The sequence below is a fragment of the Bifidobacterium sp. ESL0745 genome (assembly GCF_029433335.1).
Taxonomy (GTDB): domain Bacteria; phylum Actinomycetota; class Actinomycetes; order Actinomycetales; family Bifidobacteriaceae; genus Bifidobacterium.
Window position 1 is genome coordinate 288,357 of sequence record NZ_JAQTHX010000001.1, and the last position, 57,671, is coordinate 346,027.

48 protein-coding genes and 1 pseudogene (1 of these 49 only partly in view) are annotated in these 57,671 nt (G+C 55.9%); 33 read left to right on the forward strand and 16 right to left on the reverse strand.

Annotated features, from left to right (window positions below):
- The 16 genes from PT275_RS00995 to nagA all read left to right on the forward strand — a co-directional run.
- Positions 1–217: the final stretch of a sugar ABC transporter substrate-binding protein gene (locus PT275_RS00995; RefSeq protein WP_277151477.1), read on the forward strand. 1,058 nt of this gene lie to the left of the window's left edge; the window shows 217 of its 1,275 coding nt (coding positions 1,059–1,275); its start codon lies beyond the left edge, outside the window; it ends in the stop codon at positions 215–217.
- A 2-nt stretch (positions 218–219) separates the two neighbouring features.
- Complete coding sequence (locus PT275_RS01000; RefSeq protein WP_280924659.1) at positions 220–1,221, forward strand: sugar ABC transporter permease; 1,002 nt, start codon at positions 220–222, stop codon at positions 1,219–1,221.
- A complete protein-coding gene (locus tag PT275_RS01005) occupies positions 1,211–2,038 on the forward strand; it encodes a carbohydrate ABC transporter permease (RefSeq protein ID WP_277151481.1) in 828 nt (275 codons plus the stop codon). The genes PT275_RS01000 and PT275_RS01005 overlap by 11 nt, the downstream gene beginning before the upstream one ends.
- A gap of 3 nt (positions 2,039–2,041) precedes the next feature.
- Entirely contained in the window at positions 2,042–3,340 is a 1,299-nt protein-coding gene (locus PT275_RS01010; RefSeq protein WP_277151484.1) for a glycosyl hydrolase, read from the forward strand.
- A gap of 274 nt (positions 3,341–3,614) precedes the next feature.
- Positions 3,615–4,745: a LacI family DNA-binding transcriptional regulator gene (locus PT275_RS01015; RefSeq protein ID WP_277151486.1), complete on the forward strand. Its 1,131-nt coding sequence runs from the start codon at positions 3,615–3,617 to the stop codon at positions 4,743–4,745.
- 123 nt (positions 4,746–4,868) lie between these two features.
- Positions 4,869–6,230, forward strand: a complete 1,362-nt coding sequence (locus tag PT275_RS01020) for a glycoside hydrolase family 125 protein (RefSeq protein WP_277151488.1) — start codon at positions 4,869–4,871, stop codon at positions 6,228–6,230.
- A gap of 196 nt (positions 6,231–6,426) precedes the next feature.
- Positions 6,427–7,659 (forward strand): AGE family epimerase/isomerase, encoded by a 1,233-nt coding sequence (locus PT275_RS01025; RefSeq protein ID WP_277151490.1) that lies wholly within the window; start codon positions 6,427–6,429, stop codon positions 7,657–7,659.
- 320 nt (positions 7,660–7,979) lie between these two features.
- Entirely contained in the window at positions 7,980–9,281 is a 1,302-nt protein-coding gene (locus tag PT275_RS01030) for an extracellular solute-binding protein (protein ID WP_277151492.1), read from the forward strand.
- A 125-nt stretch (positions 9,282–9,406) separates the two neighbouring features.
- Entirely contained in the window at positions 9,407–10,387 is a 981-nt protein-coding gene (locus PT275_RS01035; RefSeq protein ID WP_277151495.1) for a sugar ABC transporter permease, read from the forward strand.
- The gene (locus tag PT275_RS01040; protein ID WP_277151497.1) at positions 10,384–11,277 is read left to right on the forward strand and encodes a carbohydrate ABC transporter permease; all 894 of its coding nucleotides are present in this window, start codon (positions 10,384–10,386) and stop codon (positions 11,275–11,277) included. The genes PT275_RS01035 and PT275_RS01040 overlap by 4 nt, the downstream gene beginning before the upstream one ends.
- A gap of 141 nt (positions 11,278–11,418) precedes the next feature.
- Entirely contained in the window at positions 11,419–12,522 is a 1,104-nt protein-coding gene (locus PT275_RS01045; RefSeq protein WP_277151499.1) for an ROK family protein, read from the forward strand.
- Between the two features lie 73 nt (positions 12,523–12,595).
- Positions 12,596–14,563 (forward strand): glycoside hydrolase family 20 zincin-like fold domain-containing protein, encoded by a 1,968-nt coding sequence (locus PT275_RS01050; protein ID WP_277151501.1) that lies wholly within the window; start codon positions 12,596–12,598, stop codon positions 14,561–14,563.
- A 224-nt stretch (positions 14,564–14,787) separates the two neighbouring features.
- Positions 14,788–16,038 carry an ROK family protein gene (locus tag PT275_RS01055; protein ID WP_277151503.1) on the forward strand — a complete coding sequence of 417 codons (1,251 nt, stop codon included), beginning with the start codon at positions 14,788–14,790 and terminating at the stop codon, positions 16,036–16,038.
- The gene (locus tag PT275_RS01060) at positions 16,035–17,144 is read left to right on the forward strand and encodes an ROK family protein (protein ID WP_277151505.1); all 1,110 of its coding nucleotides are present in this window, start codon (positions 16,035–16,037) and stop codon (positions 17,142–17,144) included. The genes PT275_RS01055 and PT275_RS01060 overlap by 4 nt, the downstream gene beginning before the upstream one ends.
- 74 nt (positions 17,145–17,218) lie before the next feature.
- Positions 17,219–18,007, forward strand: a complete 789-nt coding sequence (gene nagB, locus PT275_RS01065) for a glucosamine-6-phosphate deaminase (RefSeq protein WP_277151507.1) — start codon at positions 17,219–17,221, stop codon at positions 18,005–18,007.
- A 186-nt stretch (positions 18,008–18,193) separates the two neighbouring features.
- Complete coding sequence (gene nagA / locus PT275_RS01070; protein ID WP_277151509.1) at positions 18,194–19,495, forward strand: N-acetylglucosamine-6-phosphate deacetylase; 1,302 nt, start codon at positions 18,194–18,196, stop codon at positions 19,493–19,495.
- 153 nt (positions 19,496–19,648) lie between these two features.
- Here the strand turns inward: nagA and PT275_RS01075 are convergent, their stop codons facing one another.
- The 4 genes from PT275_RS01075 to PT275_RS01090 all read right to left on the reverse strand — a co-directional run bounded on the left by PT275_RS01075 (position 19,649) and on the right by PT275_RS01090 (position 23,858).
- Positions 19,649–20,545, reverse strand: coding sequence for a carbohydrate kinase (locus tag PT275_RS01075; protein ID WP_277151512.1), 897 nt, complete (start codon positions 20,543–20,545; stop codon positions 19,649–19,651).
- Between the two features lie 110 nt (positions 20,546–20,655).
- Complete coding sequence (locus PT275_RS01080) at positions 20,656–21,963, reverse strand: ROK family transcriptional regulator (RefSeq protein ID WP_277151514.1); 1,308 nt, start codon at positions 21,961–21,963, stop codon at positions 20,656–20,658.
- Positions 21,964–22,327: 364 nt separating this feature from the next.
- Positions 22,328–22,849 carry an NUDIX domain-containing protein gene (locus PT275_RS01085; protein ID WP_277151516.1) on the reverse strand — a complete coding sequence of 174 codons (522 nt, stop codon included), beginning with the start codon at positions 22,847–22,849 and terminating at the stop codon, positions 22,328–22,330.
- Positions 22,850–22,928: 79 nt separating this feature from the next.
- Positions 22,929–23,858, reverse strand: a complete 930-nt coding sequence (locus tag PT275_RS01090) for an AraC family transcriptional regulator (RefSeq protein ID WP_277151518.1) — start codon at positions 23,856–23,858, stop codon at positions 22,929–22,931.
- Positions 23,859–23,999: 141 nt separating this feature from the next.
- Between PT275_RS01090 and PT275_RS01095 the strand changes: the two genes are divergently transcribed.
- Genes PT275_RS01095 through PT275_RS01105 form a run of 3 tightly spaced genes read left to right on the forward strand, consistent with a single transcriptional unit; the run spans position 24,000 to position 26,126 of the window.
- Positions 24,000–24,866 (forward strand): MATE family efflux transporter, encoded by an 867-nt coding sequence (locus tag PT275_RS01095; RefSeq protein WP_277151520.1) that lies wholly within the window; start codon positions 24,000–24,002, stop codon positions 24,864–24,866.
- Positions 24,838–25,452, forward strand: coding sequence for an MATE family efflux transporter (locus PT275_RS01100; protein ID WP_277151522.1), 615 nt, complete (start codon positions 24,838–24,840; stop codon positions 25,450–25,452). Before PT275_RS01095 ends, PT275_RS01100 begins: the two co-directional genes overlap by 29 nt.
- A gap of 32 nt (positions 25,453–25,484) precedes the next feature.
- Entirely contained in the window at positions 25,485–26,126 is a 642-nt protein-coding gene (locus tag PT275_RS01105) for a sugar O-acetyltransferase (RefSeq protein WP_277151524.1), read from the forward strand.
- Positions 26,127–26,132: 6 nt separating this feature from the next.
- Here PT275_RS01105 and PT275_RS01110 read toward each other — a convergent pair whose 3' ends face one another.
- Positions 26,133–27,731 carry an aminopeptidase P family protein gene (locus tag PT275_RS01110; RefSeq protein ID WP_277151526.1) on the reverse strand — a complete coding sequence of 533 codons (1,599 nt, stop codon included), beginning with the start codon at positions 27,729–27,731 and terminating at the stop codon, positions 26,133–26,135.
- A 323-nt stretch (positions 27,732–28,054) separates the two neighbouring features.
- Here PT275_RS01110 and PT275_RS01115 point away from each other — a divergent pair, with 323 nt between their 5' ends.
- Positions 28,055–29,689, forward strand: a complete 1,635-nt coding sequence (locus tag PT275_RS01115; protein ID WP_277151528.1) for a folylpolyglutamate synthase/dihydrofolate synthase family protein — start codon at positions 28,055–28,057, stop codon at positions 29,687–29,689.
- A 228-nt stretch (positions 29,690–29,917) separates the two neighbouring features.
- Positions 29,918–33,649, forward strand: a complete 3,732-nt coding sequence (gene smc / locus PT275_RS01120; RefSeq protein WP_277151530.1) for a chromosome segregation protein SMC — start codon at positions 29,918–29,920, stop codon at positions 33,647–33,649.
- 42 nt (positions 33,650–33,691) lie between these two features.
- Here smc and PT275_RS01125 read toward each other — a convergent pair whose 3' ends face one another.
- Positions 33,692–34,849 carry a sugar diacid recognition domain-containing protein gene (locus PT275_RS01125; RefSeq protein WP_277151533.1) on the reverse strand — a complete coding sequence of 386 codons (1,158 nt, stop codon included), beginning with the start codon at positions 34,847–34,849 and terminating at the stop codon, positions 33,692–33,694.
- Between the two features lie 223 nt (positions 34,850–35,072).
- On the opposite strand from PT275_RS01125, the gene PT275_RS01130 reads away from it, so the two are divergent.
- Positions 35,073–36,371, forward strand: a complete 1,299-nt coding sequence (locus tag PT275_RS01130; protein WP_277151535.1) for an SLC13 family permease — start codon at positions 35,073–35,075, stop codon at positions 36,369–36,371.
- A 47-nt stretch (positions 36,372–36,418) separates the two neighbouring features.
- Positions 36,419–37,585 carry a glycerate kinase gene (locus PT275_RS01135; protein WP_277151537.1) on the forward strand — a complete coding sequence of 389 codons (1,167 nt, stop codon included), beginning with the start codon at positions 36,419–36,421 and terminating at the stop codon, positions 37,583–37,585.
- Positions 37,586–37,751: 166 nt separating this feature from the next.
- On the opposite strand, the gene PT275_RS01140 is transcribed toward PT275_RS01135, so the two are convergent.
- Positions 37,752–38,483, reverse strand: coding sequence for an amino acid racemase (locus PT275_RS01140; protein ID WP_277151539.1), 732 nt, complete (start codon positions 38,481–38,483; stop codon positions 37,752–37,754).
- Between the two features lie 100 nt (positions 38,484–38,583).
- A complete protein-coding gene (locus PT275_RS01145) occupies positions 38,584–39,819 on the reverse strand; it encodes a carboxylate--amine ligase (protein WP_277151541.1) in 1,236 nt (411 codons plus the stop codon).
- 513 nt (positions 39,820–40,332) lie between these two features.
- Here PT275_RS01145 and PT275_RS01150 point away from each other — a divergent pair.
- Positions 40,333–41,727: a DegT/DnrJ/EryC1/StrS family aminotransferase gene (locus PT275_RS01150; RefSeq protein ID WP_277151543.1), complete on the forward strand. Its 1,395-nt coding sequence runs from the start codon at positions 40,333–40,335 to the stop codon at positions 41,725–41,727.
- A gap of 6 nt (positions 41,728–41,733) precedes the next feature.
- On the opposite strand, the gene PT275_RS01155 is transcribed toward PT275_RS01150, so the two are convergent.
- The 3 genes from PT275_RS01155 to PT275_RS01165 all read right to left on the reverse strand — a co-directional run bounded on the left by PT275_RS01155 (position 41,734) and on the right by PT275_RS01165 (position 45,561).
- Entirely contained in the window at positions 41,734–42,726 is a 993-nt protein-coding gene (locus tag PT275_RS01155; RefSeq protein ID WP_277151546.1) for a GNAT family N-acetyltransferase, read from the reverse strand.
- Positions 42,727–42,857: 131 nt separating this feature from the next.
- Positions 42,858–44,582, reverse strand: a complete 1,725-nt coding sequence (locus PT275_RS01160; protein WP_277151548.1) for a UDP-N-acetylmuramoyl-L-alanyl-D-glutamate--2,6-diaminopimelate ligase — start codon at positions 44,580–44,582, stop codon at positions 42,858–42,860.
- A 214-nt stretch (positions 44,583–44,796) separates the two neighbouring features.
- Positions 44,797–45,561 carry an exonuclease domain-containing protein gene (locus PT275_RS01165; RefSeq protein WP_277151550.1) on the reverse strand — a complete coding sequence of 255 codons (765 nt, stop codon included), beginning with the start codon at positions 45,559–45,561 and terminating at the stop codon, positions 44,797–44,799.
- Positions 45,562–46,015: 454 nt separating this feature from the next.
- Between PT275_RS01165 and PT275_RS01170 the strand changes: the two genes are divergently transcribed.
- The 3 genes from PT275_RS01170 to PT275_RS01180 all read left to right on the forward strand — a co-directional run bounded on the left by PT275_RS01170 (position 46,016) and on the right by PT275_RS01180 (position 48,463).
- Positions 46,016–47,341: a hypothetical protein gene (locus PT275_RS01170; protein WP_277151552.1), complete on the forward strand. Its 1,326-nt coding sequence runs from the start codon at positions 46,016–46,018 to the stop codon at positions 47,339–47,341.
- Positions 47,342–47,430: 89 nt separating this feature from the next.
- Complete coding sequence (locus PT275_RS01175; protein WP_277151554.1) at positions 47,431–48,141, forward strand: sigma-70 family RNA polymerase sigma factor; 711 nt, start codon at positions 47,431–47,433, stop codon at positions 48,139–48,141.
- A gap of 34 nt (positions 48,142–48,175) precedes the next feature.
- Positions 48,176–48,463 (forward strand): hypothetical protein, encoded by a 288-nt coding sequence (locus tag PT275_RS01180; RefSeq protein WP_277151556.1) that lies wholly within the window; start codon positions 48,176–48,178, stop codon positions 48,461–48,463.
- A 666-nt stretch (positions 48,464–49,129) separates the two neighbouring features.
- On the opposite strand, the gene PT275_RS01185 is transcribed toward PT275_RS01180, so the two are convergent.
- The 5 genes from PT275_RS01185 to PT275_RS01205 all read right to left on the reverse strand — a co-directional run bounded on the left by PT275_RS01185 (position 49,130) and on the right by PT275_RS01205 (position 53,578).
- Positions 49,130–50,080, reverse strand: a complete 951-nt coding sequence (locus tag PT275_RS01185; protein ID WP_277151558.1) for an aldose 1-epimerase family protein — start codon at positions 50,078–50,080, stop codon at positions 49,130–49,132.
- Between the two features lie 139 nt (positions 50,081–50,219).
- Positions 50,220–50,729 (reverse strand): Cys-tRNA(Pro) deacylase, encoded by a 510-nt coding sequence (ybaK, locus tag PT275_RS01190; protein WP_277151560.1) that lies wholly within the window; start codon positions 50,727–50,729, stop codon positions 50,220–50,222.
- Between the two features lie 230 nt (positions 50,730–50,959).
- Positions 50,960–52,015 carry a type I glyceraldehyde-3-phosphate dehydrogenase gene (gene gap, locus PT275_RS01195; RefSeq protein WP_277151563.1) on the reverse strand — a complete coding sequence of 352 codons (1,056 nt, stop codon included), beginning with the start codon at positions 52,013–52,015 and terminating at the stop codon, positions 50,960–50,962.
- A 70-nt stretch (positions 52,016–52,085) separates the two neighbouring features.
- The gene (locus tag PT275_RS01200) at positions 52,086–52,457 is read right to left on the reverse strand and encodes an arsenate reductase family protein (protein WP_348519512.1); all 372 of its coding nucleotides are present in this window, start codon (positions 52,455–52,457) and stop codon (positions 52,086–52,088) included.
- A 281-nt stretch (positions 52,458–52,738) separates the two neighbouring features.
- Positions 52,739–53,578, reverse strand: coding sequence for a thiamine diphosphokinase (locus PT275_RS01205; protein WP_277151567.1), 840 nt, complete (start codon positions 53,576–53,578; stop codon positions 52,739–52,741).
- 198 nt (positions 53,579–53,776) lie between these two features.
- On the opposite strand from PT275_RS01205, the gene PT275_RS01210 reads away from it, so the two are divergent.
- From PT275_RS01210 to PT275_RS01235, 6 genes and pseudogenes are all read left to right on the forward strand, one after another.
- Positions 53,777–54,283, forward strand: coding sequence for a GNAT family N-acetyltransferase (locus PT275_RS01210; RefSeq protein ID WP_277151569.1), 507 nt, complete (start codon positions 53,777–53,779; stop codon positions 54,281–54,283).
- A gap of 278 nt (positions 54,284–54,561) precedes the next feature.
- A pseudogene (infC, locus tag PT275_RS01215) lies at positions 54,562–55,224 on the forward strand (translation initiation factor IF-3); the annotation flags it as partial.
- A 340-nt stretch (positions 55,225–55,564) separates the two neighbouring features.
- Positions 55,565–55,759: a 50S ribosomal protein L35 gene (rpmI, locus tag PT275_RS01220; protein ID WP_277151572.1), complete on the forward strand. Its 195-nt coding sequence runs from the start codon at positions 55,565–55,567 to the stop codon at positions 55,757–55,759.
- 54 nt (positions 55,760–55,813) lie between these two features.
- Positions 55,814–56,197 carry a 50S ribosomal protein L20 gene (gene rplT, locus PT275_RS01225; protein ID WP_277151574.1) on the forward strand — a complete coding sequence of 128 codons (384 nt, stop codon included), beginning with the start codon at positions 55,814–55,816 and terminating at the stop codon, positions 56,195–56,197.
- Positions 56,198–56,464: 267 nt separating this feature from the next.
- Complete coding sequence (locus PT275_RS01230) at positions 56,465–56,647, forward strand: hypothetical protein (protein WP_277151576.1); 183 nt, start codon at positions 56,465–56,467, stop codon at positions 56,645–56,647.
- Between the two features lie 45 nt (positions 56,648–56,692).
- The gene (locus PT275_RS01235) at positions 56,693–57,358 is read left to right on the forward strand and encodes a class C sortase (RefSeq protein WP_277151578.1); all 666 of its coding nucleotides are present in this window, start codon (positions 56,693–56,695) and stop codon (positions 57,356–57,358) included.
- Positions 57,359–57,671 lie beyond the last annotated feature (313 nt).

The following is a 57,671-nucleotide window of genomic DNA, read 5'->3' on the forward strand; positions in this document are numbered from 1 at the left end:
TGTGTTCTCTCCTCAGGGCGATTCGAAACAGGACAAAGCGGTGAATCTGGCTTCCAACGCCATCAAAGACGACAATTGGTTTGCGTCTCCTGCTCCGTTCTCCGAAAACGCCAAGACCAAGCTCCGTGAGGAGATCGCCAAGGCGATTCAAGGCAAGCAGTCCGCTCAGCAGGCTCTTGACAAGGCCGTCGAAGCAGCGAATTCGGATTTGAAGTAACTATGAAAGACAGCTCCAAAGCAGCTGTGCAGTCATCAACGCGTGGAAAGCCGGCACAGGTTTCCACGCGTGATGACGGCAAACAGTCCACAATTTGGGCCGTTGATTCAGCTCATAAAATTCATGAAGGCAGGGGGCTGGTAGGTTGGCTTTTTGTCGTTCCGGCTTTGGCCGTTGCGATTTGTTTCGTCATCCTTCCTTTCTTCAATACCGTCAGGCTTTCATTTACCGATGCCACGTTCTCCGACCCGGGAAAATTCGTAGGACTGGCACAGTACAAGGCGATGCTTCACGATGAGAGCGTGCATATCGGCTTATTGAATTCATCGCTCTATGTTGTATGCGTTGTGCCGTTTATGGTTATCCTGCCGTTGATTCTTGCCGCGCTGGTTTCTGGGAGTTCCAAGGTGCTTTCGTTCTTCAGGGCATCTTTCTATTTGCCGGTAGTGGTATCGACAGTGATCGTCGGTTTGGTGTGGACCAATCTGTTGAGCGAGCGTGGTCTTGTCAATTCTTTGCTTATGGCAACACACATCATCAAGAAAGGGATACCTTTCCTCACTGACCGCTGGTTGCTTCTGTTCAGTGCCATGGCGATCACCATTTGGACCGGCCTTGGCTATTATATGATTATTTATTTGACCGCTTTGGCCAATATCGATCCTTCGCTCTATGAAGCCGCTCAATTGGATGGGGCAGGGCCGGTTCGCCAGTTCCTTCACATCACCATTCCGGGGGTACGCTCGACGATGGTGCTGATCATGCTGCTTTCTTCCGCCGCCGCATTCAGGGTGTTCAACGAGATCTATGTCCTTACCGGTGGTACCGGAGGAGTCGGCGGCCAGGATGTCACCATGACCATGCTGGTAAAGAACTACGGCACTGGTCTTAACGCCAAATATGGGTATGCAGGTGCAGTCAGCATGTTGGTGTTCGTCATTGTGGGCAGCCTCGTAGCCATCGAGTTCTTTGCCGAAAGGAAGTTCAACAAGGATGAAAGGTAAAATTACAGGCAAAGCCATTCGTTATATCATCCTCACGATTATTTTCCTGATACTGATCGGGCCTTTGCTCTGGCAGCTTACGTTGGCGTTCAAAGGCAAGGGCGATGATATTTACGCTGTACCTCCCTATGTGCTGCCAAAAGATCCGACTCTTGACAACTTCAAAGAGGCGTTCAACCGCATTCCGGTTTTGATGTACTTCAAGAACTCGTTGATTGTGGCTGCGATCTCCGTGGTCGGCAACGTTGTCGGATCGACGCTTGCCGGTTATGCCCTTGCAAGATTGAAATTCCATGGCAAGAATCTGGCTATCATCTTGATTTTCGCCGCGATGCTCATTCCCGGTGAGACCCTGCTGATTTCCCAGTTCCTGATCGTTGAGCGAATGGGATTGCAGAATACGTTGCTGGGGGCTGCATTGCCTGGGTTATGCAGTGCCATGAACGTGTTGCTCATGGTCAATGCCTTCGCGGCAATACCTGATGAGTTGGAAGAATCCGCAAAAGTGGACGGCGCCAATGTCTGGCAGCGCTTTTTCGACATCTGCCTGCCGCAGGTAAAAGGAACCATAACGGTCATCACCATCTTTGCTTTTGTCGGAGCATGGAACGATTTCCTGTGGCCATTGATTATCCTGGGTGATGATTCGGTTTACACATTGACCGTTGGACTCAATAGGCTGAAGAACCAATTTGTTTCCGATCCAAGGCTGATTGCCGCAGGTACGGTCATTGCCCTGGTCCCGATTATCGTGTTCTTCCTCATATTCCAACGTTATTTCTTCCGCGGTGTCGAAACAGGCGGAGTCAAGGGGTAAACGATGAGATTCGGTGTCAACTACACTCCCTCGCACGGTTGGTTCCATTCCTGGCTTCATCCGGATTGGGATTCGGTGAAAAAGGATTTGGACGCCATCGCGGAGCTTGGAATGGATCATGTGCGTCTGTTCCCGCTTTGGCCGGTGTTGCAGCCAAATCGTACATGGATTAATCAGGACGGAATAGAAGATGTCAGGCATATGGCGTCGTTGGCCAGCGAGCGTGGGCTTGATGTCTATTCGGATGTCCTTCAGGGGCACCTGTCGAGTTTTGATTTCGTTCCCTCGTGGCTGGTCTCGTGGCATGAAAACAGCATGTTCTCCGACCCCGATGCCGTAGAGGCACAAAGCAGGCTCGTTTCCACGCTCTATGACGCCCTTTCGACGGTACCGCGTTTCAAAGGGCTCAATGTGGGCAACGAATGCAACCAATTCGCCGACGCGATTCATCCCCGCCGGATGACTGCCACTAGCGATGACGCGCAGGCCTGGCTGCACGCCCTGCTTGATCCGATTGAAGACAAGGCGCATGCCAACGGGCACGTATTGCTGCATAGCGAGAACGATGCCGTCTGGTACGAGGACGGTCATCCGTTCGAGCCCCGGCACGCTTCGGTCATCGGTGATGTCACGTCCATACATTCCTGGGTCTTCAACGGCACTGCGCAGCGGTATGGCGCGATGAGCGAGATTGGGACACGTCATGCGGAATATCTGGTGGAGCTTTCCAAGGCTTTCGCGCTTGTGCCGCACCGCCCCGTCTGGTTGCAGGAAATCGGTGCCCCGCAGAATGTCATTGACGTGAAAGACACTCCGGAATTTTGTGCGCAGACCGTTGAACATGCGTTGGATTGCACGGATCTTTACGGGGTGACATGGTGGTGCTCACACGACGTGACCAGCGCCATGTCCGATTTTCCGCCGTTTGAGCATGATTTGGGTCTTTTTGACGAGCATGGAGAGCTGAAGCCCATCGGCAGGCAGTATTCACGCCTGGCGCGTGAATATCGGTATCGTCCCGAACCGCCCGCACGTTCGACGGCCATCGTCATCGAATGCGATGATGATGGTGACCCGATGCTGAGGTCTGCCTGTGCGCCTGGTGGTTCCGTGTTCAGACAGTGGATGGCGCTGAGCGCGAAGGGGGAACGCCCGGCATTGGTGACGTCCCGGACCGCATCGGATACCACCCGGCTTAGGACCCTTGGCATCACGAAATGTCTCAACGTGCCTATGACTGCCGGCGACGTCTACAGTGCGGTTTCTGACCCCTCGCTACAGGGTGCCACAGACCGCAAGTAATTCTCGGGACAGGCTGGTTTCCAGTGTTTTGGGGGATTCTGGAACCGGCCTGTCCCGTTTTTTTATTCCTATTTTCTCCTAGGTATGGTCGAGAACATCGTTTTGGTCTGCAAACGGCTTCAGGACAACATATGAGACGCATGGCTGCTACTAAAACGCTTTGCCGAGAAAAGGGAGTATATTTATTTGAAAGATGGTGGAACATCGTTGAGTTTCAATGTAGAGAATCTGATTTAGGACGATGGTCTTTGAGATTGAGAGGCAGATAGCCGCAATGGGTGATACAAAAACCATATTGCCGAACAAGTCCGGTCGTATGCCTTCAAAACGTGTCGGTCTGAAGGATGTAGCCGATGAACTCGGCATCTCCCAGACTGCTGTTTCCTTCGCAGTCAATGATAAACCCGGCGTTTCCGATGAGACCAAACGCAAGGTCAAGGAAACGGCGGCACGCATGGGGTGGAGCCCGGTCTACGCGGCGCAGGCGTTGAGTTCTTCGCGCACCATGACGGTCGGGTTTGTGCCTTCCCGTTCGGGAGGCAACCTGCAGACCGAAACGTTCATGCTGCATTTCATGGCAGGTCTTCATGATTCTCTGAGCCGTAAAGGTTACGGCATCCTTTATCGCCCCGCCAAATCGTTGCAGGAAGAGCTCTCGATCTATCGCGACTGGAGCAAACGCAAACGTGTGGATGGGGTGGTTTTGGTTGATCTGCGCAGCGAGGACCCCCGCCCCAAACTGCTCAATGAACTCAACATACCGGCGGTTCTCGCCGGTGGCCCCGATCCCGAGGACCTTGTGCCGTCGCTTTCCATCGATGATTCAGGAACGATGGAAAAGATATTGAAACATCTGCTTGCGGTGAAACGAACCCGCATCACCTATTTTTCCGGTAACCGAGATCTGGACTACAGCAAGATGCGTGTGGCCGCCTTCAATGAACTTTCGACCAAATACGCCTTGGAGTTCTCGGCAGTAAGCTATACGAATTTCGACGCGGAAACCGCGGCGGCGCAGACCTGCTCGATGATGAACGGCAGTTTTGCCCCCAATGCCTTCATCTACGAGAACGAGACCATGGCCGCTGCAAGCCTGCGGGCCCTCGAACAATTGGCGTTTTCCAAAACCGTTCCGGCAGGGTTGCAAAGTCTTGACGGCGATCAATTCCCGCATAATCTGCCGGCTATCGTCAGTTTCGAGGACAGTTTCATCTGCACCGCCACCTATCCTTCCATCACCGCCGTGCATCGTGATCCTGGTGAATACGGCAAGCGCGTCGCCAACCTGTTGATCAAATGCCTGTCGGGGGAGCCGGTTTCGGGCAATCGCCGCATCCTTCAGCCAACGCTGGTGGTACGTGAAAGCACTGGCGGTTCTGGTCTGGAAGCGGATGAAGGCAGGTAGACGATTCCGGTAGTACACCTTGGTCGTATTCCGATTGGCGGAAAGCGGCAGGGCTTTAGCGCTTTTATGCCAATTTGGTAAGTGGAATCGATAACAATCATCTTTTAGTATTAAGGAAAATTCATGGAGAAAAATATCGGCGCAACATCGTCCAATGCCGATGGGGCGCAGAAAGCACAAGCGGTGCCGGTTTCGGTTCGCAATTTCATCGAGCGCATCCACGTATTGTGCGGGGAGGAGCACAAGGATTGGGCCTTGACCTTCGACAAGGCGTTCGCCAATACGCTTACCTCCGCGCTCCGGCGGGAAAAAGACGGCAGCACGTTCCTGCTGACCGGTGACATTCCCGCGATGTGGCTGCGCGATTCCACGGCCCAGATGCGGCCGTATCTGCCGATAGCCAAGGATGACCCGGATCTTGCCGAACTGATCGGGGGATTGTCGCGCCGGCAGTTCTTCTACATCACCATCGATCCGTATGCCAACGCTTTCAACGAGACGCCAAGCGGGGCTTCGTGGGACAAAAAGGACCGGACGGACCGCACCAGCCCGTGGCTGTGGGAGCGCAAATACGAGGTGGATTCGCTGTGCTACCCGGTGCAATTGGCCTGGCTGCTCTACCGGAACACCGGCTATACCAAGCATTTCAACGCTGATTTCGTCAAAGGTATCCAATCCGTCCTTGACGTTTTCGTCACCGAACAGGACCATAAGCGTTCGCCGTATTTCTTCATCCGCGACACCACGCTGCCTACCGACACGCTTTCCAACAACGGGCGAGGCACCCCCGTGGCCGAAACCGGGATGACATGGTCCGGCTTCCGCCCCAGCGATGACACCTGCACCTATCACTATCTGATACCTTCCAATATGTTCGCTTATGTGATTCTGGGCTATATCACTCGTCTGTTCGACGGCTGCGACGCCAAGCTTCCCGCCTTGCTCAACAATCCCGATATCGTCCGGCGGTCGGCAACGCTGCGGGACGGGATCGGCAGGGGAATCCGCGAATACGGCACCACCAAAAACCGCGAGGGAGAAACCGTCTACGCCTATGAAGCCGACGGGCTGGGCCATGCCTCGCTGATGGACGACGCCAACATCCCGAACCTGCTCAGCGCTCCTTATCTCGGATTTTGCCAGGCGGACGATCCGACTTATGCGGCGACGAGGCGGACGCTTTTAAGCGACGAAAATCCTTACTTCTATTCCGGTCGGTACGCTTCCGGAATCGGCTCTTCGCATACCGATGCCGATCGTGTCTGGCCGATCGCCCTTTCGATACAGGGGCTGACCAGCGAGAGCAGAGCCGAAAAGGCGCGTTTGCTCGACACGTTGGCCGCCACCACCGCCGGCACGCATCTCATGCATGAGGGCTTCGACGTCAACGATCCGGGCAAATACACGAGGCCTTGGTTCAGCTGGTCCAACATGATGTTCTGCGAGCTGACCATGGATTACTTCGGTATTCGTGTACAGATGTGAATGCCGTCGGCTCTTCGAAAAGGAATGCCATGTACGGAAGTCTGCAAGATGTGGCTATACTATTGATGGAACTAAAACGGTTAAGTTAATACGAATCCGTTTCAGAGATCGATAAAAAGCACCATGCTTGTCCATCGGAATGTGCCGGAAGGTGGATCGGTATCATGATTCCCGTGGGCGTAACGAAAGGAATACAATGACGAATCCGAAATACGAACTGGGCACCGTGGCCAACCGTACGTTTATGGCCAATCAGACTTACGAACTGCTGAACTTCGGCAAAGGTTTCCCCGTCCCGCAAGGCGGGTCTGGCTGGCTTGACGACGATGGCCATATCGACCCTTCGCACGGCATCCAGACCTGGATCACCGGACGTATGACGCACGTCTACTCCATCGCCGCCATGCTCGGCTACCCGAATGCCGAAGCGCTGGTGGACGCGGGGCTCAAGGGACTTACCGGCATCCTGCACGACGACAGGAACGGCGGCTGGTATCCCTCGATTCAGGCCGACGGCACCCCTGAGGCGGGCAAGACCTGTTACCCGCATGCATTCGTCATGCTTTCCGCATCTTCGGCCCTGCTTGCAGGACGTCCGGGGGCCAAGGAACTGCTTGATGAAGTCCTGAAGACCTACGACAAGTACTTCTGGGACGATGAGGCGGGACTGGCCGTCGATACGTGGGACACCACGTTCTCGAAACTCGATGACTATCGTGGCATCAACGCCAACATGCACACCACCGAGGCCTTCCTCGCCGTCGCCGACGCCACCGGCGACAACAAGTACCGCGTGCGCGCCGGCCGCATCATCGACCACGTCGTTGAGTGGGCCAAGAACAACCACTGGCGCATCCCCGAGCATTTCGGGCCTGATTGGTCAGTCAACCTCGAATACAACGCCGACAAGAAGGACGACCAGTTCAAGCCCTACGGCGCCACCCCCGGCCATGGCATCGAATGGGCACGTCTCATCACGCAGTGGGCGCTGAGCTCCTTCGCCAACCGCGTCGGAGCCAAGCCCTATATCGACGCCGCAGAGCACCTGTTCAATCAGGCGGTCGCCGACGGCTGGAACCGCAACGGCACGGTGGGCATGGCCTACACCGTCGACTGGAACGGCGAGCCGGTGGTCACCGACCGCATGCACTGGACGCTGGCCGAGTCGCTCAACACCTCCGCCACGCTCTACAAGGTGACCGGCAAGAAGGAATACCTCGACTGGTACGCGACCTTCGCAAAGTATGTCGATGAGCACCTGATCGACCACGAAAAGGGCAGCTGGTTCCATCAGCTCGACAAGGACAACAAGGTCATCGGCACGGTCTGGCCGGGCAAATCCGACGTCTACCACGCCTTCCAGTCCACGCTGGTTCCCTTCCTTGACCCGTCGGTCTCAATCGCCACCGCCATAAGAAACGCAGAATAGCCGTCGCATAAATCCGACCGTTGGTTTCAGGGTTCCCACGCAGTGCAAGGCGAGGGAACCTTTCATTCGTTTTGATGGGCAACAGTCGGAAACAAACGCGTTTGCGTCGCTAAAAATAAGTGTTAGTATCTAATTACTTGCTTTTAAAAGTAAGGAAAGCATACTAAATATTTAGTGGTTTATTTCAGCAGGCTTTCCGAGCGGAAAGGCATCAGCCAGATGTCAGGCTTTGAATCTGACCGCGCTTATGTACTTGCATAAGTGTGTGAACAACAGTCGTGTCAGCGACCGACATGACATAACCCGCAAAGAGGTGGGATATGAAGAAAAAGTTTTTGGCGGCAGTCACCATTACATTATCAGCTGCGATGATGCTGGGCGCCTGTGGCAGCTCAGGCAACAAGTCCGCCGATTCAAATAAAAATGAGCCTTTGACCATTTGGGTCATGAACGGTGATTTTTCGGATGATGTCATGAATGCAATCAATGAAAAATTCACCAAGGAGACCGGTGTCAAGGTCAAGGCCCAGACGCAGCAGTGGGCCAACATCACCACGAAGGTCACCACCGCACTGTCGACTTCCACACCGCCCGATGTCATCGACATGGGCGATACCCAGGTTCTTGGATTCGCCGCCAGCGGCGGTCTGATGGACCTGAGCGGACACAAGAAGGAATTTGACAACAGCAGCTCCTGGCTCAGCGGCCTGGAGAAGCCCGCTACTTCCAAGGGCAAGCTGTATGGCGTTCCTGCATTCGGCGCTGCGCGTGCAGTGATCTACAACAAGAAGATCTGGGCCGATGCCGGCATCACCGAGACCCCGAAGACCTATGCGGAGTTCACGGGCGATTTGGACAAGATCGCGGCCAAGCACGCCTCCGATCCTGATTTCATCCCCTTCTATCGTCCAGGCCAGGACTGGTATTGCATGCTTCAGTTCCTTTGGGATGCCGGCGGTGATCTGGCAACGCAGAGCGGCAGCACTTGGAAGGGCGATCTGACGAGCAAGGAGTCCCTGCAAGGATTGCAGGACTGGAAGGACTTCCAGAACAAGTACTCCAGCAAGGCATCTCGTACCGTTGATACGGTAAATCCGCAGCAGAACGATTTCCTGGCTCAAGGCAAGACCGCTGCATTGTTCAGCAACAGCGCCACCATCTCTTCTGTGCCCAAGATCAACCCGGCAATGACGGAAGACCAGTTCGGTACGTTCCCGATGCCCGGCAAGAGTGGAAAGAACCAGCCCAGTTTGGTCGCCGGTTCCGATTGGGCCGTTGCCGCCAAGAGCAAGCGTCAGGATCTGGCTCTGAAGTGGATCAAGATCGCGACCAGCAACGACATCGAACAAAACCACATCTTCGCGCATGACGGCTGGCTGCCGAACTCCCAGAAGGGCCTCGATGAGGTGTTGAAGTCCAGCTCGATGAAGGAAGTCAACAAGGGCTTCTTCGAAGCCGCCAAAAGGATGCAGTCCACTCCTGCTTCTCCTGAATGGACCACCATTGAAGGAGACAATTCGGTGGCTGAGTTCTCCAAGAACGTCGTAACCGGCAACTCCAGCGTGGAGGATGCGGCGAAGACCTTCAACCAGCACATCGAACAGGTGCTCAACAAGAAGTAACGGCTGTAAAGCGGTAAAGTCAGCCGGTTGATTGTGGCGCATGAGTGATGTCGCCATGCGCCACAATCAATTTCTATAGAACACGATGATGTGTGCTTTCGTATTTTGTTGGTAAGGGGATTGACATGAAAACTTCCGATCGGCAGCAATCCAGTGTTGCCATAGAGGAATTGGCGGATTCGGATGGGGAAGTACCGAAGAAAAAAAGACGGAGCATGCGACAGGGGACGTTTGTTGCGCTTCTTCTGACGCCGATGGGCATCATCCTTACCGCGCTTGTCATCGTTCCTATCATTTTCCTGGTTTTCACTTCCTTTACGGATTTTAACCAGTCATCGCTTTTCACCGGTGCGTTCAGCTTCACCGGGTTGAAACAGTACAGTACGGTGCTCACTGACGTGGAGTTCTGGAAGGCGCTGCTTCGTACGTTCGTCTTTGCCGCTGCGTTGGTGATCGCCAGCGTGCTGATTGGCATGGCTGTGGCCCAATTGCTGACCAAGCTTGGCGCGGTGGTCCGCTATATCGTCGTCTTCGTGCTGATTTTCGCCTGGGCGATGCCGAATGTGGCTTCATCAGTGGTATGGAAGTGGCTGTTCCAGCCTGGTTATGGCGTCATCAATTGGTTGCTGACACAGTTGAGGATTTTCGGCAATGTCACCAATCTGTCGTGGTCGAACAATACCACGCTCGCTTTCGTGTGCATCTGGCTTCTGGTGGTCTGGCAGGCGGTTCCTTATATCGCCATCACCCTGTATGCGGCGACCACTCAGATTGACCGCTCGTATATGGAAGCCGCCGAGATCGACGGTGCCGGAAGAATTCGTACCTACTGGCAGATCGTCGTTCCGCTGATCCGCCCGAGCATCATGGTGGTCACCATGCTTTCGGTTATCTGGGACTTCAACGTATTCAACCAGATCTGGCTTGTTTCCCAAGGCGGACCGAACGATACGACTTCCACAATCGGGATCTTCACCTACAAGAAAGCGTTCGTCAACTTCGATATCGGTCAGGGTGCGTCCATCTCGGTGATCACGGTGATCATCCTTATGGCGTTGACCAGTGTATATATTCGTAATCTTCTGAAATCTGGTGAGGACCTATGAGCGAGGCGTCGGTTTCTTTGAAAAAGCAATCTGGGCAAAAGCCTGCCAAGAAGGTAAAAGCCAGAAGCAAATTGACGTGGAGGAGGGTCGGATCGAGCATCATCGGGATTCTCTTCAGCATCGTCTGGATCTTCCCGGTCTACTGGATGACCATCACTTCGTTCAAGCCCCGCAGTGAGATTCTGTCCTCCACACCCGCTTTTATCCCCAAGCACTGGTCGCTGGATAATTTCAAATCCGCTATTTTCCAGACCACGTTCCTGGCGAATCTGAAGAACTCCATCATCGTCACCTTTTTTGCGGTTGTGATTTCAGTGTTCTTCGCCTTCCTGGCGTGCTCGGCACTGACGCTCTACCGTTTCAAGAGCCGCCGTTTCATCATGGTGCTCATCCTGGCCATGCAGATGCTGCCCGGCACCGCCATGCTGATTCCGCAGTTCATCGTGTTCAACCAGCTTGGCTTGCTCAACACCTACCTCGGGTTGATCCTGGCCTATATCGCCACGGTACTGCCGTTCTCGATCTGGAACATGCGTGGTTTCTTCCTTTCGATTCCCGTCGACATCTTCGAATCGGCAAGGGTGGAAGGGGCCAGCGAATGGCAGATCCTGCGCAAGATCACCTTCCCGTTGGTGGCTCCTGGCATCGTTTCGACTTCCGTGTTCGCGTTTATCACGGCATGGAACGACTACCTGACCTCATACACCTTCATGCGAGACGAATCGAAATACACGCTTCCTGTCTGGCTTTCGAGCTTTTCCACGCCGTCCGGTACCGATTTCGGCGGGCAGATGGCCGCTTCTGTGCTGTTCTCGCTGCCTGTGGTGATCTTCTTTATGATTGTCCAGGGCAACATCGTGAAGGGCTCGACCGAAGGCTCGGTGAAGTAGCGTTTTCGTCTACGTCACTGGCGTTTGAAATCGCTTGTCTCTGTTCAAGGCCTTGCCCGTCTATCTGGCAAGGCCTTGAATCTGAGATATGGATGGAGGGAAGCTGTCATGACTGTCGATAAGCTGCGAAGAATCGATCAAGTGGTAGACGATCGTCTTTCGGGGGCCTCGCCGGCCGATGTCCGCGTGCGTAACCGCGATGCTGTATTACGTGCATTGTATCCGAACAGACGGTATTCGCGTTCGGAACTGTCCAGGATAACCGGAATGTCCAAAGTCTCGACCTCGGATGTTGTCGCTGACCTCATGGAAGACGGCTACTTGTGCGAGGTCGGTTACAAGAATTCGAAGAGCCCCGGCAAACCGGCACGGATGCTTGAGTTCAACACCGAGGCACAGGTGGTGATTGCCGTTGATCTGTCCAACGGCGACCAGATCAAAGGGGTGGTGACGGACCTCAAAGGCACCGTCCTCGCCCGCGAACGGCATCCTGTATGCGCGGGTTCCACATTGCGCATCGAAGAGGTCATCGATCTGTGCAGATCACTTGCCGAGGATTCCGATTTGCCGTTGCTGGGCATCGGGGTGGCGACCCCGGGCTTTGTCGACGAGCGCGGTGTGGTGCTTGAAGCGCCCAATCTGGGTTGGCTCAATGTCGATTTGGCCGGCGTCCTCAAAAACCGTTTTCACTGTGAGGTGTGCGTAGCCAACGACGCGGATTGCGGGGTTTCGGCCGAACGCAGCTTTGCCAACGGCTCCCCGAACATGATGTTCATACAGATCGCCAAAGGTGTGGGCGCAGGACTGTTGGTGTCCGATCACGTGGTGCATGGCAGCGCCAATACCGCCGGTGAAATCGGCCATGTGGTGGTCGACCAATCGGGATTCGAATGTATCTGCGGCAAACGTGGATGTCTGGAAACGGTAATCGCCGTTCCTGCCTTGAAAAGGCGGATTGGTGAGCACCCTGACAAGGAAGAGGAAATCATCGCTCAGGCGGGATGCATTTTGGGACAGGCACTTTCCGTAGTGGTGGCGATGACCGACATCACCGATGTCGTGGTCTCAGGGCCGGAAAGCCTGGTGGACGCGCGCTTTCGGAAGGCCACCCAGGAACGTGTCAATATGCTGGTGCATTCCCGGTTCATAGAAGAGGTGAAAGTGCATGGGCCGTATTTCAAAGAGGACACGGCGTTGCTTGGTTCGGTCGCCAATGTGTTGAAAACAAAACTCAATGTGATGTAGGTCTTACGATGAAGCCTTGTACCTTATCGGCCAAGACAATGTGATTTATCAATAAATAAATAAAGGAAATGAGATGCAATACACCATTAATGACGTTGAATACCATTTCGACCTTATTCCTGCGCCGAAGAACGTTGATTTCGACGGGCGGACGATGACGTTGCCCTACACGGGGCGTATTCTCGAATCGCGCGAGGTGGGCGATGTTGAATGCGTGTTGGCCGGCCAGCTCGCCGACGATATCGAAGCGGCCACGGGCATTCGTTGGGATGTCGCCAAAGGCAGACAATGGAACGCCTTCATCATCATTGATATTGATACGCAATTGGAACCCGAGGGCTATCGCCTTGACATCAATGAGCAGAAGGCAAAGGTTACCGGCGGTGATTTCGAGGGCGCTCGCAATGGGGTGCAGACGCTGCGCCAGATCATCCGCCAGTGCGCCCCGGTGCTTCCGCTGCTTTCGATTGCCGACAGCCCGGAGTACAAGATCCGCAGCTACTATCTTGATGTGACGCGAGGCCGCGTCCCCACGCTTGATTGGCTGAAGCGCTGGGCGGACCAGCTCTGCCTGTACAAGTACAACCAGCTGCAGCTCTATATCGAGCACAGCTTCCGTTTCGATGAGCTGAGCGAGACCTGGCGTGGGGTAAGCCCCTTGGAACCGGCGACGATCGTGGAATTCGACGCCTATTGCGCCAAGCGCGGCATCGAGCTGGTTCCTTCCGTTTCGACGTTCGGCCACCTCTATCAGGAACTTCGTACCCACGAATTGCGTGACCTGGGCGAGTTCCCCAAGGATGCGGACCGTACTTTCAGCTTCATCGAACGCCAGGAGCATCACACCCTCAACATCACCAAACCGGAAGCCTTCGAATTCTCGACTTCGCTGACCGATCCCTACATGGAGCTCTTCACCTCGAAGAAGTTCAACATCGGGGCCGATGAGACCTTCGACCTCGGCAAAGGGGCCTCGCACGAATATGCGCAAAAGCATGGTGTGGCGCGGATGTATGCCGACTATGTCACCAAGCTCTGCGAACATCTGCAAAAACTGGGCAGGCAGCCGATGCTCTGGGGAGACATCGCGGTCAAAATGCCGCAGATGCTTCCTTACCTGCCCAAGGATGCGACGCTGCTCAACTGGCTTTACTCGCCGACGGTAGGGGAGAACGAAGTCAAGCTTCTGGCCGATTCCGGACTGAAACAATATGTGTGCGCCGCTGTGTGGTGCTGGAATTCGATGCTGCCGAGGCTCGATGATTCGTGGAACAACATCACCCGTCTTGCCGGATTCGGCATCAAGTACCATGCGGTGGGCTTCATGGTCACCGATTGGGGCGATTTCGGCCATGTCAACGATCCGCATATGGCGTTGATCGGCATGATCTACGGTGCCCAAAACGGCTGGTGCCCCAGCACTGCGATGACGCAAGGCGATATGAACCGCATGGTCTCACGTTGTGCGTTCGGCGATCAGACCGGCAGCCTTGTCGAGGCGATTCGCGACGCTTCTCGATGCACTTCGTTTTCCTGGAGCGACGCTGTGCATTACATTGAGCTCGACGACGGCGATGGCGGGCTCAACCATGATGTACTGGCCGATTGCGATGGCCACGGCACGAGCAGGCCGTGGGTCAATGACTCCGATCTCGACCTTCAAGGCGCACGTTATCATCTGCTTGAAGACGGTCGTGAAACCATCGGTGAGGCTGACAAGTGCAATTCGGCGCTTTCTAAGGCCGCTTCCCGCATTGCCGTGGCATTGGCGGGGACGAATAAGGATGTGTCCTCGTATGCATCCGCGCTTTCGGTCGCCATCGAAGGGCAGCGTCTGCTCAATGAGTTCGGCTACATGATGGCAGCGAAGGCCGGGCTTGTGTCGGGTGAACATGGGCCTGAATATTGCAACAGGCTTGCCCGTTCCATCGAAGAATGGGGGGAGTCCTATTGCACCGCCTGGCGGAAGGTCAGCGAGGAATCGGAATTGAACCGCGTCACCTCGATCATCTGGCGTTGTGCTGATGCCCTTCGTCGATAGGCATGTGTTGCGTGGTGGTCCTTGCGGTTTGGCCGGTGAATCGCAAGAATCGTCACGCAATATTGTTATAGAACATGACAAAAGAAAAATATTATTTAATTTTTTTATAATATTTTCAACAAGAAGAGTTCTTACGCTTAAATTTGTAGCTGTTGTGTTCTATGATATCATTTAAGTAATTTATCCTTACATAATAGATGCTTTCATTGAACTGAGGAGGGGCCATGATCGGAAAACCGTTGAAATCCGACCCTTCCGATGTTCGAGCCAAGAATATTCGTACGGCGTTTCAGTTGGTGGCGTATGCCGGCGCGATTTCCCGTGCCGAGCTCGGCCGTCTCATGGGGCTTTCCAGAATGGCGGTCAGCGACCTGGTCAATGAGATGATGGAGAATCATCTGTTGCGTCAGGCGGGTCTGGACCGTCGCCAAGGACGCGGCAAACGCTCCTTGATGGTTACCGTCGACACGGATCACTGGCGCGTGGCTTCGGTGGATATGACTCAGCGTTTTGTCATACGGGGTGCGCTGACCGACCTGATGGGCCGTATCGTCGATCGGGTGGAGACGCCTTTGGGCGACGACGCCCAATCTCACTTGCAGATGGTCGATGAGCTGCTGGGTAAGCTGCTGGCCATGACCAGTCATCCGATCCTCGGCTTGGGTGTGGCCGTTCCGGGCGTTATCGATGCAGAGGGAACCGTGGTCCGATCGGTCAGTCTTGGATGGACTGAGATTCCCTTGCAGACGCATCTCAAACAGGAACGCCATATACCGACGGTGGTCTGTAACGACGTGAACATGGGGCTGCTGGGGGAATGCACGTTTGGCAAAGGTTCACGAAATTCGTTGTTCGTCCGCATCGGGCGGGGTGTGGGAGCCGGGGTATGCCTCAATGGCACGATTATCGACGGCAGTGGGTATTCGGCAGGTGAGATCGGACACGTGGTCGTTGACCCCAACGGGCCGCAGTGCGTCTGCGGCAAGCGCGGATGCCTGGAAATGATGGTCAATGTGCCGAGGTTGCGCGAGCGTATCGAATCACACCCTGACAAACGCGATGACATCCTTGGGCGCGGCGGGAATATGCTGGGCGATGCCCTGGCGATGTCCGTCAGCCTTCTCGATTTGAGCGATATCTCCGTGGATGGCCCGGCCGATATCATCGGTCCGGTTTTCCTTCAGGCACTGCGTGACGAGCTTGAGGCCAAGACCAACGTGGATTATCGTCGTCAGCCGGTGATTCATCGTTGCGAGCAGGGTGATGATCTGGTGTTGCGTGGGCAGGCGGTAGAGGTCATTCGTTCGTTTGTTGACAGCATCCACTCGCGTCGCGAAAGCGATGGTGGAATGGCCGAAGACGAAACGATCACCAAAACCGGATCGTTGCATGGCAAACGCATGGCAGGTACAAGCAAAGACGCTACGGATGCCGCCAAGTATGCCGACAGCATCGAAAGGAACCAGACGGCATGAAGACAATAGAGGAAAAGAGCGGTTTGGGATCTGAAATGAATCCTGTGCAAACAGGGAATCGGACGGGTTCGCACCAGCGGGCTGAACGCAATGGCCTCTATATCGGCATCGATATCGGGGGAACCAAAATCGCTGGGTCATTGATGCGATTTCGTGCCGACGGAAGCTATCGGGTGCTTGATTCGCAACGCATCAAGGTTCGTCGTGGCGGCCGGCAGGTTGTCGAGGATGTGACGAGTGTGGTGCTTTCGCTGCTGGACCGCAATTGCGTTGACGGCTCCGGCGTCGGTGATGACGTCGACAAAACCGGTGAGCGGCATATGAGCGTAAACGGTGTCGGTCTGTGTATTCCAGGTCGGGTCGATCCTGAGGCCGGCGTGGTGGAAAACGTCGCCAACCTCGATATCGGCAGGCTCGCCTTGGCTGACGAAATTCACCGGACGACCGGTCTGCCGGCTCATCTGGAAAACGATGTCAACGCGGCGACGCTCGGCTCCTATATCGTGCTTTCACAACATCGTGATCCTCGCTTGCCGAAACCGCAAGTCGGGGCAGACGTGGCGGTGTTCCTCAACCTTGGAACCGGTGTGGCCGCGGGAGTATTGCGTAATGGTGTTCTGGACAGCGGCTTCAGCGGGGTCGCCGGCGAAATCGGTCACATCCCCGTCGAGTGCCAGCGTTGGCATTGCGGATGTGGACAGGATGGCTGCATTGAGACCGCTGCCGGCGGCAATGCGATCAGGCGCCAATGGCCATATGCCGACCCGCCGATGCCGGATATCATCGCCAAAGCGCACGACGTCTCGAGCTCGGAGCATGACAAGGCTTGTGAAACATTGGATACGGTGATTGGGGCAATCGCCGATGCAATCGATATCCTTGCGCTTGCCATCGATCCCAGGATCATCATGATCGGCGGGGGGACGACGAAAACCGGCAAACCGCTACTTGACGAAATCCGTGCCGGCCTGAAGAAGCGTGCGGCTTCCAGCGCCTTCATCGCATCCCTGCATCTCGATGAGCGCATTGCGTTCGTTGATCCCGCCGAACCGATCGGTTGTATCGGTTCCGCTTGCGCCATGGCGAAAACCGCGGGCCTGCAGTGAGTATTCAGACTTGGCAAACAGCCCAATGGACAATTCAGATTGTCGATAAGCAGCAATTATAAAGGAGAGACAATATGGCAGAAATCATTATTACCAAGGACGAGGATGAAGCCGGCGAAATCTATGCCAAGTGCGTGGCCGATCTGATCGAGCGCAAGCCCGACGCGGTGCTTGGTCTGGCTACGGGCTCGAGCCCCTTGGCGGCTTACCGTCACTTGGCCTCGCAAGTCAAGGCGCGCAATCTTGACGTAAGCCAGGTTCGCGGCTTCGCGCTTGACGAATACGCTGGGCTCGATCCGAACCATCCGCAGTCCTATCGCAGCACCATCACCCGCACGGTGGTGGAGCCTCTGGGGCTCGACCCGGCCAAGGTGCGCGTGCCCAACGGCAATTTGAAGACCATCAAGGATGCGGGGCGTGAATACGATGCGGCGATCGAGGCCGCTGGTGGCGTCGACGTGCAGATTCTCGGCATCGGCACTGACGGGCATATCGGCTTCAACGAACCGGGCTCCTCACTCGCCAGCGGCACGCGTATCAAGACGTTGGCCGAACAGACCCGTATCGACAACGCACGTTTCTTCGACGGCGACATCAATCAGGTGCCGACCCACTGCATCACGCAAGGCATCGGCACCATCATGAAGGCGCGTCACCTTGTTCTGCTGGCGTTTGGCGAAGGCAAGGCCGAAGCCATCAAGGAGACTTGCGAGGGCGGCATCAGCGCCTTCTGCCCGGCCTCCGCATTGCAGCTGCACCCGCACGCCACGATCATCGTCGACGAGGCTGCGGCTTCGAAGCTTGCGCACAAGGATTATTACCGTTATGCCTATGCGCATAAGCCGGCTTGGCAGGAGATCTGACGACGTTCGCTTGACGGCGTTTGAAACACAGTGCTGTCATCGGCAATAAGAAAGGGACGTTGAAGGCAATCGGCGTCCCCTCCTTGCAAAAAGGCGTTGATAATACCTGGTCGGAAAGCGATATAACTTATTGTAATACTTTAGGAAAAGCAATCTGGGTCGATATGCGAAAGAATGTGAGACGCGATGATAAGTGAAGATAGACAACGGACGGTTGAACGGGTTACGAACGCCGTCGAAGGCGAAGCAACTGTCTGGTTGGTGGTTCGCAACGCACGCAAAGTCGACGCACGGGGCATTCAGGACGATTTTTGGGTCGTTGCCCACGACGGCGTGATTGAGGCGACGGGAAGCGGGGAAACTTCATTGGTTTGTGCATGCCGCGGTTTCGGCATTGCCGGCGACGGCACCCAGCCAGGTGATACTGTGCCGCTGGCATTGAAGCCGAATGTGGTTGAAGTCGATGCGCAAGGCAAGAACCTTACTCCCGGCTACATCGATATGCACGTGCATGGTTCCTGGGGCCGGTCGTTCGATGATGGCCCTGAGGGCATCGACATCGCGCGAACCGGACATATGGTGCACGGCACCACGCGCCAGGTGCTTTCCCTGATCACCAACCCGATCGATGTGATGTGCGCGAATCTCAAAAACGTCAAGTCCGCGATGAGTAGGCGTCCGGATGTGCTCGGCGCCCACTTGGAAGGCCCGTTCCTGGCGTTGTCCCGCAAAGGGGCGCATGACCCGAAGTGTCTGAAGGACCCGACCGACGATTTGGTCGACCGTCTTCTTGAAGCCGCGGATGGTTCGATTCGTCAGATCACCATCGCCCCCGAACTGCCGCATGGATTGAGCGCCATCAAACGCTTCGCCGCGGCCGGAGTTGTGCCTGCGGTCGGTCATTGCGATGCCGATTTTCAGACGGCCAAACGTGGATTCGAAGCTGGAGCCGGCATTATGACCCATATCTTCAACGCGATGAATGGCCTGAAGCACCGTGAACCCGGTCCGATTCCTGCGGCGGTGGAGGACCCGCGCGTCACCATCGAACTGATCAACGACGGCTTCCATGTACAGGACCCGGTGCTCAAGATGGCCGTCAAGTTCGCGCCGCATCGCATCGCTTTCGTCACCGACGCGATGTCGGCCACGGATTGCCCGGATGGGGCTTACAAGCTGGGGGCGCTTGATGTCACCGTCAAAGACGGCCATGCCCGTCTGGTTTCCAACGGCTCCATTGCCGGTTCCACCCTTCTGCTTGAGCGTTCCGTCTCGCGTGCGGTCAACGTGCTTGGTATGGCTCCTGTTGACGCAATCGAGGCTGCCACGTTGACGCCTGCCCGTACGTTCGGTTTCGACCATGCGAATGCCGTCACGGGTGCGCCGCTCGGTCTGCTTTCGCCGGGCTATGCCGCTGATCTCTTGATCAGCAACCCCAAGACCTGGCAGGTAGAGCATGTCTGGTGCGCCGGGCGCCGGATCTGCTGAGGGTTGTCGTTCGGATCCGTCGGGTGATTCAAATATTTACTGCGTTGTGATCTGATATTGCAGGCGTCGCATCACTGCACCGATGCGCAGGGGCCGGTATCACGGCAATTGGCTTCGTGATACCGGCCCTTCTACACGGCTTGGTACGCTGGTCTACTTCTCGGCTTCAGCCAGGTAATCCGGGATATTTTCCGGATACTCCGGCCATGCGCCGTTCTGCGTGCAGACGAACGCGGCAGTGTTGACCGCGGCGCGGTGCGCTTCCTGCAGTGACGAGCCGGAGAGGATCTTGGCGGTGAACGTTCCGGAGAAGGAATCGCCGGCGCCCACGGTGTCGACCACGTCGACGCGCGGGGTGTCGAGGGTGGAGGACTCCCCATCCTTGGCGATGATGGTGCTGAAGGTCGAGCCGCCGGTCAGGATGACGTAGTTCAGGTTGTATTTTTGCATGAACCAGTTGCAGGCCACCTCGTCGGAAGTGCCGCGAATGTCGAACATGTCGCGCAGCAGGAGCAGCTCGGCGTCGTTGATCTTGAACACGGTCGCGTATCCGAGGAGCTCTTCGATCAGTTCCTTGGAATAGTGGTCGCCACGGATGTTGATGTCGAAGAACTTCATGGCAGTGGGCTTGGCGTGCTTCAGAAGCTCCACGATGGTGTCGTGGGATTCCTGGCTGCGCAGGGCAAGGGTGCCGTAGCAGATCGCGTCGGCCTTCTGCACCATGTTGATCAGCTCGCGGGTGTAAAGGATGTGATCCCAGGCTACGCCCTTGATGATGGTGTACTCGGGGATGCCGTTCTTGAGGGCGACTTCGACGGTGGAGGTCGGCCATGCATTGCGCTGCACGATGGATTCGACGCCGGACTTCTTGATGGCCTCAACGAGTTCATCACCCAACGGATCCTCGCCCACAGCGCTGATGGCGTGGCTCTCGGCCCCGTTCATTGCGGCGTGATACGCAAAGTTCACAGGAGCTCCGCCTGCGCGCTTTCCGGTGGGGAGCATGTCCCAGAGCAGTTCGCCTAAGGCGACAACGATTGGCTTGGTCATGATGTAATCCTTTCTTACATTTTTTCTACGATGTTCAGTTATGAGTCGGTAAGATTAATTGTTCTGGTATCCGCTTGGACTTACGTGTTATTGCGGAACCGGGTTTTGTTTTACTTTGTGTTTCCGGGTGGCCTCTTGGCCAGAAAATATGAGGGGTGATCCAAAAACTGGGTGATGGCCGTAGCGGCGGCGCCGAGCACAGCGGCATCGGTGGGGAGTCCGGAGAGTGTTATTTCGGTGGATTGCACAATTTCGGGGATGATGCGTTCATCCACCACGTTTTGTGCGATCTTGAGCAGCCGTTGACCGCCGAGTGCGCCGATATCGCCCAAAACGATACGCCGCGGATTGAACGTGTTGCAGATGATGACGCACCCGTAGCCTACGTAGCGGCCGATGTCGGCAACGAGTTTGCGCGCCTTGCCAATCCGCTGGTTGTCGTTTTGCTGCTCGGCAAGCGAGAACAACGCGCGGCAGGCTTCGATATGTGTCATGTCGGCCGAACCGTCGATGATGCCGAGTTCGTCGATTTGTTCATGGATCGCGCCGGCGGAACAGTATCGTTCCAAGCATCCGACATTGCCACATTCGCATTTCCTGCCGTTAATGGCATCAATCGAAACGTGTCCGAGTTCGGTGGAGGCACCGAGATTGCCGTAAATCAACCTGCCGTTTTCGATGACCCCGAGGCCGACGCCTTCGCCGAGCAGGAAATAGGCCAGGCTTCCGGCGTCTTCGAGCTCGCCGAACAGGCGCTGAGCCAGGGCTCCGGCACGTGCGTCCTGCTCGATGAAGACAGGAACGGGGCACTGCCGTCCAAATTCCTCCTGGAAATTGATATTGCGCCAGTGCGGCATGCTTGAGACGAGTGCGGCGTAACCGGTGCCGTGCAGATAGGGTCCGGGAACTGCCATGCCGATGGCGACGATGTTCGGATCGGAGGCAAGCAGGGAATCGATGGCTTTGTGCGTTGCGGCGATGGCGGCATCGATGGTGTCGTCGCTCACGCGTGGCATGTCTTGAAGGCTCAGGCGTGTGCCTTTCAAATCAAAAACGCCGATCTGCACCAGGCTGCGTGCGAATTTGACCCCGATGAAGTGGAATTGCGCGGTGTTGATGATCAACCCGATGGATCGGCGGCTTTTGCTGCCTTTCATATCGCCGGTTTCGGCCACGATATCGGCGTCGATCAGACGTGCGGTGATTTTGGTGATGGCGGCTGGCGTCAGACCCAGCGTTTTGGCGATTTGCGCTCGCGAGGAGATGCCGTAACGGTAAAGATGCCACAGTGTTCTCGAACGGTTTCGTTCGGAGACGACGGATTGTGGTGCACCTGCATGAGTCGTGTCGTCATAAAAATCCGGAATCGAGGGGGCGAGGTGATCGATGGAAAAAGGCTGGGATTTCGTGTCTTGCATTGGCATTTTGCCGCGTTCGTGCATCGTGACACCTCCTCGGGCCGTTCCTGCGTGTCCAATCGCCGTCCATGACGATCGCGTATTGATGAACTGACTTCATATATTAACGAGGTTAATAGGAAACCGCAAATCAGGAAATGTAACGATTTTTGCGCATTTTCGGGCATAAGACAGCATGTAATCTATTAAAATATGCGATTAAATGATGTTCGAATAATAATTCAGTTAAGTGCATCGGTAAAGCCGATGATTTACGGCTACAAATTCAAAAAAATCATTCTCATAATCGTCGCCAACCTACTCATGCCCAACGATATCGCAATGCCGTCTTTGGCTTCGAAGCCGAAAGCGTGATTGGCCGGGGTCAATGAAGCTGTTCGTCAGCGACAAACAGTGCGTGGGCATCGCCGCTGGCCTTGCCCTGCTGGTATCGATCGAAGATTTTCAGCCGTTCGACCGTGCTCTTGGCCAGTGGCTGGGGAAGCGCGTCGCGGGAGAACCAGCCGACTTTGAGGCTTTCGTCGTCGCCGACGAAGGGTTCGGCGTTGCCTCCCGGCACCAGCCGGCAAAGGAACGAATGATCCATATATTGCGTTCTGTCGCCGTTGGCGTAGGTGATGATTTCCGAAGACGATATGACGGCCACCAGATCGGTGACTTCGGCGTCGATGCCGGTCTCCTCTTTGACTTCGCGCACCACGGTGTCGGCGGGCTGTTCGCCCGGTTCATTGATGCCGTATACCATCGCCCATTCGCCGGTATCCGCCCGTTGACCGAGCAGGATTTGTCCGTTTTCATTTTCGACGAGCCCGGTGACTCCGTTGAGCCACAGCAAATCGTGCCCGATTTTTCTGCGAAGTTCGATAATGAACGATGGTGTCGTCATACTTTTCTGCTTCCTGCTACGTACCTTTTGGCTTGTTCCGCCCGTTACCAGTGATAATAGAGCTTCCGGGATACGTCGGCTACATCGCCTTTCGCCCTTTGGCGCGGAATTCCTTGGGCGTGCTGCCCATCAGTTCCTTGAATGTAGCGGCAAAGTAACTTGGCGAGGTGATTCCTACGCGTTGCGCGATTTGGGTGATGGAAAGCTCCGTGTCGCGCAAGAGGTTCGTCGCCTCCCCGATGCGCACGCCGATGACGTATTGAATGGGGGATTGGGCCAGGAATTTCCGAAAGATACTGTCGCAGGCGCTTCTTCCGACCGATCCTGAGGCCGCGATTGCAGACAATGTGAGGTTTTCGGTGTAATGGCAACGGATATAGGTAGTCATTTTTCGCAAGGCCCCGATTTGTCCGTTTTCGGCTATCGCCGAGGTGGTGCCCTTTTCGTCCAGTGTTTTTATCCGTTCATACAATATTCGTACGATGTCGAAGAATATCCCCAGACCGGTCAGCGGCAGAGTCGGGCTGTCGCTTTGATCATGAAGCGTGTCGAGCAGGCTGGTGATCCGGTCTTTTGCTTTGGTTTCGCTACGCAGCACCGTATAAGGCATGACTTTGGATTCGAGGATCGGCAAGATGAATCGTTTGGTGATTTCATCAGGTGCGTCGACCTGTATGGGATTAAAGAGAACGCAATAGAATCTGGAATCTGACCCGTCAGCCGAAAATCCATAATGCAGTCTTTTGGAATTGACGAAGATGGTTTCGCCTTCATTGACCCGTACGGTTTCGCCGTCGATGAAGTAGTCCATGTGGCCTTTGAGCATTCTGGTGAATTCGAGGTCGACGTGCCAATGGCACAACGCCTGCTTTTTGGGGAAGTCGCTCAGCCGTGCGTCGTCCAGATACAGGAAATCGGTCGGGTACCGGTAATGGACCACTTCCGATCCGTCGGCGTACAGCTGTGGTCTTGCCAGCGTTGTGCTGGTTGAGGCAACGGTCCCGTCCATTATCGGCCTCTTTCGTCGTTTCCGTTACCATGCCCACGATATTAACAATCGTATCGAAAGATGGTATATATTTACAGTTTCAAGGCATATTATGACATTTTTTCGACTACTTTTGCAAGATAGCGCTAATAGACTTGCCTTATGACGAAAAGAGCAAGGAAATCCTCTCCGGTGGCGATGCGGAACGTTGATACCGACACAGGCAATGGTGATTCCTCGCGTTCGTCTTTCCTCCGACTGATTGCGCCGCTTGCTTTGCCTATGGCGGCGCAACAGTTCATGGTTGCGCTTTCCTCCTGCGCGGATTCGCTGATGATGACAGGCATCGGTCAGAACGAACTGTCGGGCGTCTCTCTTGCCACGCAATTTCAGTTCGTCTTTTCGCTGTTTCTGACCGCGCTTACCGTGGCCATGAGCACATTGGTCGCGCAATATTGGGGCATCAAAGACAATCGGACGGTTTCTAAGGTCTCCTCTTTCGTCATGCGTTATGTGCTTCTTATCTCGTTGGTGTTTTTCCTGCTGTTGATTGTGATGCCGGACACGTTGATAAGGTTCATGACCAATGACCCGTCCCTGATTCCTGTCGGGGCTGAATATCTGCGGATTTCCGCGCCATCGTATTTCTTCCTTGCCGCATCCCAGGTGTTGTTGTGCCTGATGAGGAATACCGGACTGGTGGCGCGCACAAGGTACCTGGGTCAGTTTTGCCGGGTTGCTGGTCCATCTTGCGCTGAATACGGTGCTGATTTACGGCTGGTTCGGGGCGCCGCGGTTGGGGGTGCTGGGCGCGGCCGTTTCGAATCTGGCATCCCAGGTGTTGATCTGGCTGGGGCTGATGCTGATCCTTCGCGTTCATGGCTGGGCTCATTTCGACCTGAAAAACATCCTGCGTCGCGAGCCGCAGTTGCAGCGCGATTTCTGGAGGTACTGTCTGCCGCTTTTGGGCAATCAAATCGTTTGGGGCGGCGGTTTCAGCATGTACACCGTCATCATGGGCCATCTTGATGGTGATGCGGTCGCGGCCAACGCCATAGCCAACATGGTCAAGGATCTGCTGGTGTGCGGTTGCATCGGGCTGGGCAACGCCGGCAACGTGATCGTCGGCAATATGCTGGGCCGCAACGAATTTGGAAGGGCCAAACGTACCGGTCGTCAGCTCACGAAATTTGCCATATTGGCCGGTGCGATTACGGGTCTTGTGATTCTCGCCATACGTCCATTGCTGCTTCGCTTCGTGGGATTATCGCCTCGTGCCACGGGCTATCTTTCCGTCATGCTGATTGTCTGCTCGTATTATGTGATTGGCAAATCCATCAACGTCACCACGATCAACGGCATTTTCCCGGCCGGCGGCGACACCAAATTCGGCCTGTTGTGCGATTCGGTGACGATGTGGGTTATTGTCATTCCGCTGGGGTCGTTGGCCGCATTCGTCTTCAAACTGCCGGTTCTGATGGTCTATGTGTTGCTCAATATCGACGAAATCATCAAACTTCCGGCCGTGTTCATCCACTATCGCCGTTATCGCTGGCTGAAAAACGTGACGGGCAAAGGCGAGGAAATGGAACAGAGCGAACTCGCCTACAAGTAATACAATATTATATAAAACAAGGAGTATCAACTATGAGGACTATGCACGAACGTATGGAAGAGGGATTGCTGTTCACCGACGAGTGCGAAGGGCTTCCCGAAGAGCGTCTGGCGGCAAAGCAGCTGATGCGCGAATTCAATGTGTCGGATCCGTCGGAAACCGAACAACGCGTGAAGTTGCTTGCCAAGATTTTCCACGTCGAAGAGGCCCTGGCTTCGACATTCTGGATAGAGCCGCCGTTCTCCTTTGCCTACGGCAGTCACATTTCCATCGGTGAAGGCACCTATATCAATGTCGGTTGCACGTTCATCGACGATGGCAAACTGGAGGTCGGCAAGCGCGTGATGTTCGGGCCAAACGTCACCATCGCCACCGTGAGCCACCCCATCAATCCGGAAATGCGCGAATACATGTATACTTCGCCGGTTTCGATCGGCGACGATTGTTGGATTGGTGCCGGCGTGACGATTTGCCCGGGCGTGAACATCGGCGATGGCACCACCATCGGTGCCGGTAGCGTAGTCACCAAGGACATCCCCGATCACGTCGTGGCGGTGGGCAATCCCTGTCGCGTACTGCGCAAGGTCAGCGAGCAGGATATGACCACCTACAACCACGGTCATCCCATCGATCCCGCCGACCTCGCCGAAGAGCGTCAGCTAAGAAATAGCTAAACCAGATTACTTTCTGGCCGCCGCGCGCTGTGCCATCCACGCTTCTACGTCGTCGATCTGCTTGGGAATGTCCTTGGAGATCCATTCCGGGCCGTTTTCGGTCATCAGCACATCGTCCTCGATACGCACGCCGATGCCGCGCATCTCCGGCGGGATCAGCAGATCGTTCTTGGCGAAGTAGAGACCCGGCTCGATGGTGAAGACCATGCCCGGCGTGATCTTCGCACCCTGATAGGACTCGTAGCGGGCCTGAGCGCAATCGTGCACGTCGAGGCCGAGATGGTGCGCCACGCCGCAGGCGAGCCAACGGCGGTGCTGCTGACCCTCGGGCGAGAGCGATTCCTCCACGTCGACTTTGAGGATTCCCCAATCGTGCAGTTTCTGCGCGATGACGCGCATGCAGGCGTGGTGGATGTCGGAATAGGTGGCACCCGGCTTGGCGGCCTCGAAACCGGCCTGCTGCGAGTCAAGTACCGCTTGATAGATCTTCTTCTGCAACGGCGTGAACTTGCCATCCACCGGGAAGGTGCGGGTGATGTCGGCGGTGTAGAGACTGTCGACCTCGATGCCGGCGTCGATCAAGAGCATCTCGCCGTGGCCGACCACGCCGGTGTTGCGCATCCAGTGCAGAATCGGTGCGTGCTCGCCGGAGGCGATGATGGTGTCGTAACCCACGGTGTTGCCCTCTTCGCGGGAAACGGCGTTGAACTCGCCTTCGAGCATGCGCTCGCTGCGCGGTTTGCCGACGGCTTCCGGCAGACGGGTCAGGATACGGTCGAAGCCGTCCTTGGTGGCGGCGACGGCCTTGCGAATCTCGTTCACCTCGTAGGAATCCTTAACCATGCGAGCGGTCGAGGCGAATTCCTGCAGTTCGTCATCGGCCTTCTCGTTGGCGGCGGGATCGGGGAACCCGTTGGCTTCGCGTACGTTTTCGACCTCCGCTGTCATCTGCGGGTCGGCCAAGCGTACCACGCGCATACGCACGGCACCGGCTTCCGCACCGACATCCTTGCCCAAAGCGTCGGGTAGTTGGGCGATGTCATGGGTGGCGATGCCGGTCATCGCGTTGAGTTCCTTCAAACCGGCGCGCGGGCCCACCCAATACTCGCCGTAATGGGGGTCGGCGTAATAGGTTTCGGTGCTGTTGTCGGCGCGGGGAGCCACAAACAGCTCCGGCGTATGCGTCTTGCCGGCCTTGGCTTCGGGGCTTTCAGGGTCAACGGGGTTCAAGACGAGCACCGCTCCAGCCTCGTAATCCTGTCCAAGCCCGGTGTAATACGAGAACTCGGTATTGGGGCGGAAGGCGTAGTCGTCATCATTGTTGCGCACTTTCGGCGTGCCGGCGGGGATGACGATGCGCTCGCCGGGGAAGCGCTTGCCCAGCGCCTCAAGACGTGCAGGAATGAACTTGCTGGATTCCAGCGGTTCGATGTCCGGCTCTTGATTGTCCCAGCCACTCTTCATGAATTCCGCGAATTTCTTGGACGTGGTCGGTCTTAACGTGCGGTTGTTCGTCCTGTCTTCCATCGGTTGGTCCGCTCCCGGCGCCTCTGCCATTTCCTGTGCCTCGTATTCCTTGTCGTTTGCTGTGATGGCTTCGCTCATGCGTATTCTCCTCAGTGGTGAAATCTCCCTTGCCATTTTAATGGTCCGTACGGTCCGCGGGAAGAGTGATGTCGGAGCATGGGATGCGTTGATATTGTGTGCCACTAATCATCGAGAAGGACGATAACAATCAGATTGGCCGACCTTGCAAAAACACGTATTGATGTGATGTCGCCGTTGTTCAGCATTGTTGTATTGTTTCTGTTTTCGTCGTCGACAACATTTTGGCGCTTCGCCATTCGCCGTTCGGCTTAGCGCTTTCGAGACCGTTTCATACAATGGTTGTGTCTATTTTCCAAGGGTTTTATACCAAACGAGGTCTTATGTCATTCGAGCATCCGAAAACCAACGGGGTCACTATGCGTCAGGTCGAGCGCGAGATTATGGGTCGGCGCACCACCCACGAGGAGTTGGGCCACGACCTCGAGGTGATGGATCTGATGCTTGACCTCTTGGGGCACCCGGAAGACACGTTCCGCATCATTCACATCACCGGCACCAACGGCAAGGGATCCACCGCCCGTATGGCCGAGGCCATCTGCCGCGCCTACGGCATGCGCACCGGTCTTTACACCTCACCGCACCTTCAGAAGATCAACGAGCGTATCGCCGTGGACGGCCAGCAGCTTTCCGATGATGATTTCATCGACACGTGGATGCAGATCAAGGACTTCGTCGCATTGGTCGACCACAAGATGGAGGCCGACGGCAAAGCGCCGATGAGCTATTTCGAGATTCTGACGGCGATGGCCGTTTGGAAGTTCGCCGACGCGCCCGTCGACGTGGCCATTTTTGAGGTTGGCATGGGTGGCAAATGGGACGCCACCAACGCGCTCAACGGCGACGCGGCGGTCATCGGACCGGTCGACATGGACCACATGCAATGGCTGGGCGATACCGTGGAGAAAATCGCCACCGAGAAGGCCGGCATCATCAAGCACGAATCCACCGCCATCATCGGCGCACAGCCGCACGAGGCCGAGGTCATGCCCATCCTCGAGGCCGCGGCCGTCAAGGAGCAGGCCACGCTGATCCGCGACGGCGAGGAGATGGAAGTCGTCTCGCGACAGCCTGCGGTCGGCGGCCAGTTGGTCACGTTGCGTACCCCGAACGGCACCTATGATGACATTCCTGTTGCCAAGTTCGGTGAGCATCAGGCGCACAACGCCTTGGCAGCGCTCGCGGCGGCCGAAACGGTGATTCCCGTGGCCGGTCAGCTTACGCAAGATGTGGTGGCCGAAGCGCTGGGCGGGGTCAAGATTCCCGGGCGCATCGAGCAGGTGCGCACCTCGCCGACCATCATCATCGACGGCGGTCACAATGTCAATGCGGCCGAATCGCTGCGCGCTGCCCTTGAAGAAAACTACAACTTCGAGCAGCTGGTCGGCGTGGTCGCGATGATGAAGGACAAGCAGGTCGAAGAATATCTTGGCACGCTGGAGCCGATCCTGAGCCACATCATCGTCACCGAGAACTCGTGGCGAGACCGCGTGATGCCTGCCGAAGAACTCGAGAAGATCGCCGTCGGCGTCTTCGGCCGCGATCGCGTCACCCGCATCGACAACCTTCCCGACGCCATCCAGGAGGCCGTCAACATGGTCGACGCTGAAGACGAGCTGGGCGTCGGCTATGGCCACGGCGTGCTCATCTGCGGCAGCTTCGTCACCGCCGGTGACGCCCGCACGTTGCTCGCGGAAAAGAAGAACCCCGAACTGGCGCTGCCGAAGGCCCAGCGTGTGTCAGGCAAACCCAAGGGTGATAAAGCCGATTCCGAAACTGCAAGCACCAAAGACGAGGACGAAGACATCGTCTCCGAGGTCTTCGGCGACGCCTTCGGTGATTTCGGCGTCAAGCAGGTCCCCTTCCAGGGCGAGCCCGAGCCCGGCACCACCGCCGAGCAACTTCGTCATCATGCCGATGGTGCTGGTAACGGCAGCAAGGATGACAGGCAAGCGTAACCCGTGAGAAAAGCGCCAAAATAAGCCTGATTTGGTGCTTTTGCCACTGGTCTCGTGTTTACTGCGACGAAAAGCACGTTTTTGAGCTGATTTTCGTGCTTTTCGTCGCAGTCGTGGCATTAGTGGCTGATTTGTTGGGTTGCCCTCGACGGTATGATAACAAGTGATAACAGGACGTGCCCGATGGTGTCGGGTGATAAGCGGGAAGAACAGAGAAAGTCGTAATCCATGTATCTGAAGGAACTGACGCTTAGGGGATTCAAGTCCTTCGCTTCCGCGACCACCCTACGCTTTGAGCCGGGCATTACCGCTGTGGTGGGTCCGAACGGTTCCGGCAAATCCAACATCGTCGACGCACTGACATGGGTGATGGGGGAGCAGGGCGCCAAGAACCTGCGCGGCACCTCGATGGAAGACGTGATTTTCGCCGGCACCTCCTCGCGTCCACCGCTGGGACGCGCACAAGTCAGCCTGACGATCGACAACACCGACGGCACGCTTGACATCGACTACACGGAAGTCACCATCAGTCGAACGATCTATCGCAACGGCGGCTCTGAATATGCCATCAACGGCTCGCCGTGCCGCCTGCTCGATATTCAGGAGCTGTTGAGCGACACCGGTTTGGGTCAGCAGATGCACGTCATCGTCGGCCAAGGCAGGCTTGACGAGATTTTGAAGGCCGACCCCGCCGGTCACCGCGCTTTCATCGAAGAGGCAGCGGGTATTCTTAAGCACCGCAAGCGCAAGGAACGCGCGATACGCAAGCTCAAGAACACCGAGGCGAACCTCGCCCGTACCGACGACCTCCTTCACGAGATCCGTCGTCAGCTGGGACCTCTCGGGCGGCAGGCCAAGATCTCGCGGCGTGCGGCAAGCATTCAGATTTCCTTGCGCGATGCGCAGTCGAGGATTTTCGCTGAGGACGCGCAAAAATCCATGGAAAGCCGCGCCAAGCTGCGCAATGAACTTGGTGACGTGCGACGAGAGCTGGAAACCGCACAACGCGAACTGGCGAAAGTCAAGGTGCATATCGAGCAGGTCGAGGCGCTGAGTTCCGAATCCAGCCCGGCCATGGCAAAAATCAACGACACTTGGCATGAGCTTTCCAGCATTGAGGAACGGTTCCGCTCGCTGGCTTCGCTTGCCGATGAACGTGCACGTTCCGTTGCCGGTCAGATGATTACGAACTTCGGCGAGGACCCGGATATTCTCGAATCTCGCGCCAAAGAACTTGACGGACAGGCCGAAGCGCAGAAAAAGTCCGTTTCCGATATGCGTATTGCGTATGACAAGGCGACGGAAGCGCGTGCGGGCAATGAAAAGCAACTTGCCGCGGCACGGCAGACCTTGACGGAACTGCGCAAGGCTGCGCAGGAACATACTTCGAAGATCGCCAACCTGCGTGAGCTGAAGACGCGCGAGGAATCGGCCATCGAGTTGGCGCAAAGCCGTGCCAAGGATTTCAATGGACAGCGTGAGTCTATCGTCAAACAGCGTGACGATGCCAGTGCCCAACGTGATGCTCTTGAAGCGGAAACCCAGAACACCGACGAAAAGGACAGTGCCGCCGAACTCGAGGCCGCGAAAACCGCAATGCAGCAGCGTCAGGAGGAGCTCGACGCCTTGCAGGAGCAGCTGCGTGCCACCAAGGCCAAGGTGACGTCGCTCAACGCCAAGGCTGATGCACTGAACGAGACGTTGGAAAGCCGCAACGCCTCAGGCGAGTTGGAGCGGGACGATGCCGTCGCTGCGCTGGGCAGGCTTGCCGACTTCATCCATGTTCAGGACGGGTGGGAAGAAGCCATCGCCCACGCGCTCGACCAGTTTGCCAGCGCCATCGTGGTACCCGACAAATCCAACATGGTTGAAGCCTTGCGTCGGGCCAGCGAAGGCAATCTCGGACAGGCTGTTGTATTGCATCCGCTTGAAGGTCTGACTGACGATGATACCGATGAACAAGGCAGGAATGGACGAGCACAAGATGGTCAATATCCGGTTCGTTGCGCTTCTGCTCTGATAAGTGCCAATGCTTCTGCAAAAGACGCTGATTTCGCAGCCAGTGTCGTGCGTGCCGTGTGGCTGTTGCTGGACGATGTCGCTGCCGTGCCTGATATGGACACCGCATTGGAAGCTGTAGAAGGGGAGCGGTTCAGCCAAGCTGTCACCAAATCCGGCGAAGTGGTCAACGCCGTGGGTGCCATCGGTGGTTCCTCGCGTTCGCAAAGTGATTTGTCGTTGGCCGCTCGCCGCGATAAAGCCGCAGCAGAAGCCAAAAAACTTAAGAGCGAAGCGGATGCTATACGGCCGAAAATTAAAGCCGCACAAGAGGATCGCGACAAGGCTCGTCTTGAAGTCGACAGGCAGTCGCAGCAGCGGATTCAAGCCAAGGTAAAAGTCGATCAGGCGCGCAAAAATCTCAAGAATGTCGAGGAACGGGTCAAACAACTGACCCGGCAATTGAACGGAATTGATGAGAAAATCGAACAGACCGATGACGACCGGCAGACCCATCAGCTCAAACTCGAAGATCTGTCGCAGGCGCTGGAAACCGCCCAACATTCCGACACCGACAACGAGGACTTCGATGATCTGGACAGGCGCGTTCACAAGCTCGAAACCACGCTCGATAAGGCGCGTGAGCAGGAAGTCTCGGCGAAAATTGTCTGGAATGACGCTAATCGGAAGTCCGATTCGCTGGTTCGTCAGGCCGGGTTGTTGCATGATCAGGCAAGCGAAGCCGTCGCTCGTCGCGCCAAGATGAAAGCGCTCAACGAAAAGCGCGAACGCCAGCAAGCGCACGACCGGCAGATTGCCGTCGATGCGCGTGGCATGGCCGTGTTGGTCGCTGCCGAGCTCAAGATGGTGGTTGCCAAGCGCGACGAGCTTTCCAAAGCCGCTTCGAGCCACGATGCCGAGCTGAAGCAACTGCGTGCGCAGCGCGACGAATCCGAGCCGAAAGTGGCGGCGTTGCAGCGGCATGAGCACGAGCTGGATGTGAACCGCGAGCGTTTGGCCGCGCAATTTGGCCAGATCGAGCAGAAAGTCTCGGACACGCTCGGTATGGGCATCGAGGAATTGGTCAACGAATATGGCCCCGACAAGCTGGTTCCGGTTCTTGACGACGATGGTCATCCGATTCCACTTGAGAATAGTGGCGACGGGAATGTTGTTGAAGCTGAAAATGTATCGGAAGCCAACGATCAGCACGATTTAGATGAAGATTTATCTCACGTCGATAACCGGCACGACTCAGCTGAGGACGCGCCGGTCGACGCCGACCATTATCAGATGGTGCCTTACGTCCGCGCAGAGCAGGAAAAACGCTTGCAAAAGGCCGAACGCGATTTGAAGGCACTTGGCAAGATTAACCCACTGGCAGCCGAGGAGTTCGACGCGCTCGAAACTCGCAACCAGTACCTCAACGATCAGCGCAATGATGTCGTCAAGAGCCGCGATGACCTCTTGAAGCTCATCAAGGATCTCGATCATACGATGATCGAAGTGTTCAAGAACGCCTTCGATGACACGGCAGCGGCATTTGAAAAGGTCTTTGCGACGCTCTTCCCAGGTGGTACCGGACGTCTGCGTCTGGAGAATCCGGACGATTTGCTCACCACCGGCGTCATCGTCGAGGCGAGCCCGGCAGGCAAGCGTGTCAAGCAGCTCAGTCTGCTTTCCGGTGGCGAACGTTCGCTCACGGCGCTGGCGCTGCTCTTTGCCATCTTCACCGCGCGTCCAAGCCCGTTCTACGTGATGGACGAGGTCGAGGCTGCGCTTGACGACATCAACCTGACCCGTCTGATCAACGCGTTCAACGACCTGCGCAAGCACGCCCAGCTCATCATCATCACGCACCAGCAGCGCACGATGGCCATCGCCGACGCCCTCTACGGCGTGACGATGCGCTCCGACGGTGTCACTGCGGTGGTGAGCCAGAAACTTGAGCATGATAGCTGATTAACGTGCTGTGCGATGTTCCGCCAAGGGTCTGTGCCGCTTTCAGCCGTCGATTGCGGTATCGCTATTTGACTTTTTCGAGATGAAATCCAAATAGTCATTCATGATGAACGCCATGCTCAATGTTTTGTAATCATTGAGATCACGGGGATTGTATCCGGTGCGTTCGGCGAGCTTGTTAAGGCGGTTCTGCAAGGTGTTTTTGTGGATATACAGTGATTGCGCTGCATGGGTGATGCTGCCGTTGAAGGCGGTGTAGGCATTGAAAGCTTCATGGAATTCCTTGATTTCCATGTCGCTGAGAGACCCCAACAATGCATTCGTGAAGTTCCTGATCTGGTTGATGGGGGTGGAAGTGACGATAAGTCCGATGCGCAGGTCCTCATAATTGCCAATGCCTTTACCACTAGTGAAGGTATGCCATTCCGCGGTTTGGTGGGCTTCTTTGTAACTTAAATGATAATGATCGGCATCCGGTGCCGGCAGGCCGACACCGAGGGTGAACTGTATTCCGGTCTCTGTTTTCAGATCGTTCAGGCATTGGTTCAACGTCGGTTCCCAATTTTGTCCATTGCTGGCATCAACAAGGAGCGTGAATCCTTGGGCTGTTATGCAGAACAGGTTGTTGGCGTCTGCTCCGAAATTCGAATCGAGGATTTTCTGCACTTTGTCCCGGGGAGGGATTTTCTGCAGCGGATATGACATACGCCCGACGATCGCTTGCCGCGGCAGATCAAGATCGACGTTGAGCGCGGATGAAAGATAGGCCGTCAGTCCCGCGTCATGTCGCGGGAGAATGAGCATGTTGATAAGGTTCTGCATGAGCATGGCGCGGTTGAAATTGAGATTTTGCTCCAGGCTCTCACGGACGAGTATTTCCGTCATCTTCTTAACGATGCCGCCAAGCGGTTTGACATCGTCCGGATGACCGGTTACGCCTACCACGGCCACCACCGAATCGTTGAAGAGAACAGGCATGTTGATGCCCTTCTTCGCGCCCTCATATTCATGGTTGCTGTTGACGACGTTTGTTTGCTTGGTCGCGATCGCCTCCCTTGCACCGGCATGTGTGGTGCCGATTCGAGAGGTGTCGGTGCTGGCGATGATGACCCCGTCGGTATTGAAAAAATTGATTTCATGCTGGGTCACGTTTTTCAGACTGCTGACGATGGTGGTGGCTATGGCCGGGTCTATTTCCATGGGTTCCTGCTTACTGTGAGACAAAGATCTGTTACGCAGAACAATTACTCAGATGGTAAGACATAAAAGAACGAGTCTTTGGGATATGGAAATAACAGTCAAATAGGACAAAAATATATTACATAAATGTGGTTAATCTCACATTTATGTAATGACACTGTTGGTCATAACTGAAAGCCAAGGAAGGCTGTAGGTGACTTGGCTTGAAAAGGAGAAATAAGTCATGAATAGCTCTCTTGCATGGTGGGCGGCGCTTATTGGTCTTGCGTTGGCCATCATTCTTATTCTGGCGAAGCTGAATACCACGTATTCGCTTCTGCTCGGTGCAATCGTCGGTTGCGTCATCGGTGGGGCCTCATTGCCGAAAACGGTCACTATCATCGTTGGCGGTACCCAGAGCGTGATGGGTACGGTGGTGCGAGTCATTGCCGCAGGCGTCCTGGCCGGTGTGATGATGGAATCCGGGGCTGCTGATCGAATAGCCCGGACCATCGTCGACAAGCTCGGCGAGAAACTGGCGATTTTCTCGCTGGCACTTGCCACGATGATTATCTGCGCCGTCGGCGTTTTCATCCCGGTCGCAGTCCTCATCGTCGCCCCGATCGCCCTTGAGGTGGGCTCAAGGCTCAAGATATCGAAGCTTGCGCTCCTGGTCGCGCTTTCCGGTGGTGGCAAGGCGGGCAACATCATGTCGCCCAACCCCAACACCATTGCGGTGGCTTCCGGCTTCAAGGTCCAGCCATCAGCCGTCATGATCCAGAGTTTCATTCCTGCGCTGTGTGGTCTGGCCATGGCGGTGCTGTTGGCCAGCCTCATCCAGCACAAGGGCGCGATGCCCACTGCGGCGGATATCGATTCGGGCGGCAGCGACAAGAAGAGCGAGGAGGAGCTGCCTTCCATCGGCCGCGCACTCGTCGCCCCGGTTGTCGCTGTGGTGCTTCTGCTCATCAACCCGATTGGTTCCATGCTCCACATCAAGCTCCTTGAGAGCTTCCAGGTCGATGCCATGTACATCCTGCCGATCGCCGCGATTCTTGGCCTTCTGGCCATGGGTCAGGGCAAGAAGGTTCTCTCCTACACCACGGCAGGCCTCAACCGGATGATTGATGTGGTCATGATCCTTATCGGTGCAGGCGCTTTGAGCGGCCTGATCTCCAACTCGGATCTGCCTCATCAGATCGTCAACCTCATCAACCATATGGGTGTCCCTGGTTCATTGCTTGCGCCAATCGCGGGCATCCTGATGGCTGCGGCTACGGCCTCTACATCGACCGGCGTCATCCTTGGCAGCAACTCGTTCGGCACTTCCATCCTCGCTTTCGGTACTTCGCCGGTTGCGGCTGCAGTGACGATGCAAGCAGGAGCCACCGTCATCGATGCGTTGCCTCATGGCAATTACTTCCATGTCACCGCCAAGTCCATGAACATGACCCTTGGCGAACGTATGGGCGTGCTGCCTTTCGAGGTTCTCGTTGGCCTGACGATGACGATCGTGGCCACGTTGATGTACATCGTGTTCTGATGTCCACGTTCACGTTGATTGAAGACTGATAGCAAGGAGATGAGCATATGACAGCTCGATATCATTCAAATGAAGAGGTAAAGGTGCTGATAGCGCCGGATTCGTTCAAAGGCAGCCTCACCGCGAAACAGGCGGCGGATGCCATCGAAGCTGGCGTTCTGAAAGCCGTTCCCGATGCCCAATGCGTGAAAGTGCCCATGGCCGACGGTGGCGAAGGCACGGTTCAGTCGTTGGTTGATGCGACGAACGGCAAGATCGTAACGGTAAAGGTCACTGGCCCGCTCAGCACCCCTGTTGATGCGGCTTATGGTCTGTTGGGTGACGGCAAAACCGCCGTCATCGAGATGGCTGCGGCCAGCGGCATCCAGTTCGTTGACGATCAGACCAAGAACCCGTTTATCACCACGACGCGTGGCACGGGCGAGCTGATCGAAAATGCGCTCGATCGCGGGATCAGCAACATCATCGTCGGCTTGGGCGGCAGCGCCACCAATGATGGAGGGTCCGGTATGGCCCGTGCCCTTGGTGTCCGTTTCCTTGATGGCCGGGGTGATTCCCTTCCGGAGGGAGGCTTGGCGCTGGGGGATCTGGCTACCATTGACGTTTCGGACCTGGATCCCAGGCTTGATGGGGTTTCCATCACCTTGGCTTCGGACGTTACCAATCCGCTGACGGGGCCCACTGGCGCGTCGGCGGTGTTTGGCCCGCAGAAAGGCGCCACGCCGGAGATGGTCGAGCTGCTTGACGCCAGCTTGAAACATTACGCCAAACTGATTGACCGTCAGCTTGGCCGTGATATTGCCGATATCCCCGGAGCAGGTGCTGCTGGCGGTCTGGGAGCGGGATTCCTCGCGTTCACCGATGCGCGAATGCGTTCGGGCGTCGAGACTGTTGTGGAAGTTACCGGGCTTAAGTCCAAGGCCTGCGACGTCGACTACTGCTTTACCGGTGAAGGCGGCATCGATTTTCAGACGCAGTACGGCAAGACCCCGATGGGCACCGCTCAGGCGGTAAAAGAGGTGTCTCCCGGTTCCAAAGTCATTGCCTTGGCTGGAAACGTGGGTGATGGGGTGGAAGTGCTGTACGGCTTGGGTATCGATGCCATTTTCGGTGTCCTGCCCGGCGTATGCACGCTTCCTGAGGCGATTCGTGAGGAAACTGCCGAAAAGAACATCAGCCGTACAGCAGAAAATGTAATGCGTTTGCTGAGCTGATGTTGGCTGACGGCAAATCGTTGCCGCATGCGGTACATGTTCATTCGGGTTCCACCTAGGCTACGATTTGGCCTATCCGTCTGAATCTGTTGTGGGCCTGCGTAAATCTCGTGTTTACGCAGGCCCACAACATGTTGTCGGTGTGACTCCATATATTTTCCTTTTTTTAATGTCTTAGTGTTTTCGCACGGGCCACGGTGTCTTCGGCGAGGATGGTTTGGGCGTCGATGATTGGCAGGTCGGGAAGCGGGAACGCCTCGTTCAGGACCGAGAGCTCTGTGCAACCCAAGACCACGATGTCGCAACGGTATTTGGTCGAGGGGGACTTGTCGAGGAATGTATCGATGACGTAGCGGTAGCGGCCTAAATCAAGCGGTCCGCCGCTTTTCACGTCATCATAGATGAGCGAATCGATGCGCTTTTGCAGCTCGTCGTCAGGCTCGATGAAGGTGTATCCGGCGGCTTCGATCTCGCGCTGGTAGAGGCCTGAATGGCGGGATCCCTCCGTGCCCATGAATCCTACGCGCGGGTGCGAGGTGACAGGCAGGGTCGCCTTCATACGTTCCACGGCACCGGTCAGCATGTTGAGGATCGGCACGTCGGTGAGTTCCTGGAAGCGTGGCAGCATGAAATGCGCGGTGTTGCAGGGAATCGTGATGAAGCTGGCGCCGATGGACGTGGCCTTTTCGATGTCGTCGGCGATGACAGGGAAGGGGTCGTCGGCACTGTCGCCGAGCATGAAATCGGTGCGGTCGGGCACGGAAGCGTCGTTGAAGACCACGTAGTCGAGGAAGTCCTGGTCGGTGGTGGCGTCGCTCATCTTGTCGATCAGCCGGATATACGACTCGGTTGCCAGCGTACCCATGCCGCCGATGACGGCGAAGAACGGTCGTCTCATACTAAATGCCATCCCCTTGTTCCGAAATGTCCTATTAAAGTTCGATGAACCTGTCTGCTTCCGCTATTCTAGCGTGACGATGTGGCGGTGTCGTATGTGGTCACTGATTCGTGCCCATATACGTGTCGTAGTTCTTGGCGCTGAGCCTTGCCAGTCGCCAAAGCAGCAGCCGGCGTTTGAACGACATATCCGCGTCGTATTTCAGCGTCCAGCCGTAGTTTCCGGACTTGTACAGCTCAATTCCGCGGTCGAGCGCGGTACCGGGCTCTGCATACTTCTTGAGTGTCTTGAACGGCACTTCCAGCAGCATCTTCGTGCCGTGCCCGATAACCGTCTGGCCTTCCATCGGCTTGTGCTCGACCAGGTCATCGACGAAATAGGTGGCCAGATTGTAGCCGTTCAGCGTCACGAAGAAGTTGGTACGGCCCTGGCGCAGATTGATTTCGAAGAGTTTGTATTGTCCGTCGCGCGGGTCGAATTTGATATCGAAATTCGCCACACCCTCATAACCGATGGCCTCGAGGAACGCCTTGATTTTCAGGCAGAACTCCTCGTTGTAGTCGGGGATGATCGCCGCATAGTTGCCGATGGCCTCGGGGGTCGGGTCGGCCAAGAGAATATGGCCGAGCAGCATCATGCGCACATGGTGGTCGTGGTCGACGTAGGCGTTGAGCACGCGCATGTTCTCGTCGCCGCCGGGAATGAAGTCCTGAATGATGAGCTCGGAGGTGTATCCGGCCTTGTAGATGTCTTCGACGGTGCTGTTGAGCGCTTCCTGCGTGTGCAGAATATAAGCCTTCTTGCGTCCTGGAAAATCGACGTGCAGGTATTCCACGCTGTTGGCCGGCTTGACGGCGATGGGGAAACCAAACGGCAGTTCGTGGTGTTTTCCGGCCTCGGCGTCGGTCTTGCCGAGCACGAAGGTCTGCGGGTGCGGCAGGTCGTATTTCGCGCAATATTGATAGAACGAGGTCTTGTTGCTCAGCGCGTCGTGCAGGTCGGCGTCCACCGAAACGAAGGTGAAATAAGGCTTGAGATCATCCTTGAAACGGCTCAGCAGCTCACTGTATTCGTCGCCGCACGCGATGAGCAGGAACGTCGTGTCGGGCCGCTCGGCTTTGAGCCGCCGGCCTTCCTCGACCATGTGCTCGTGAAACGATTCCGGCTTGGTGAAGTCAGCGAAGAAAGTAGGCTCCATGATCTCGCTGAACTTGGTCACCGAAAGCTGCAAACGCCCGTATACCAACGATTTGAGGCCGTAAGCGCTATGGAATGCGCGGGCCATCGCGTAGGCGCAGGTTTCGCTGCCGAGTAGCACGGGCACAAAAGCCGTCATAATATCATCTTTCCCACTGATTACGTTGCCTTTCACATTCTACCTATCGGCTTGCCGGACTTGCGGTGGTTTGTGTGTGCAGTGTGCAAAGAACCGGCGATTTGCAGCGGTTACGGTGGGTTTGTGGTCGGTGCGGCGAGTTTGACGATTGGTTTATGTGTTGCAAAATGGTTGCTGGTGACTGGTTGCTGGTGACTGGTTGGTGGTTGCAGACTGATGGTTGGTGGTAGGTGGTTGATAGTTGGTGATTGATGGCTGGTGATTGATGGCTGGTGATTGATGGCTGGTGATTGATGGCTGGTGATTGATGGCTGGTGGCTGAGAATTGGCTTTAGCATTACAGTTTACTAGTTGCCGATATCCGTTTCGGCGACAATTCGATGACACTTGCTGATGCCGCGTATCCGATACGTTGTGACAGCCCGCAGGAATATTCACGTGGTGCTGGGTAAATGATACCTTGGGATTGGCTTTATTTATTCATTGCTATTCGTCCATTGATTGAAGGGTTTCATGGCTTCCACAACGTCCCCGACCACATCGGATTTCGCGGATTTGCGAGCGGTTTTGGCCGCGCGCTCCGGCACGCAGCCGGGCGATTGGTTCCCGGTGTTCAAGGCGCGCTACGGCATGCAGGTGGTCTTTGACGCGTTGCGCGCGGTTCGCGGCGAGGGCTCCGTGCTCACCCAACTCTTCACCTGCTGCACCGCCGTCGACCCGATTCTGGTCAGTGGTCTGAAACCGAGATATGCTGATATCAGTGCCGATACATTGGCCATCGATGAACGCGGTGCCTCCGAAATGTTCGTCAGACTGGGCGTAGGTGACGTGCAGAGCCGTGCGTATATTGCAGGGCTTGGAACAGGTCATAAAGATGGCTGTGCCGACGGCGGGAAGGCTGACGAGTCCGCTTCTGATCTCGACGAGAGCTTGAAGTATGCCAATGATGCAAAACATGATGGAAAATCCGAACCGACTTCAGATTCAGGGGGTTCAGTCGAGAGCATTCATGCGGTAATGCTGCAGCACACGTTTGGTTTGATTGACGATGCTTCAAGCCGGAAATTGGCGGAATTCACGCACAATCATGGGGCATTGCTGGTCGAAGACAGCGCACACTGCGTGACCCGTTTGGCTTGCGACACTGACGGCACCCCGCTGGCCGACATCTCGATTCATTCCTTCGGTGTGGAAAAGATGCTGCCCACGCGTTTCGGCGGTGCGATTTGGTTGAACCCGGAACTGAAAACATCAGACCCAAAGCTGGACGCTGAGATACGCCGGCGTTTCGCCGCACTGGCCGAGCCGTCGAAACATCTGGACAAGGTCACTAGGATTTACATCAACGAAAACCGCGTGCTTTCGCGTTTGGGCGGGCTTGGCGGCAAACTGCGCACCAAACTGACGAATGCCGGTTGGTACGAACCGCCGATTTCCGCCAAGGAACAGCAGGGCGGGCTCGAATACCAGCCGATGACGCTGACCCCGTGGATTGCCGAGCGTGCGGTCGACGGCATCAATGCCCTCGATGCCAATGAGGCTGCCAGACGAGCCGTTGTCGACAAATACCGCGAGGCCTTTGCGAACGTTGAAGGGCTGAGAATCCCGCAAACAGTACTAGAGAGCGATCCGGCCCCGTTGTTGCGTTTCCCGCTTTTTGCGCGTGACACGCAATCCGCCGAACGCATCATCGCCGCCGCGCGTCAGGCCGGTGGCTACGCCGAGCGCTGGTATCGCCCGGAACTGTTCCCGGGTGCCACGGATACCGCCGTTTACGGTGTCGGTTCGCTCGACCGTTCAACGGTTCCAGTGACCAATCGCGCAGTGTCCACCTGCCTGTGCCTGCCCACCGAACTCGGCGACGAAACGGTTGAACATGTCATCGCCGCGGTGCTGAAAGCAATCTGAGATTAATCAGAGCTTGTCCTTGGCGGCTTTGGCGATTTTCAGCGCCTTGTAGAACGCCTTTTTGATGGGGATGTCGCGGCCGGCGGCCACCGGGGTGATGTCCTCAGTGAACTTGCACTTGAACTCGTTGAGACCGTTGAGGCTCGGCGCAAGTTCGGAGCCGATACCCATGAGGTCGTACTCGGTAATGCCTTGCGAGCCGAGGATGCAGCATTCGCTGTAGAGCAGCTTGTCAGTGACGTGCAGACGCATGACGTCATTGCGCATACCAGCGTAGTAACGTACCGCGTGTGTGCCGTTGACGGTGACGATGGACCAGGCCACCACGCGCCCGTCGATACGCGCTGCAAAAACGCGGCAATGGTCGGCACCCAAAGCTTCGATCATATCGGAATAATCGGTAATCGGAGCTGGGGTGAAGCCGTCACGCTTGCCGGTTTCGACCATCACGTCGTAATACTCACGGAAATCGGCGATGGCCTGTTTGGTTTCATCTTCGACTTCTGCCGGGCATTCGCGCAGTGCCTTGCGCACGTCTCTGCGTCCGCGCTTTTTCATGCGCGTAATGATCGCGTCGTCGCCGCCGGTCACGTCGATGACCACGGTCTGGTCGTAGGGGACCGTCGAAAGCACCGGAACTGTGCCGTCCGTAAACCAGGTATCGATACGAATGAACGCAACCTTGCCGTCCGTCTTCTTGACCTCGGCGGCGATGACATCGATGGCCTCGCGTTCCAGCGCCTCGTCGGGCTTGGTAATCCACGTCGGCCCGTGCATGCTGCGCAGATAATGATAGCCGTGGGTTTCCATGTCGATGAAGGCGATGAAAGCGATGGTCTCGCCGTCGCGTTTGATGAGGTAGGCGCCCCAAGGCTTACGCCCGGGGATGTCCGCCTGGAACTTGGCCCACACGCCGGTCTGTTCGATCGGCAGCGTGACGCCGGCTCCAGTCGCCGCTGCTTCCATCTGCGGGTATTCGGTACGTTCTAAGGTAATCATGCTTTCCTTTGTTTCTCCGCTTGCGTTGCACGGATACATGTATGGTCTGCTCTGCTCTGCTGCCATCGTAGGCCGGCGTTGGTATCAGCTAACCGATGCCGGCACCGGCCCAGTGAGTCTCAAAGCTTCAATCAGGCGAAAAGCCGTTCGATGATGTGGTCATCGCCTTCGAACTTGGTGTGTTTGTTGTGCTCCTTGATCCATCGTTCGTTGCCCTTGCCGATGATGAGGATGACATTGAACCGGTCGGCGTGTGCGCGAGCGTCGTAGACGGCGTTGGTCACGGCCGTCGTGCGGTCGGAAATGACGGTGGAGGTACGGTCGGGAGCGGTGATGTAGCCCTGCATCTGCATGCAGATGTCGATGAACGGCTCGGTATCCGTGTCCTCGGCGGTGAAAATGAAGTTCTCGACGCGGTCCTGTGCGGCTTCGACGATTTCCTTGCGGCGGTCGTAGGCCTTGTTGCCGGCGGAACCGGTCACCAATATAATACGAGGATTCTTCGAGCCATAACGCTCGTCCACGAAGTCCAGCAGTGCCTTGACGGAGGCGAAATTATGGGCGTAATCGACGATGGCAACGGTGTCGCTTTGCGGGTCCTTGAACCGCTCCATACGTCCGGCCACACGCACCTTTTCCATCGCTTCGATGGCTTCGGGGTGGCTTGCGACGTCCACTCCGGCAGCGGTTGCGATGGCCAAGGCTGCGGCCGCGTTGGCATAGTTGAAATCGCCGAGCATGCTCAGTGAGATTCCGCCGGCCAGGACTTTGCAATCGGCGGTTTCGCTGTTTGCGGTGGCAGTAGACGGTTCGGCAGTTGCGGAATCGTTGTCAGCGTTTTGTGCATTGTCGGCCGCGACATTCGACCAAGTCGCGGTAAAGGATTCATGTTGCGGGTCGTCGGGACGAATGACGACATTGGCAGGTGCAGGCTTTTGTGCAGAAGCGCTGCCGTTATTGCCGTTCTCGTTACCGGTGTCATTGCCATCGCCATTCCCGGCATTGTCGTTATCTTCGCCATCAAGCCGCAGCGCAAACGTATTGACTGGCACACCCGCTGCCGCCGCATCCTGCCGGACCAGCGAGGCGTAGGCATGATCGGCGTTGAGCACAAGCTTATGGCTGTTGGCTGTGATCTGCCGTTTGCAATACAGATAGTCCTCGAATGTCGGATGTTCGATCGGGCTGATGTGGTCGGGGGAGATGTTCAGAAATGCGCCGACGTCGAAGGTCAGCCCGTAGACGCGATTGACTTTGTAAGCCTGCGAGGAGACCTCCATCACCAGGTATTCCATCCCGTTTTGAACGGCCGTGTGCATCATGCGAAAGGCATCGAGCGATTCGGGGGTCGTCAGGTCGGATTCGACGTAGGTGTGTCCGTCGAGGCAATTGTCGACCGATGAGAACAGTGCCGCCTTGCCGCCGCTGACGGCGTTGAGCAGGGCCTGCGTGAAGTAGGCGGTGGTGGTTTTGCCTTTGGTGCCGGTGATGCCGATCATTGTGAGTTTGTCTTGCGGGCGGTCGTAGAACTCGGACGAAAGCAGCGAAAGCGCTTTGCTGGCGTTGTCGACGATGAGCCCCGGAGCGTTGGTGGTGTCGCTGAATTCCTCGGTCGCCACATAGCAGGCGAGTCCTTTGGCGTCGATACCGTCAAGGAATTCCTTCTTGAAACGCCCTTTGGCCACGAGAATGCTGCCGGGCTTGACCTTGCGCGTGTCGTAGGTGATGTCGCTGAACGGTTGTTCCGACCCGTCGATATCCGCTGGGTCAAGTGTCCAGCGAGAGCCTTGCACGATTTCGCGCAGCAGATGATGTTCCTTGAGCAGCCGTGCGGCGGATGCCAACGACAAAGCCATAGTGGACCTTCCTAAAATTCGATATATTGGAATCGACCATATCCCAAGTTTCGTAAGCCTTCAAGCCTTCTTGGCGGTACCCCCACACTTTTGAGGCGGGAAGGGCTGGTTATTGATATTGAAGGATTATTTTGATGTTCTGTTACTTCGTAACGAACCTCACTCAAATGAAACAGTGACGCTATGACCTGCGAAAACTTACAAATCCTGCGGTTTACAGCCACTTGTCAGTGACCGGCCTGCGTCCCTTCGACGTCATCCACTCATTGAACGACACCCGCCATTTTTCGTGTGCCTGACGCTGCCAATCCATGAGGTCGCCCAGTTTGAGGTTGCCAACCTGCGGGTAGAGCGTCGACATCGGCTTGATGAGGTCGACGGCCGCAGTGGTGTCGGCGGTCGCGTCGTGGAAGTCGCCGTGCGGATTGATGCCATAGTATTCGGTGGTGTAGGTCAGGGTGCGTTTGCCGTGGCGGTGCGAGATTTCCCGATCGATGACCAGCGGGTCGACCACCAGAAGTTCTTCGGGCAGCGCTTCAAGGTTCCAGCGTTTGAGGTCGCCGGAGAGCATGCGAACGTCGAAAGGCGCGTTGTAGGCGAGCAGTGGGATGCGCTTGGCCTGCGCCGCGGTGACGATCGAGCCGATGGCCGCGATGGCGTCGGTGGGTTCGGCTCCGTTGGCCTCAAGGAATTTGTCGGTGAACCCATTGACGCGGCTCGCCCCCTCGCAGATGTGCCGGTGTGGGTTGATGACCCATTTCGCCACCACGTCGCCTTCATAGCCCTTCGTTGGGTCGCGCAGTACCAGAGAAGCGGAGACGATGGCATCGGTGGAACCGGTTCCGGTGGTCTCGGTGTCGAAACCGAGCAGCCAGGCTTGGCCGAGAGGCGTGTTTTCGTCCTGTTGTGGGGCTTGTGCGATGGCGTCGAGCAAAATTGCCGCGTTGTCGGCGTCCGGATTTTTTTCTAAAGAAGTCATAACCATATTGTCCCTGCCGATTCCGACATTGACGTTCGAATTGATAGACCGAAATGGTTGCCGACGCTCCGCCGATTGTGACATCGGCCGGCGAAATGACAAAGCGAAATGCTTGCCTGCGTTCCTGCGGATTCCGGCATCGGTCGGTCAAATGACAGAGCGAAGATCCGGTTTCGTCCTCACCTGCTTATGGGTCAGTAGCGCCGTGGGTTTTGGTATTGCTGAATGATGGGGTCATTCCCGTCTGCTTGGGGTGTGCAAGGGTGTAGTCTTAGCTCTCGGACTTCTAGTCGGTTTCGCCGACGATTCCCGTTGCCGCGCTTAAAAAGCGGGATACGGGTATTGCGTGATCCGACGCGAAATGTAAGGATATTCGGTGTCGCGGCGGTCTGCCGATTTTGGCATGCCGAACAATCCTACGTCATCAGCGGGGAACGGCATAAAAGAGGACGGTATGTCAGATATCAAGCCAAAAGCTGTGGCTGCAACACCTACAGGCAAATCAGGCAAACCCTACAACCCACTGAAATGGCATCGCAAGGATACGGTGTGGATGCTGAGCCTTTTCGGCACGGCCGTCGGCGCCGGCGTGCTGTTCCTGCCCATCGATGCGGGAAGTGCGGGCGGCATCGGTCTGCTGTTCATGGCGCTGATCTCGTACCCGATGGCCTATTTCGCGCACCTTGCGCTGAGCCGTTTCGTACTTTCGGCAGACCGGCTTGACGACGACATCACCGACGTGGTCGAGCAGCGTTTCGGTTTTAATTTCGGCATGGTCTTCACGATTCTGTACTTCATCGAGACATGTATTACATTGTTGGTCTATGCCATCTCCATCACCAACACCGTCGAAAGCTTCATCGGCAACCAGCTCCACCTTCCCGTCCCGCCGCGCTGGTTGCTTTCGCTGATTCTGATCACTATTCTGGTCGGTATCGCCAGCCTTGGCATCGACGTCATCACCAAAGTCGTGAGCTCGCTGGTCTACCCGGTCATCATCGTCCTCGTGCTTTTCTCGATTTATCTGATTCCCAAGTGGAACATGTCGATGGTGACGAGTTTCCCCAAAACCTCGAACGGCGGCTTCAATGTCGGTGCTCTTTTGCAGAACCTCTGGCTTTTGATTCCCGTGATGACCTTCGCTTTTGACCATTCCGCCATCGTCTCGTCCTTCTCGGTGGCCGAGCGCAAGGAATACGGCGACGACGAGGTGCACCTGAAAATTCGGCAGATCCTGCGCTGGGGCGAACTGTTGATGGTCGGCGTGGTGATGTTCTTCGTCATCAGCTGCGACCTCTCGCTTTCGCCGGCCGATCTGGCGCTCGCCAAGTCTCAGAACGTCTCGATCCTCACCTATATCGCCAACAAATCGGATGTGCCGTTCATCTCTTGGGTCGCGCCGATTATTTCCTTTATCGCCATCGCGAAGTCGTTCCTCGGCAACTATTCCGGCACCAAGGAAGGCCTGGGCGGCATCATTCGCAAGGTGGCGAGCAAAATGAATCGGACCGTTCCCAAGCGTGGCCTGATGATTTTCATCAGCTGTTTCGTTTTCCTGATCGACTGGCTTATTGCCTGGGCCAATCCGTCGGTCATGGACCTTTTGGAGACCATGGTTGGGCCGATCATCGCCTTCATCCTCTTCCTCATGCCGATGTATGCCATCCATAAGGTGCCGTCGCTCAAGAAGTACGCAGGCAAGATCAGCAATGTGTTCATTGTGATCATCGGCCTTATCGGTGTAAGCGCGATTTTCTACAATATTGTCAGATTGTTCTGATTACTTGCCTATTTATTTGTTGAATGTCGTAATAAAACCTTGTGATGGCGTGTGTCGGCCACTGGAACGACGATGCGTAGAATAGTAACGTGACACAAACGCAACAGGCACAGGCCAAAGAACATGGAACCGAGACGACCGCTCAGAAGCGCGAGCGTTTCGAAAAACTTGCCATGCCTGCGGTGGATGCACTGTATCGTCAGGCCATGAAACTGACCAATAATCCCGAGGACGCCCAGGACTTGGTGCAGGACGCCTATGAGCGGGCGTTCAAGGCGTTCGACAGCTTCCGGCCTGGCAGCAACTTCGAGGCGTGGATGACCACCATCGAGCGCAACGCCTATTTCAACCAGTATGCAAAAGCAAAACGACGCCCCCAGCGTGCCAACGATTCGACGGGAGAGTATGACGATTGGGATATTTATTCTGCCTCTGACCATGCTTCTGAAGGGCTCAAATCCGCCGAGCAGGAGTACTTGGATGGCTTTGCACCCGCCGAGATCATGCAGGCGTTGGATTCGCTTTCTCCTGAGCGTAGGCAGGTCTTCATCGACACTGCCATCGACGGCAAATCCTACAAGCAGGTCGCCAAGGAACAAGACATTAAAATCGGTACGGTGATGAGCCGTCTCAATCGTGCGCGCGCGCAGCTGAAAGACGAGCTGACCGAATACGCTCGGCAGCGTGGATACGGCAAGGATGAGGACGCGCAACCGGCAAAGAAGACGGAAAGGCAGAATAGCAAGGGGAATCGGGGATTCACTATCCGCGAACCCCAAAACGACCCAAATGAGCAATAATAGTGAATTGGAAGTCATGAAAGGAGAACAGGCGATGGACGGACGAATGGAGCATACTAGCCGTGTGGTGGTGAGAAGCCAGCACGCTAACGGGCTGACGTGTACGGACATCGAGATCTCCCGGTACGACTCCAACAACAGGGTTTCCGAAGATGAGTGTTTCAACCCGGAATCCTGTTGCGACGCGCGTGAAAAGGCCGTGATCGCCGAGCTGCGCGAGCTGCTGCGTCCCACGTCGGCTCCCGAATGCCTGATCGCCAAGCTCGAAGCGACGCTCGACCGTTGCTGTCTTGAGGAATCCTGCGGTGGGGATGTCGCCTGAAGCATAGCTGGGGGAGCGACGATTGATTTTTAGCCACGTCTTAAGTACGTGGTTTTTTTATTTGAGTTTGCCGGTATTTATGGGAGTTTATAGGTCAGAATATCTTATGTTGTGATTCGTTTTCGGCACGAGTGGCTTGAGCTGCAAAACCGTTCATGTAGTAATTGTCAGTGACCAGCTTTCTGCGTGGCAGTTTGCCTATGCAGAAAGCTGGTCATTTATCGGTTATCAGTGTGTGTTTTTCGGTATGAATGGTCAGGAATGCTGAAAACGGTCGCTGAAGTGGCATCAAGGTTTTCGTCATCGGTTGATCTGTGTGTTTGGAAGACGAAAAATGCCTCGCAATTGCTACGAGGCATTCTCTTTATCTGCGTACCTAACGGAACTCAGGCATTTGGCCTTTTGCCGTGGTTGGCCGCCTTCTTGCGGCGATCCTTACGCTTACGTCCGCGCATTCCCATGATGGACTCCTTTACGTTCAATGAATAAGCCTTTGGTATTATCGCACGTTGTTGCGACTTAGTGTTGAGCACGATTAGTCGAGTTCTGCCTCTAACCGGTTAGTTCTGCCCCTACAACTATTTTTTCGGCTCAAAACGTGTGTTTGGAGGCAGGATTGACCGGGTGGAGGCAGAAATATGAATTATAGCCGGGCCGATGGTTTGCTCAGTGCTGTTCGGCCTTGAGATAGAGGTTGGTCGAGCTGGTTTCGCCGGGCTTGATGACGATGAGGTCGCGGCCGGTGTTGAATGCGTTGGCGTAGGCGGTCTGCGGTTCGATGGCAACACCGGCAGGGTGGCTTTCGGGGGCGAAACCGGTACCGGTGCACATCTGGAAGGACGTAATGGTTTTGTCGCCGCCGACCTTCACGGTCAGTCCGTCCGGGCGAGTCAGGGTGGCCATGGTATTTCCATCAGCATCTCGCTCGACATCGGTCCACGCATCGTCGAACGGCTGCTCGGTCAGCGCCGTCGGCTGGAGCAAGTCGTATTTGCCGTTCACGGGTTCGGTGCCGGTGGGCAACAGACGCTCGTTGGCGATGACGTGGGTACGTGCCGGAATGGTCACCTTGCATTGGGCGTTCTGCCCGTCGATTTCATCGCCATAGCCGCCAAATCCGTTGGCGATCCACGGATGGATGGCCAACGCCCATGGCGCGTCAACGCTGTCGTTGTTCGTGGCCGATAGCGTGAGTTTCAGCCCGTCAGCGCTGAGCGCAAAGGTGGCACGGACCAAGAGATCAAAGGGATAGCCCTTCATTCCTCCGGTGCGCCAAGTAAGTGTCACACGGTCCTCTTCAAGGGTTTCAAGTTTCCAGAAGGCCCGATATCCGTAGCCGTGGATGGCATTGTGGTTTCCGTGCTCGTCGATGGGCAGCGTATAGGTTTTGCCCTCGAAGGTGTAGGTACCATCTTCGATGCGGTTGGGGAAGGGGACAAGCAGCTCGCCGTTGGTGCAGGGCACCGGCTTGTCCGGGTCCCACGAAACGATCATGTCCTTGCCACGGTAGGTGAGCTTGCGCAGCGTGGCGCCGAGTTCGGTGACCACCGCCGTGTAGTCGCCGTGAGAAATGGTGAATTGCTGGCCCGAACGGGGAGGCAGTGTAGTTGAAGTCATATCAACTCCTGTACTAGAAAACGTAATAGTTGCCGTTCACCATTCTAATCCATTGTTTCGCCTGCTTGTTGTTCGGCTTTTCCCTCATAACGATGCACGGAAGTGGCGAGATTGCAATCGCCGCTTCCCGGCCAATGCTTTACCAAGTGCCGATTTTGGCGACGGTTGCGTCGAGCACGTTCACCAGGTCGTTCGGGTTCACGCCGACGCTGAAGCCACGCTTGCCGCCGGAGATGATGATTTCATCGAATTGCATGGCGCTTTCGTCGAGCACGGTCTTGTGTTTCGTGCGTTGGCCCAATGGCGAGATGCCGCCGACGACGTAGCCGCTTTCGCGCTGCGCCACCTTGGGGTCGGCCATGGTTGCCTTCTTGGCCCCGACGGCCGCAGCGAGATATTTCATATCCAGATGGCCGCTCACCGGCACCACGCCGATGACCCGTTCCTCGCCGGTGTCGGCCATCAGCGTTTTGAACGAACGATGCGGGTCGACACCAAGCTTTTCCGCGCCTTCGAGTCCGTAGCCCTCATCCATGTGATCGGAGGAATGTTCGTATTCGTAAATCTTGAAAGCAATTCCCGCTTCGCTCAGCTCCCGTGTGGCGGGGGTGGAAGCGGTTCCTGCTTCTTTCTTGTGTTTTTTGCTCATAATCTCTAAGTCTAATCGCCTTGGATTATCGTTTTCGTTTCCTGATTTGCGGTTGCCGACGTGTGAAAGGCACGAGGGATGATTCGTGGAATCGACCATCAAGATTTAAAAGGAGTAAAGAAACCTATCACATAATATGAAAAGATCCCCAACCTTTTGGAAGGGGATCTTTCGTCACGAATCACGTTTCTTTAAAGGAAACGGTTCTGCAGCTCAGCGCCGCAACAGGTTCACTTGCTGAGTTCAGCGAAGTAAAGCAGGGTGCGGATCATGTTGCAGGTGAAGCCGAACTCATTGTCATAGAAGGCAACGGTACGGGCCAGCGTGGTGCCGTCAATGGTGTTGACGTCGGTCTGCGTCGGATCGAAGACGCCGCCGTGGGTGTCATCGATGATGTCAGAGCTGACGATGCCATCGGCGTTGTAGCCATAGGTTTCATTGCCTTCGAAGGCCTTCTTGGCGGCGGCGTTGATGTCGTCGGCGGAGACTTCCTTGTTGAGCACGGTGAAGAGCTCGGTGATGGAGCCGTCCGGGACCTGAATGCGCTGGGCATGGCCCTGCAGCTTGCCCTGCACGGAAGGAACAACCTTGCCGATGGCCTTGGCGGCACCGGTGGAGTGCTCGATCGTGTTGACGGCAGCGGCGCGGTTGTTGCGCGGCTTGGAGCCACGAGGGCCGTCAAGCAGCATCTGGGTACCGGTGTAGGCGTGGATCGTGGTCATGAAGCCGACCTTGATGCCGAAGTTGTCATCAAGCAGCTTGACGAGCGCCGCGAAGGAGTTCGTGGTGCAGGAGCCGGCGGACACAATGTTGTCCGAGGGCTTCAGAATGTCCTGGTTGACACCGAAGACGACGGTCGGGGTGGTCTCATCCTTCGCCGGAGCGGAGATGAGGACCTTCTTGGCGCCGGCGTCCAGGTGAGCCTGGCTCTTCTCGGCGGAGGTGTAGAAGCCGGTGCACTCGAGCACGAACTCAACGCCATCGTTCTTGACCCACGGAATGTTGCGGGCGTCCTTCTCGGCGTAGACGGTGTATTCCTTGCCGTCAACGATGATCGAGTTGTCGGTGGACTGAACGTCAACCGGGGTGCCGTCATCGTGGCGGAAAGTGCCATGGACACTGTCATACTTCAAGAGGTAGGCCAGCATCGCCGGGGTCGTCAGATCGTTGATTGCTGCGACTTCGATGTCACCGGCCTCGCCACCGCGGGCCTGAAGTTCGAAAATGCGACGGAACGTAAGGCGGCCGATGCGACCAAAACCGTTAATACCAATCTTTACTGTCATGTAATTCTCCCTAAAGGAAACAGCTTGGGAATACGGGCTCGTATTCTTCGCTGTATATTTACCAACACTTTTACTGTAACTTGTCTGCTGTACTAGAAAACCCTTTTTCCCATGCTTCGGGAGAAAAACCAACCAGAATTTTGTTAGCGTTCACAATTATCGGGCGTTTCACCAGCATGCCATTGGTTGCAAGGAGTTTGAGCTGCTCATCCTCACTCATCTCGGGCAGTTTGCTTTTGAGTTTCAACTCGCGGTAGGGCATGCCGGAAGTGTTGAAGAAACGCTTTAGCGGTAGACCGCTTGCCTTCCACCATCGTTTGAGTTCGGCGGCGGTGGGATTGTCGGTTTTGATGTTGCGTTCGGTGAAGTCCACGCCGTTGTCATTAAGCCATTTGCGTGCCTTGGCACAGGTGGTGCAGTGGTTGTAGCACACGAAGAGCACCTTGTCGTCCTGTTGGGATGGGTCTGGTTTCACGGTATTTGCCTTGGTGCTGGCCATGATGGGTCCTTTCATTGTCTCGTTGATTTGATTCTAGGTTTTTCTGTGGTGACTCAAAAGCGGGAAATGCTGTCAGCATGACCTAATAATGTCAGATATCCCACAGTTGCGTGAGGGGACTGGCGGTGTTTGAAATTTGTGTGTATTGACAGGCTTCAGGCTGGGATTCTTCTGCGATCCGGCGTGTATCTGAAACATTGGCAGGCACTGCGTACCGCTTGCGTTCAGCGAGCTTTATTGAGCAGCTTTGAGACGTTGGAAGCCAAGGGTCCCAACGTCTCGGAGGCCTTGACCCCAGTGCTGAAGGCCGGCAATGCCGCTTCGATGGGGAAGATGACGATGAGGGTGCCGTCGGTCACGCTGATGGAGGCCGGGCGTCCGTCGAGCAGTTCATTGCTCACCCCGAGCACCGTGTCGCTGCGCATCGTGCCGTTTTTCAGTTCGTATTTGAGTCCGGTCTCCGTGACACCGTGCGAGACGTCGGCATGGGAGAATACCGAGACCATGCGGTTTGCCGTGTTGGTGTCTGTTCCGTCATCCGGACCTGTACAACGGCTTATGGCATCCTGATTGTCCGGATCCGTTTTTTCGACTTCAGAATTTGCGACATTGACGTCATCATGCAACTCGTTGGCGGGGAAGTGAAGCCAGCCGTTGCAAATCGCGGCGACTACGCTGTGCTCGCCGTATAGCAGTCCGTGCCCGCCATTATGTGCCAGCAGCGCAAGCATCTGGATATTGGCGATGGTGTGGTCGATCCGCCCACCCAGTCCGCCGTAAATGCGAAAGTCCCGATAGCCCCTCGTCCAGCCAACTTTCAGCGCCGAAAGCATGTCCGGATCGTCGTGTTCCGGCGGCAACGCTATGGTCTCCACGCCTTCTGGAACCTGGACATTGGCGGAATCGAAGTCTCCAATGACCAAATCGGGTCGGATTCCCAACCCGCGAAGGTGGTCAATCCCTCCATCCGCCGCTATCACGAAGGCGTTTTCCGGCAGTTCGCCGGCATCCGGCTCATTTCCGTAATACGTTCCGGCGGCGAAGACGATGCATGAAGAGGTCATAACACGGAGGTTACTCTTTTTCAGGCTCGCATTTTTTCGGAGCTTTCAAAAAATGTGAGCCAAATGAACATTCGGTATTGTGAAGATCGCTCAGGAATGTTGGAATCATAGTGTTATGCTGTCAGCGATGTTCGTTTTGGGCTCGCATTTTTCAGGTCTCGAAAAAATGCGAGCCGGGGAATGCGAAAGGATTTGTTTATGGTCTACCACCACATCGTCGTCCGCCACATCACTCCGGCCGATTTCGAAGCCAAGGCACAAGTCCATTCGCAGACCTGGCACGAGACTTATCAAGGCAAGCTTCCACAATGGCTTGTCGACAAGATCACTCCTGAGTTTGCTCTTGAGGTCACCAAACGCCACGATCCGGCGAATGTGTTCGTGGTGCTGATGGACGGCGAAGTGGTGGGTTACGCCGAGCTGGTGAATCCCGCCCGTGAACCCAGCAATTATCCCAATACCGCGGAACTGGCGGCGATTTATGTGCTCAACCGCTGTCAGGGCCTTGGTATCGGGCGCAAATTGGCACAGACGGTGTTCGACGCGTTGCCGACCAAGCGTGTGGTGCTGTGGGTGCTTGAATACAATGAAAAGGCACAAGGTTTTTACCGTCATATCGGTTTCCATCCCACCGGCAAGACCCAGACGGAGGACAACGGAGCCAACCCAGAGATCGAGTTCGCTAATTTTGATACCACGGCGTGACGCGTGCCTCCTGCGATGTTGTCGTGGTAGGTGGTATACTAATTTGTTGGCTTGAGAAATCAAGAAAGTGGGTGCGCCCCACCTGGAAGCTTTTCGCAGCTTCGGGTTCAGAACATTCCTTGGATTTGCAAGGGATTGGGAACCGGCATTTGCCGTTGTTTTCCACTGCGTTGGTTTATTCCGATGTCTGTGTTTTGAATTCATGTTGCGAATGATGATATTGATGTGTTCGATGTCGTAAAGGTTCCGGATGATGACGCGTCCAAGAGCAGCAAGGATTGGAGTTCATCATCAGCGCAGAACCACGCATTAACGACGAGATACGCGTTTCCAAGGTACGCCTGATCGGCCCGAACAGCGAGCAGGTCGGGGTCATCGCGACCTCAGTCGCATTGAATCTGGCTAAGGAAGCGAATCTCGATTTGGTTGAGGTGGCGCCGAATGCGGATCCTCCGGTGGCCAAGCTCATCGACTATGGCAAGTACAAATACAACGAGAAGATCAAGCAGCGCGAGGCGCGTCGCAACCAGAGTGCGGCCGAGATCAAGGAAATCCGTTTCCGTCTGAAGATCGACGAGCATGACTTCGAGGTCAAGAAAAGCCATGTGATTCGCTTCCTGCAAGGCGGCGACAAAGTCAAGGTCACCATCATGCTTCGTGGCCGTGAGCAGTCCCGCCCGATCGGCGGAGTGGAGCTTTTGCAGCGTCTGGCCGATGAAGTCTCCGAGTATGGCACCATCGAGTTCTACCCGAAGCACGAGGGTCGCAACATCTTCATGACGTTGGCGCCCAAGGGCAAGAAGGTGCATGCTCAGTCCGAGCAGCGTCGCCGTGGCGCCGACACCCGTGCCGACCGCCAAGCCCGTCAGAAGGCTCGTCTTGAGGCCAAGGAGAAGGAAAAGGCCCAGGAGGCTGGTCAGGCAAAGGCCGTTGTCAACGAGATCAAGGACGAGGAGTCGAGCACCAGCAAGAAGCCGGCCAAAGCTCCTGCAGCAAAGACCTCGGTGAAGTCGACCGCCAAGACGACGTCCAAGGCAGACAAGCCGGAAGCTCCCGCCAAGTCGGACAAGTCAGCGAAACCTGCGAAGTCCGCTAAGCCCGCTGCACCGAAGAGCGCCAAGCCAAAGCCTGCAGCAGCAGCCAAGCCTGCGAAACCGACCAAGCCGGCACCAAGGGCCAGCAAGAAGTAAAACAAGTTTTTGTGCAAGTCGGCGGAAACGCTGACAGGTACAGGGCACCAATGAATGAGTTTGGTACCCCGAAGAAAATAGGAGGGCAGCAATGCCGAAGATGAAAACCAATTCCGCCGCGAAAAAGCGTGTCCGCGTCACCGGTACGGGCAAGCTCATGCAGGCGGGCACCTCGATGCGCCACAACCTTGAGCATAAGTCCGCGCGCAAGCGCCGCAACCTCTCCCGTGACCAGGTGCTGGCCACGTCGCAGAGCAAGAACATGCGAAAGCTGCTCGGCCGCTGAAATCGGCTTGGTTCATAGGGTATATAGGTTTAATAGAAAGCTAGAGGAAACAATATGGCACGTGTCAAGCGCGCAGTGAACGCTCATAAGAAGCGTCGCGTCGTTCTCAAGAGGGCTTCGGGCTATCGTGGCCAGCGCTCCCGTTCGTACCGTCGTGCGAAAGAGCAGCTGCTCCATTCATTTAACTACAACTTCCGCGACCGTAAGGCGCGTAAGGGTGACTTCCGCAAGCTGTGGATCCAGCGTATCAACGCCGCCGTCCGCGCTCAGGGCATCACCTACAACCGCTTCATGCAGGGTCTGAAGCTCGCGGGCATCGAACTCGACCGTCGCGCGCTGGCCGAGCTCGCCGTTTGTGATCCTGACACCTTCAAGACCATCGTCGACCAGGCGAAGGCCGCGCTGCCCAAGGACGTGAACGCCCCCGTCGCTGCCTGAGTGCTGCGTAATCGGCGTCTCGCCGTTTGCACTGGTTTGTGTGAATAGGTGTTCGTTTTCTAAAGCCCTGCTTTTTGCGGGGCTTTTTGTTTATAGCAGGTCGGCAATGGTGAAGTTGGGACCGATTGACGATGTATCGCATAATTTTATGTCGTCTCGGACGTATCTTTTTATAATCCTTTGAAAGTTCAATGGCTGAATGTCAGACGATGCGGATTTTGCGCTGGAATTGCACAATTTTGCGGCAAATGATGCTATGCTAGCGGTATGACATACGGCGGTTGGCCGATAGGCGGGCGCGGGGTTCAACGTGATGAATCACGAAATTCTCTGATCGCCGACACCGTCAACGAATATGCTGAAGGTTCTTCTTTTGCCGAAGTGATGGTAAACGGCAAACGACATTTTATGGTGATTCGCCGCAAGCGTCGTATGGATTTCGGCGCTTAAAGTACTTATGGCTTTGCTTGTGGTGTCGGCGATAGGACTGGCCTTGTGGCTGCCGGTCAACCAATATATATCAACGCGCGCCGGCAGGAAGTGCAGGCTGTCGCCGCACTGAACCGTGTGCAGAAGTGGCCTCGCGGGGAAATCGCCAAAAAACTGGAACGTGCCCGGCAGTACAACGCGAAGATCGTGGCAAGCGACCAGAACTCTTTGGGGGAGTTTCCCGATCCTTTCGCGACAAATTCAGGAAAAGATAGCAAAGAGAAAAACGTGACTCTCTCCGATCGTGACGATGATTACCGATCGTTGCTCAATGAGAGTGGCGGTGTGATGGGAATGATTCAGATTCCTAAGATTTCGCTGAAGCTGCCCATTTATCACGGTACGTCCGATGTTGTGCTTGACAAGGGTGTCGGCCATCTGTACGGCACCAGCTTGCCGGTAGGCGGCAAGTCGACGAATGCCGTACCCACCGGGCATCGTGGACGGCCCAATACATTGCTTTTCACGCGTTTGGATCAGCTCAGGGTGGGCGATGTCCTTTATCTCAACACGTTGAACTGCATTTTCGGCTACCAGATCACGGAAATTCACATCGTCAACCCTCAAGATACGCACCTATACAAGGTCAAGTCGGGTAAGGATCTTGTCGCTTTGGTGACCTGCGCGCCTTACGGGGTCAGCACCCAGCAGCTGGTGTTGACGGCTGAATGATGCCCGATTCCCAAAGCTATTCCGTATCCCGATGATGCGCAGGGTGACGCGTTGCTTGCAGGAAGGGTGACCATTCTCGTTTTGATGGCCTTCGGCATCGTCGCGTTGGCGATCCGGCATCGCCGCCATTGGCCGGTTCGCCATGGTGGGCGTTAGTCAAAATCTTTTTGCATCATACTTCGGCCACTCTGAATTTCGGTGAATCGTTGGCATGAGTTGTTATCGCTTTGATAATAATGGTTACCTCAGTGGGTTATCGAGCATGGCTCGACATAGATGTCAACTGCTTATAACGTCATTCTGGAATAATGAA

Bases quoted from the DNA above. Each gene is read 5' to 3' on its own strand.
- PT275_RS01090 (WP_277151518.1), bottom strand. From the start codon at position 23,858: ATGGACGGGACCGTTGCCTCAACCAGCACAACGCTGGCAAGACCACAG.
- PT275_RS01170 (WP_277151552.1), top strand. From the start codon at position 46,016: ATGTCAGATATCAAGCCAAAAGCTGTGGCTGCAACACCTACAGGCAAA.
- PT275_RS01210 (WP_277151569.1), top strand. From the start codon at position 53,777: ATGGTCTACCACCACATCGTCGTCCGCCACATCACTCCGGCCGATTTC.
- PT275_RS01100 (WP_277151522.1), top strand. From the start codon at position 24,838: ATGTACACCGTCATCATGGGCCATCTTGATGGTGATGCGGTCGCGGCC.
- PT275_RS01105 (WP_277151524.1), top strand. From the start codon at position 25,485: ATGAGGACTATGCACGAACGTATGGAAGAGGGATTGCTGTTCACCGAC.
- PT275_RS01010 (WP_277151484.1), top strand. From the start codon at position 2,042: ATGAGATTCGGTGTCAACTACACTCCCTCGCACGGTTGGTTCCATTCC.
- PT275_RS01230 (WP_277151576.1), top strand. From the start codon at position 56,465: ATGACATACGGCGGTTGGCCGATAGGCGGGCGCGGGGTTCAACGTGAT.
- PT275_RS01015 (WP_277151486.1), top strand. From the start codon at position 3,615: ATGGGTGATACAAAAACCATATTGCCGAACAAGTCCGGTCGTATGCCT.
- PT275_RS01145 (WP_277151541.1), bottom strand. From the start codon at position 39,819: ATGACGGCTTTTGTGCCCGTGCTACTCGGCAGCGAAACCTGCGCCTAC.
- PT275_RS01150 (WP_277151543.1), top strand. From the start codon at position 40,333: ATGGCTTCCACAACGTCCCCGACCACATCGGATTTCGCGGATTTGCGA.
- PT275_RS01075 (WP_277151512.1), bottom strand. From the start codon at position 20,545: ATGACCAAGCCAATCGTTGTCGCCTTAGGCGAACTGCTCTGGGACATG.
- PT275_RS01050 (WP_277151501.1), top strand. From the start codon at position 12,596: ATGCAATACACCATTAATGACGTTGAATACCATTTCGACCTTATTCCT.
- PT275_RS01000 (WP_280924659.1), top strand. From the start codon at position 220: ATGAAAGACAGCTCCAAAGCAGCTGTGCAGTCATCAACGCGTGGAAAG.
- PT275_RS01205 (WP_277151567.1), bottom strand. From the start codon at position 53,578: ATGACCTCTTCATGCATCGTCTTCGCCGCCGGAACGTATTACGGAAAT.
- rplT (WP_277151574.1), top strand. From the start codon at position 55,814: ATGGCACGTGTCAAGCGCGCAGTGAACGCTCATAAGAAGCGTCGCGTC.
- PT275_RS01110 (WP_277151526.1), bottom strand. From the start codon at position 27,731: ATGAGCGAAGCCATCACAGCAAACGACAAGGAATACGAGGCACAGGAA.
- PT275_RS01125 (WP_277151533.1), bottom strand. From the start codon at position 34,849: ATGGAAATAGACCCGGCCATAGCCACCACCATCGTCAGCAGTCTGAAA.
- PT275_RS01160 (WP_277151548.1), bottom strand. From the start codon at position 44,582: ATGGCTTTGTCGTTGGCATCCGCCGCACGGCTGCTCAAGGAACATCAT.
- PT275_RS01135 (WP_277151537.1), top strand. From the start codon at position 36,419: ATGACAGCTCGATATCATTCAAATGAAGAGGTAAAGGTGCTGATAGCG.
- PT275_RS01030 (WP_277151492.1), top strand. From the start codon at position 7,980: ATGAAGAAAAAGTTTTTGGCGGCAGTCACCATTACATTATCAGCTGCG.
- PT275_RS01040 (WP_277151497.1), top strand. From the start codon at position 10,384: ATGAGCGAGGCGTCGGTTTCTTTGAAAAAGCAATCTGGGCAAAAGCCT.
- PT275_RS01130 (WP_277151535.1), top strand. From the start codon at position 35,073: ATGAATAGCTCTCTTGCATGGTGGGCGGCGCTTATTGGTCTTGCGTTG.
- PT275_RS01085 (WP_277151516.1), bottom strand. From the start codon at position 22,849: ATGACGACACCATCGTTCATTATCGAACTTCGCAGAAAAATCGGGCAC.
- nagB (WP_277151507.1), top strand. From the start codon at position 17,219: ATGGCAGAAATCATTATTACCAAGGACGAGGATGAAGCCGGCGAAATC.
- PT275_RS01025 (WP_277151490.1), top strand. From the start codon at position 6,427: ATGACGAATCCGAAATACGAACTGGGCACCGTGGCCAACCGTACGTTT.
- smc (WP_277151530.1), top strand. From the start codon at position 29,918: ATGTATCTGAAGGAACTGACGCTTAGGGGATTCAAGTCCTTCGCTTCC.
- PT275_RS01080 (WP_277151514.1), bottom strand. From the start codon at position 21,963: ATGCAAGACACGAAATCCCAGCCTTTTTCCATCGATCACCTCGCCCCC.
- PT275_RS01095 (WP_277151520.1), top strand. From the start codon at position 24,000: ATGACGAAAAGAGCAAGGAAATCCTCTCCGGTGGCGATGCGGAACGTT.
- PT275_RS01140 (WP_277151539.1), bottom strand. From the start codon at position 38,483: ATGAGACGACCGTTCTTCGCCGTCATCGGCGGCATGGGTACGCTGGCA.
- PT275_RS01035 (WP_277151495.1), top strand. From the start codon at position 9,407: ATGAAAACTTCCGATCGGCAGCAATCCAGTGTTGCCATAGAGGAATTG.
- PT275_RS01165 (WP_277151550.1), bottom strand. From the start codon at position 45,561: ATGACTTCTTTAGAAAAAAATCCGGACGCCGACAACGCGGCAATTTTG.
- PT275_RS01055 (WP_277151503.1), top strand. From the start codon at position 14,788: ATGATCGGAAAACCGTTGAAATCCGACCCTTCCGATGTTCGAGCCAAG.
- rpmI (WP_277151572.1), top strand. From the start codon at position 55,565: ATGCCGAAGATGAAAACCAATTCCGCCGCGAAAAAGCGTGTCCGCGTC.
- ybaK (WP_277151560.1), bottom strand. From the start codon at position 50,729: ATGAGCAAAAAACACAAGAAAGAAGCAGGAACCGCTTCCACCCCCGCC.
- PT275_RS01180 (WP_277151556.1), top strand. From the start codon at position 48,176: ATGGACGGACGAATGGAGCATACTAGCCGTGTGGTGGTGAGAAGCCAG.
- PT275_RS01020 (WP_277151488.1), top strand. From the start codon at position 4,869: ATGGAGAAAAATATCGGCGCAACATCGTCCAATGCCGATGGGGCGCAG.
- nagA (WP_277151509.1), top strand. From the start codon at position 18,194: ATGATAAGTGAAGATAGACAACGGACGGTTGAACGGGTTACGAACGCC.
- PT275_RS01155 (WP_277151546.1), bottom strand. From the start codon at position 42,726: ATGATTACCTTAGAACGTACCGAATACCCGCAGATGGAAGCAGCGGCG.
- PT275_RS01060 (WP_277151505.1), top strand. From the start codon at position 16,035: ATGAAGACAATAGAGGAAAAGAGCGGTTTGGGATCTGAAATGAATCCT.
- PT275_RS01005 (WP_277151481.1), top strand. From the start codon at position 1,211: ATGAAAGGTAAAATTACAGGCAAAGCCATTCGTTATATCATCCTCACG.
- PT275_RS01115 (WP_277151528.1), top strand. From the start codon at position 28,055: ATGTCATTCGAGCATCCGAAAACCAACGGGGTCACTATGCGTCAGGTC.
- PT275_RS01185 (WP_277151558.1), bottom strand. From the start codon at position 50,080: ATGACTTCAACTACACTGCCTCCCCGTTCGGGCCAGCAATTCACCATT.
- gap (WP_277151563.1), bottom strand. From the start codon at position 52,015: ATGACAGTAAAGATTGGTATTAACGGTTTTGGTCGCATCGGCCGCCTT.